The organism is Brevibacillus sp. GCM10020057, from assembly GCF_042683565.1.
In the GTDB taxonomy this organism is placed as follows: Bacteria; Bacillota; Bacilli; order Brevibacillales; family Brevibacillaceae; genus Brevibacillus.
The window spans coordinates 1-56,607 of record NZ_JBHUJW010000009.1; the positions used below are offsets into that span (position 1 = coordinate 1).

A 56,607-nucleotide genomic window follows, 5' to 3' on the forward strand; every position below is an offset into this window, starting at 1 on the left:
ATTTGGACAGGAACTACCTGACCTTTCCAGTGTAAAGGATTTTTTTATGCCACGAACACTTAAATACCGAACATTATAGGTATTTTGAATGGTTAGAAAAGGTTAATGCAACGTTAGTGGTAGCGGAATTATTAAAAAAAAGTGGGCTGGAGAATGTAGCACTTCTTGAAACCGAAGGAAATCCTGTTGTTTATGGAGACTGGCTGCATGCACAAGGCAAACCAACCGTATTAATTTATGGACATTATGATGTTCAGCCCGTCGATCCATTGGAATTGTGGGATACCCCTCCCTTTGAACCCGATATCCGCGATGGAAAACTTTATGCGCGAGGAGCAAGTGATAATAAAGGACAAATTTTCTTGCACATCAAAGCGGTGGAAGCCTATTTGGAAACGAAGGGAAGTTTACCCGTTAACATCAAATTTTGCATCGAAGGTGAGGAGGAGATTGGCAGCCCGCACCTTCCTCTTCTTTTAGAGAAGAATCGAGAAAAATTTGCTTCAGATCTTCTTGTCATCTCGGATACAGCGATGCTGGGAGAAAATAAGCCGGCAATTTGTTATGGTTTACGAGGCCTCATTACGTTTGAATTAAAAGTGACTGGTGCCAAAAAAGATCTGCCCTCTGGTCTATATGGAGGGGCTGTACAGAACCCCGTTCATGCGATTGCGAAGATCTTAGGCAGTATGCATAATGAGGATGGCAAGGTTGCCATCGACGGATTCTATGATGATGTGCAAGAGAGTAGTGAAGAAGAGAAAGCGGCTATACTCTCTTTGCAGCATGATGATCAACAATTGTGCAAGATATTAGGGATAGCGGAACTTTATGGAGAAAAAGGATATACGACGTTGGAGAGGATGTGGACACGTCCTACCTTAGAAATAAACGGGATACATAGCGGATACAGTAAAGCTGGCTTTAAAACCATCATTCCTTCTGAAGCCATTGCCCAAATTACTTGCCGATTGGTACCTGACCAGAATCCTTTGGAAATATGCAAAAACATGGAAAAACATGTTCGCAAGTATACTCCTCAAGGTGTTACCTCATCTCTTGTCATGAAGGAATATGCACTACCGTATGTAACTCCCATCCATCATAAAGCAATTCAAGCAGCAGCGAAAGCATACCAACATGCCTACGACACGAAGGTTGCATTTATACGGGCAGGAGGTTCCATTCCCATCGTGGAAACTTTTTCAAACTTGTATCACATACCAGTTGTTCTAATGGGATTTGGGTTGCCAGAAGCTAACGTACATGCGCCAAACGAGTATTTCTGTTTGAATAACTTCGATAAAGGACTTCGGACACTACTATGCTATTGGAATGAACTGGGGAATATTTATTAGACGCATCATCATTCACATCCCGGGAGGAAACGCAAATGGCGAATCAGGCAGCAGTTATCGGATCGGGGGTCATGGGCCACGGCATTGCCCAGGAATACGCATTGGCCGGGTACACGGTCAATCTCTACGACCTGAAGGAAGAATTGTTAAGCAAGGCCAGGCGCAGCGTGGAGACGAGCCTGTCGCTCCTCGTGCGCGAGCAGGTGATCAGCGAACAGGCCAGGCAGGACGCACTGGAGCGAATCATCCTCACCACCGATTTGCAGGCAGCAGTCGCACAGGCGGACGTCATCACGGAAGCGATCCCGGAAGTCATTGAGCTCAAATGGGAGCTGTTTGAAAAGCTGGAGCAGTTTGCGAAAAAAGACGCGATCATCGCATCCAACACCTCTACGTTTTCCATCGCAAAGCTGATCGAAAAGGCGAAGACGCCGCAACGTTTCATCATCACTCATTTTTTCAATCCGGCCCAGCTCGTCCCTCTCGTGGAAATTGTGCGGGGCGAACAGACGGCGGATGAAGTTGTATCTACTATCATGGAGATTATGGTCAAGATCGGGAAGTCGCCGGTGCTGCTGAAAAAAGACGTCCCGGGCTTCATCGCCAACCGACTGCAAGCGGCTCTGATGCGGGAAGCGTTCTACCTGCTGCAGGAAGGCGTGACCGATGCAGAGCAGATCGACACGGTCATGAAGGACGGGATTGGCTTTCGCTGGGCGTTCGTCGGCCCGATCGAGACGGCGGACTTCGGCGGGCTGGATACGTGGAAGCGCGTGATCGAGAATCTTGCCCCGGTGCTGGATGCGTCGCAGAAAGCTCCGGCTCTCATCGAGGAGCGGGTGGCCAAAGGCGAGCTTGGCACGAAAACCGGTTCGGGCATTTACTCGTATGCGGACACAGCCGTCGAGGAAAAGTTGAAAGCAAGAGACGAGCAGTTTATCCGCCTGGCTAAAATGAAGCGCGGGTAAGGCATGCGGGCAAGGCGGGAGGCTTCTGCCTTGCCGGGAAGTCTGGCGGTATCGGGCAGTACGCATCAGCAGTGGGTCAAGTTCATGGGCCGCTCATGATGAAGTGGGGGATCATCAGGGCGGTCTTTTTGTGTATCGGACATGCCATCCAAGCAACCACCCCCGGTGCTCGCGCGGATGGCCTGTTTGTGCTCCGCAGGAAGAAATCCCTCTTTTCCTAGAGAAATTTACGAAATCCAATAAAAATATACTGCGAATTGGGGAAGAAAGGTCTATTATTGACACTATGGCTATAGTTTTTCAAGGGGGAGCTGACATGACAGAATTTTTATTGAGTCTCTTGCAAATTATCATTGTGAACCTCGTATTGAGTGGCGACAACGCTGTCGTGATCGCTCTCGCTTGCAGGAACCTGAAACCGGACTTGCAAAAGAAGGCAGTCTTTTGGGGCAGCGCCGGAGCCATCGTGCTGCGGATCGTTCTGACCTTCATCGCAATCTGGCTGCTGCAAATCCCGATGGTACAGGTGGTAGGAGGACTTCTGCTCATCTGGATCGCCATCAAGCTGCTGAAGGGTGAAGACGAGGAAAGTCATATCAGCAGCGGCTCCAATATGATTGAAGCGTTGAAAACGATTATTTTTGCGGACCTGATCATGAGTCTGGACAACGTCATTGCGGTAGCGGGGGCGGCTAACGGCAACCTGCTGCTGGTCATCTTCGGACTGGCCATCAGCATTCCGTTGATCATTTGGGGAAGCCAGCTGCTGATGAAGCTGATGAACCGCTTCCCGATCATCGTGCTGCTGGGGGCTGCGCTGCTCGGGTACACAGCCGGGGAGATGATTGTCGGGGACAAGCTCGTCGGCGGCTTTATCGAAGAAACCCTGCCTGTGCTGCATATCGTTTTGCCGGTCGCGCTGGCGCTTGTTGTCATCGCCGTGGGGAACTACTTGAAGCGTAAAGCAGAAAAGGAAAGAGCGGAAAGCCTCGCGCAGGATCACGCGGAGACGTTGTAATACATGATCGAGCTGGCAACAGCGGGCCAAGACCTGCAAAGCAGCGTCTGAAACGCGCACCGCATCCCTTTTTCCACGCCAAAAAGACCTGCACGCTCCTTTAGAGGAACGGCAGGTCTTTTTGGCGTGGAGCGGGCTGCTCCTGACTACGGCGATGGCATTCTGACAGGCAAACTGTGGCGGCAAAGCGGTTGCCAGCTTTGAAATGCGCTGCTGGAGAATGAAAGCGTTTGCAACTCAGGGGATAGAACAAGTCAGCTTCACATTTGTGACACAAAGGGAAAATATAACAACTCATTGTCCAAGAGATTTATGAAAAAACTTTTGACAAATTTTCAATAAAAATTTGAACAAAACATGAACAAGAAGTGAATTTTGTGTTACAATATGTTCATCAGAGAGTAACGAAAGAAGCGAAATTTACAAAGACAGGGGTCTTGTGACATGAATAACGAGAAAAAAGCGGCAGACACTTTGAAATGGATGGCTTGGACGGCAACGATCATCGGGGCATTGCTTCTGGTGTTCAATGTAAGCGATTTCAGATCGGAAAACTTTCCGCTCATGGTCTCGATCGGCTTCCTGATCGCAGGGATGAACATTTTCCTGCTGAGCACGGTCTTCCGTTTGATGAACATTCGCAAACAGCAAGCGTGACAGAAGCGCGTTGACAACCGCATAGGAAAGTCTGGTGTTTTATTGAAAGTGAATTGGCCCGGTGCTGCAACAGTAGCGCCGGGCTTTTTGGCGTGAGTGGGTACATGCACCAAATCTGGATCGATATGTGAAGGGGTGGAGATTCATAGCAATATTATGATCAACTCGTGACTGGTTCGTGAACACTTTGTAACAGAAAAACTACGAAATCTTGAACGTGGAAAAAAAGACGTACAAAATCTGCTTTACTCTGATAGTATGTAGTTGCGGTTCATACAGGTGTTCACCTACGTTGAAAAATGAATGTCAAGCATTGCTCTGTCTGTTGTGTGAAAGAGGGAGGGATTAGGAGAATGAGTGGAGGAAAAATGCTGAGGCAGCTTCGCTTTTTTGTCTTGGCAGCATTAGCAGCTGTCCTGCTGTCTGGATGCGGAAATGAGTACCTGGTTCTGAATCCAAAAGGGCCAGTTGCCGAAACGCAGTACAATCTCATTATCATCTCGGTGATTTTGTGCGCAATCATAATTGTTCCCGTTCTCGCGCTTACCGCATTTATCGTTTACCGATATCGCGATACACCTGAGAACAAGGCACCTTACAAACCGAATTGGGCGCATAACACGACCATGGAAGTTATCTGGTGGGCAATTCCGATTGTCATTATTGCCATTTTGGGTTACTTCACCGTTCGTGACACATACGCCCTGAAAGAGAACCCGAATAAAGAAGTGAAGCCGATGACCATTCAGGTTACGGCGTTGGATTGGAAATGGATGTTTACTTATCCGGAACAAAATATCGCAACTGTTAACTACCTGGAAATCCCTGCCGGCGTACCGATTCAGTTCCAGGTATCTGCCGAAGCTCCGATGAACTCGTTCTGGGTGCCTGAGTTGGGCGGCCAGGTATACGCGATGTCGGGGATGGCTACAGAGCTGTATCTGCAAGCCGATCAGCCGGGCGAATTTTACGGAGTTGGCGCGAACTTCTCCGGTGAAGGCTTTGCACACATGCAGTTCAAGGTCGTTGCCAAACCGCAAAACGAATTTGACCAGTGGGTGAAAGAAGTCAAAGGTACGACCCCTGCAATGTCCAAGGAAGATTATGAAGTGCTGAAAAAACCAGGAGTGACAGAGGAGAAAACGTACTCGGCATTCCCGAAAGGCCTGTTTGAAGAAATTGTACAGAAATACAGCCACGGTCATGACATGAACTACGTCATGCATCCGGAAGAAACGGCTACCGGCAAAGAAACCGAACAAAGTGCTGACATGAGCCAGATGCCTGGAATGGATCACTCCAGCATGGATCATTCCAAGATGAATCACTAGGGAAAAGGGAGGAGGAATACCAAGTGTGGGAAAACCTGAAAGAATTTGCGTCCACGTTCTTCGTTACAGGTGATCCGCTGATTTACGGCGCAGACGTATCCATTGCACTGACCGTAGTCGCGATCGTGTTTGTCTTGACCAAGTATAAAAAATGGGGTTGGCTGTGGCGTGAATGGCTGACAACCGTTGACCATAAACGAATCGGGATCATGTACTTGATCGCCTCGCTTTTGATGCTGTTCCGCGGCGGGGTCGACGCCCTGCTGATGCGGATGCAGCTGGCATTCCCGAACGTGGAGTTCCTGCATTCAGATCACTACAATGCCATCTTTACGACTCACGGTACGATCATGATCTTGTTCATGGCGATGCCGATGATGTTTGCTCTGTTCAACATGGTTGTACCCCTGCAGATCGGGGCGCGCGACGTTGCCTATCCGTTCCTGAACGCCGTCAGCTTCTGGCTGTTCATGTTCGGCGCGTTGCTGTTCAACCTGTCGTTTGTCATCGGGGGTTCCCCGGACGCCGGCTGGCTGTCCTATCCGCCGCTGTCGGAAAACGATTTTAGTCCCGGACCTGGACAAAACTTCTGGATCTGGGGGATTCAGATTTCCGGGATTGGTTCTTTGGCAACAGGGATCAACTTCATCGTCACCATTTTGAAAATGCGTGCACCTGGCATGAAGCTGATGAAGATGCCAATGTTTACATGGTCTGTATTGTCCAGTTGTATCACCATTATTTTCGCTTTCCCGATTTTGACAATCACCATTGCTTTGCTGTTCCTTGACCGTTTTACTGGTGCCCACTTCTTTACAATGGGCGGCGGCGGTAACCCGATGATGTACCTCAACCTCATCTGGATGTGGGGTCACCCAGAGGTATACATCGTTGTATTGCCAGCGTTTGGTATTTACTCGGAAGTCGTAGCAACGTTCTCGAAGAAACCGATCTTCGGATACAAATCCATGGTCGTTGCCTTGATGTCGATTGCGATTGTTTCCTTCTTCACCTGGGCGCACCATTTCTTCACAATGGGTACAGCCGCCAGCGTTATCGCGTTCTTTGCGATTTCCACAATGGTCGTCGGTATCCCGACCGGGGTGAAGGTATTCAACTGGCTGTTTACCATGTTCCGTGGTCGGATATCCTTCAAACAGCCTATGCTGTGGACCATTGCGTTCATTCCTTGCTTTGTCGTAGGTGGTGCGACCGGCGTCATGCTGGCTGTCGCTCCTGCCGATTATCAATACCATAACAGTTACTTCCTGATTGCCCACTTCCACCAGGTGCTGATCGGTGGTGTTGTGTTCGGTTACCTGGCAGGTCTTTACTACTGGTGGCCAAAACTGTTCGGCTTCAAGCTGGACGAAAAGCTCGGCAAATGGGCTTTCTGGACCTGGAACATCGGTTTCTACATTTGCTTCATGCCGCAGTACGCACTGGGCTTCATGGGTATGACCCGTCGTTACTACACGTACGGCTGGGATCGCGGTTGGGCAGACCTCAACCTGATCTCGACTGTCGGGGCATTCCTGATGGGGATCGGTTTCATCTTCCAGGTATGGCAAATCACTTACAGCATCAAGCACGGCGAGCGCGATACTACGGGCGACCCGTGGAATGCACGCACGCTGGAATGGTCGATTCCTTCGCCAGCGCCGTTCTACAACTTCGCTGTCGTTCCTACCGTAAAATCTGCGGATGACTGGTGGGAGACGAAACAAGCAAAAGCAAATGGCACGTATAAAGCAGAGCCTGTGCATCTGGAGCCAATCCATATGCCGAAAAACTCGGGTATTCCGTTTATTATGTCTGTCTTCTGGTTCCTGGTCGGATTTGGCCTTACATTCAACTGGGTGTGGATGGCAGTTATCGGATTCATCGGCGTGGGGCTGTGCATGTGGGTACGTTCCTTCCAATATGATACGGATTATTACGTACCGGTGGAGGAAGTGCGCAGCACGGAGGCTTCACTGGGGAGGTTTTATTAATGACGACTCAACACGACCACGCTCATGGAGCGCACGATCATGAACATGGCCACGAAGAACACGAACAACTGAAGGTCCTTGGCTTCTGGATTTTCGTTGTGACTGACTGTCTCTTGTTCGGTACGCTGTTTGCCACTTTTGCGGTGTTGATGCACAACTTCGCGGGCGGACCGACAGGAAAAGAATTGTTCGAGCTGCCGGGGATCATCGCTTCGACCTTTATCCTTTTGACCAGCAGCTTCACGAGCGGCTTGGCTGTTCTGGCGATGAACAAAGGCAAAGTGAAAGAAATGATTTCCTGGCTGGCAGTAACGGCTGTACTCGGTTTGGCGTTCGTTGTTTTGGAGATCAATGAGTTCACGCATCTGGTGCATGAGGGAGCAACCATGGCTACCAGTGCATTCTGGTCCGCGTTCTTTACACTTGTCGGTACGCACGGACTTCACGTTTCGGTCGGCTTGTTCTGGATGGTGGCGCTGATGATTCAGCTGAAACGCCGCGGCGTCACTCCGGTTACCCGCCGCAAAGTGACCAATCTGAGCCTGTACTGGCACTTCCTGGACGTTGTGTGGATCTTCCTCTTCACAGTCGTCTACCTGATGGGGGTGATGTAGGATGGCACAACATGGAAATCATGGAGATCATCACAATCACGGATCGCTTAAATCGTATGTAATCGGCTTTATTCTGTCGATTGTGCTCACCATCATTCCGCTGGTGCTGGTCATGAACAACATGCTGGATAAGGCCACTACCGTGATCTGGATTCTGGTGATGGCGGTCCTGCAATTCATCGTTCAGCTGTTCTTCTTCATGCACATCCGTGAAGGAGAAAAGCCGCGCTACAACGTACAGACGCTTATTTTGGGCCTGGTGATTGTCGTCACCATTATCGCAGGGTCCATCTGGATCATGATGTTCAATAAGTATTAAGAAAAGCAGGCTTTTGAATGAAAGAGAGGCGTGACCTGGCGATTTGCTGCCGGTGTCGCGCCTCTTTTTGCATGGTAAGGCAAAAGGGACGCTTGGGGGCATGGAACGGGGGCGCGGCAAGGCAGCTTTCTGATCCGGAGCAAATTTGCTGAAGGAACGACAGTTTCAAGATTTTCTTTTTCTCTACAAAGTATATAATTATGTTGTCAAACACATTTTGGAAGGGGGAGCTTGTCTTGTACGATATCGTCATCATTGGAGCAGGTCCTGCAGGCGGCAGCGCAGCGCTGTTTTCCGCAAAGGCAGGGAAAAAAACGCTGTTGATCGACAATGACAAAAGCATGACTAAGCGCGCCTGGATGGAGAATCACTACGGCGTTATGGAGATTTCCGGTCCGGATATGATTGAAACCGGCAAAAAGCAGGCAGCAAAATTTGGCGCGGAGCTTGTTACCGATCAAGTGACCAACATCGTGAAAAGCGAACAAGGCCTGACGGTGGAAACAGCAGAGAAAGGCTCTTTTCAGACGAAACACGTGATTCTGGCGACTGGCGTACTGGTTGACCTGGCGGAAAAAGCAGGGGTCAACACAAAGGCCGGGACAGAGCCGCGCATCAAAACCGTAGTGGACGTCGATGCCCAAGGAAAAACGAATGTGGAAGGCATCTGGGCAGCAGGCACTTGCGCCGGGGTGAGCGTGCATACGATCATCACGGCGGGCGACGGTGCCAAAGTGGCGATCAACGTCATCAGCGAGCTGAATGGCGCGCGCTACGTCGATCATGACGTTTTGAAAACCAACTGAGGAAATTTACAGCGAAACCAGTGACACTGTGCCGTGTTGCTGGTTTTTTTGTGCCATCGGTTATGAATAAAATTCAGGTGGTGGCGATTGACTATTCTTCTAAATATGATTGCGAGAGCAAAAGGGAAAATCGGCTATGCAGCGAGAAGATAAATACGACAAGACCCGTTATGAACTTGCGGCGGGCAAAAAAGGAGGGAAAACGAGTGCCCAGGATTGTCGTAGTCGATGATGATGCTCATATTCGCGAACTGGTGAAACTGTACCTCGAAGATGAGGGTTTTACCATCATCGAGAAAGCAAATGGAGAGGAGGCGCTGGAATATGTGGAAAATCACGCTGTCGATCTGGTAATCATGGATATTTTGATGCCCAAAATGGATGGCTGGGAGTTGTGCGCCCAACTGCGGGAGTTTGGGGAAATGCCGATCCTGATGATCACGGCAAAAGGGGAGGCGGCGGACCGGATCAAAGGCTTCAAGCTGGGAACGGACGACTATTTGGTGAAGCCGTTCGACCCGGTGGAGCTGGTGCTGCGGGTGAAGGCATTGCTAAAGCGATACCGGATTGCCGCGTCCAGCATGATTCGTCTGGGGAGCATTTCCCTTGACCGCAAAAGCTATCACGTGATTTTTCAGGATGGAAAAAAGGTAACTCTCCCGATGAAAGAGTTTGAGCTTCTGTACAAATTGGGGAGCTACCCCGGACAGTTATTTACCCGGGAGTCACTGATCGAGCAAATTTGGGGGATGGACTATGAAGGAGACGAGCGGACGGTAGATGTACATATCAAGCGTCTGCGGGAGCGGTTTGCAGAATACGAAGCGGATTTTCGCATCGTGACGATCCGCGGTCTCGGCTATAGACTGGAGGTGGCTGACAATTAAGTCGCTGTATGTTCGTGTGGTCCTCATCTTTATTGGTATTGTGCTGGCCAGTTTGTGTGCCGCTTATTTTATTAGTGGTTGGCTGTTTTTATCGCGGATTCAATCCGTTATTCACGATGAATTGCTCAAGGATGGGCAAAGAATCATTCAGGCGTACCAGAAGACCCCTTCAGCAGAACTCGTGCCGTTCATTCAGAACTATTCCGGCTATTCAGGCAAGCTGGTCCAGTTGTACAACCTTGATGGCAGCCCCCTGCTTGCAGAGCCGGTACCGATGGACGTAGAGGCGAACAGCGTCAAGGAAGTGCTGGGCGGTAAGTTTTCCCGCACGTTTGACGCAGTATGGCATCGCATTCCGGTGGTGGGTATCCCGTTTCAAGCCAACGGACAGCCATACGCCCTGTTTATTACCTTGCAGGAAAACCAGGTGGAGCAAGAACTGATGAACTCCATTCACCTTGTGTACGTTCTCATTTTGGTCATCGGCAGCTTTCTGATCTTGTTTGCGGCCCGTCACGTAGTAAATCCGATCCTACGCCTGACAGATGCGACCAAGAAAATGGCAAAAGGCAACTTCACATTCGAGAACCTTCCCACGAAGAGAAAAGACGAGATTGGTCAGCTGTCGCAGAGCTTCCAGGAGATGGCGCACGAGTTGTCCAAACTGAATCAGATGAGGCAGGAGTTCGTTTCCAATGTCTCCCATGAGATTCAATCGCCGCTCACCTCGATCACCGGATTCACCAAGGCGTTAAAGCAAAAGAAATTGACCGAGGAGAGCCGGCTGCGCTATTTGACGATCATCGAAGAGGAAAGCGAGCGGCTGTCCCGCCTGGGGCGAAATTTGCTGCGCCTCTCCTATTTGCAGCAAAAACAGCAGCCCTTGCAGGTGGAAGCATATCGTCTGGATGAACAACTGCGAAGAATCGTCATCGCGCTGGAGCCGCTATGGTCGGAAAAACGAATTGCGCTGGATGTGGACCTGCAGCCCTTGACCATCCACGCTGATCAGGATCAGCTAGACCAGGTGTGGATCAATCTATTGAGCAATGCCATCAAATTCACGCCAGAAGATGGTCTCATCCGAATCACGGCTGCGGCGGAAGCTGACCAGGTCTTCGTATCTGTAGCGGATAACGGGATTGGCATTGCTGAAGAGGAGCTTGCGGATATTTTCAAACCGTTTCACAAAGCGGACAAAGCCCGCAACCGCGCTGTAAAAGGAAACGGGCTGGGGCTATCCATCGCACGGCAGATCATCGATTTACATCACGGCGAAATTACCGTATCCAGCACTCCGAACAAAGGGACCACGTTCACCGTTACGCTGCCCGAGAGCCAAAGCTCCACCTAGTGCCGGCCTTCAGATATTTTTTGCTTTTTTCCAGGCATAGCTCTAATCCGTTCATATTACGTTCATAAAATGAGGGTAGAGTATGTTACAAGAAACGGGAAATCCCGGAAAATGTACTGGAGGAGATTACCTTGTGGAGAATGTTTGCACGTGTTGCTGTGTATGTTCTTAGTTTTGTGCTCATCGTAGGGGGGATCGCTGCAGCAGGCTTTTTCGGTTCCCAAAACGGCTATTGGTTTGCTGTGCGCAAGCAGCCGGTTCCTGCTTTGGATGGCCTGCATGTACCCGAGCATCAGCCCAACAAGCAGACGGTAGCGGTAGTATTGGGAAGTCCGACTACGGAAGTATTCGACTTTATGGTTCCGTACGAAATGTTTGCAATGACGGGGGCGTACAACGTGTATGCCGTTGCTCCGAGCAAACAGGTAACGTCGCTTACAGGCGGACTGGATCTTGTGCCGCACTATTCTTTTGAAGAATTGGACCGGAAGCTGGGAGGAAGTCCCGATCTGATCGTCGTCCCGTTCATGCCGATGGTGGACGAAGAAAAGTACAGACCTGTCCGCGAGTGGCTGCAAAAGCATGCCGAGACCGAAATCCTCAGCATTTGCGCAGGGTCGACGAACGTGGCCGATGCGGGTTTGCTGAAAGGAAAGTTTTCTTCGGTGCACTGGCAAGTGTTTGAGCAAGCGAAAAAAAGTTACCCGGACACCAACTGGATACCGGACCGGCGCTATGTGCAAGACGGGAAGTATGTAGCATCGGCGGGGCTCACTTCCGGAATCGATGCCGTCCTCTACGTCATTTCGCAAAAGCTGGGCGAGCCGATGGCGGAAAAGATCGCGCAGGAATTGCATTATCCGACCTACCGATTCGTCAAAAATCCGAAGGTGGCGCCGTACCGAATCGACCGAACCGAAGCGGTGTATTACATGAATCTCGCTTTTCAATGGAACAAAACGCAGACGGGCGTGTTGCTGTATGACGGGATGGACGACGGGGAGCTGATCTCGATTTTCGATACGTATTCCGCTTCCGGCACGACGAATGTGCATACGATTTCTGATGCTGTGCGCCCGGTCGAGACCAAGTATCATCTGTACGTCATTCCCCGATTCAGCATCGAAAATGCCCCCAAACTGGATCGCTTGTTCGTGACGGGAACAGAGGCAAAAGCGTTGGCAGCGAGGGAGGTCGCCTTGTGGAAGGAAAAAGGGACCGGGGTACAGCCCGAGTACACGCATGAAGATCCCAACGGCTTCATGTTCGATGCTCCGCTGACAGACCTGGCCAAGCAGGAAGACATGTTGACCGCAAACTACGGCCTGAAACGGCTGGAATACCGTCCCGACCATCTGGCTTTCAAAGGCGCTCCGTTTTCCTTTGAATCGTTCGGCAATCTGCTTCTGACCATAGTGGCAGCCTTGCTGGTTGCATTTGTGATCGACAGACGGTTCATCCTGAAACGGGCAGGACGAAACCGGGTGAGGTCTGTGTAACGGGAAGGTTGTGTGTCGCGCCGGAGAATGATCGACGACTGGCACTACAGTTGTTTCCATGATGAGAAAAGAGAAGAGCAGCGATACGAAAGCGACAAAATGCTCCTGAAGCAAAAACAGGAGCATTTTTTGCTAAGCAGCAGTCAAACGGGAACTCTTTGGAGGAAGCTGCTCGATCGCGCTAATTTTGACTGAATGGTGAACATTGGACGATGACCATACTTTTGATCGTTATTTATTTATAATGATGGTAATTACATGTTCTAAGGAAGGTATCTGATTATGTTACATTCAGCTCTCGGACGATTTCGTGTAATCGGTATTATGGAAGGCATTTCGTATTTGGTGCTGCTTGGGATTGCCATGCCGCTCAAGTATTTTTTGCACATGCCCGCTGCGGTAAAAATTGCCGGCTCGCTGCATGGACTGCTTTTCGTGCTCTATGTGCTCGCCCTGGCTCATGTGACGATGACAAACAGATGGTCGGTTTGGAAAGTCGCAGGCGCGTTTATCGCGTCGCTGCTGCCATTTGGCAACTTCGTGCTGGACGCGCGGATCAAACATGAGAAGGCGTAAAGCTATTCCATACTTTCCGGCAGGGACAAGATGCCGCCGTAGAAGGGCTGCTGCTTTGTCTGGCACGCCCAGGAGCGGGTGCCGTATTCGTAGTGCCACCATTCCTGCGCGTAGTTGGTGAATCCGGCCTGGGTCATCACGTGATAGAGCAGGCGGCGGTTGTCGCGGATTTCCCTTTCTTTTTCCGTCGGCGCTGCGATGGTTTCAAAGTGGCGGGTCTCGGCCAACTCGCTGAAATCGTCAAAATCGGTCCCCATCGCAAGCCAGCCGTCCGGTCCGGTGATGGTCAGATCGACGGCTCCTCCGGAGAGATGGGGGGACGGTTTTTCCAGATCAGTCGAAGGCTTGGCGACGAATTTGCGCAGTTCTTCCACGATGGCTTCTTCGTCCGTCCAGCCTTGCGCGATCAAGGATTGGCGAAAGCCCTCGTACAGTGAGGACTGGACCTCGTGCGACCGCCAGCCGTCCAGCACGACCAGCTGATAGCCTGCCGGCAGCAGTCCGGCAGCGAGCGCCAGTCTTTCTGCGGCTCCTTTGCGCAAGTAGACTTCCGGCTGTGCACCCTTGTAGCCGAGGTGGTAGTAGGCGGGATAGATGGCGATCCGGGGACTGTAACCCGTGAGCGGGACCATCGGCTCGCCGCATTCGCTGGCAGGAGGGGGGCAGGCGGTTTGGTCGTCGAGATTTGCCGGAATCGGTGGAATGTTCATCGGGTTCACTTCCTTGCTGATTTTGCCAGGTTTGACTTCAGAAAATGGCAGCGGCAAACCAGTTTTTCGTTAACTGAAATTATAGTTAATTTTCTGCAAGAAGTATATTGCTTGCCAGAAGGAGAGAGCAGACGCGCCATACGAGCGCCGCTGCAAGCTGTGGACCGCTCGCGGGGCACTCGTAATCGGCATTCTGTTCGTAAAAGCAGCAGTAGCCGCCCAGACGGCAAGCACCTTTTCCCCAGCTTTTGCTTGAATCCCGACCGTCATTTGCTATTATTAAAACAAGTGCCTGTCATAGACGGACGCGACAGATGAATATGTATCGTACAAACAGGTCCTTGCTTCTGTGAATGTCGTTTGCGGAAGGCAAGGTTAAAAGGGAAGTTTGGTGAAAAGCCAACGCGGTCCCGCCACTGTATGAGAGGAGCCCATCTTCACGGCGCAAGCCATCCACTGCCCAATCGGGAGCGGGAAGGAGAAGAAGGGTGATGACGCTCGAGCCAGGAGACCTGCCTGTTTTGTGTGTGCACTGATTTCCTTCGGGTCAAAGGAAGAGGTGAGGATTGTTGCATGCTGCCATCCGCGCTTTGCTTTCCTTTTTTCGTAAAAGAAGGAGAACAAGGCGTTTTTATTTGCATGAAGCAGTCCCATCAACTTTTTTGGAGGATTCCCAATGACAAAACAAGAGGCAAAACGCGGACTGCTGTTGGTGTATACAGGCGACGGTAAAGGAAAGACGACGGCAGCGCTCGGGCTGGCGGTTCGCGCGACCGGGCGGGGCAAAAAGGTGTTGGTGGTGCAGTTCATCAAGTCGCCGGAGCGGACGTACGGGGAGAAGATCGTCTTTGACAAGATCGGAATCGAGATCGTGCAGAAAGGGAGCGGCTTTACGTGGACGAAGACGCCCGAGGAGCATCGCGCAGCCTTGCAGGAGGCGTGGAGGTACGCGAAGGAGCGGCTGCTCGGCGGCGCCTACGATGTCGTCATTTTCGACGAACTGAACAACGCTTTGGCCATCGACAGCTTTCCCATTGACGACGTGCTGCCGCTCGCGGATGTGCTGGAGACGATCAAAAGCCGGCCGAAGCATATCCATCTCGTCATCACGGGACGCAGCGCGCGCCAGGAAATCATCGAGATGGCGGACCTGGTGACGGAGATGAAGCCAATCAAGCACTACTACGACGAAGGCATTCCCGCCGTGCTGGGGGTCGAATTTTGATGGGCGTGCTGGAGACGTACGGGCATGGCGGCGACCTGTGGACGGCGGCGCAGCGGTTCGGCGTGGCCCCGGGCGACTTTCTCGACTACAGCGCGAACATCAATCCGCTCGGGCTGCCGCCAAGCGTCCGGGAAATGCTGCTCGCCTCGCTGGCGGAGGTCACGCGATACCCGGACCCCGGTCATCGGCAGTTCCGTCAGGCTTTGGCCGCACGTCTGGAATTGCCGGAAGCGTGGCTTTTGCCCGCGAACGGGGCGGCGGAGGCGATGGCGCTGGCGATTCTCGGCCTCGCGCCGCAGACGGTCGGCGTGGTGTACCCGTGCTTTTCCGAATACGCCCAGCTGGCCCGGCAGTTCGGCGCCCAGGTCATCGGCTGCTGCGGTCGGGAGGAGCTGGGCTTCAAGCCGGACACAGATGAGCTGTACCGTCTGTTTGAAGCGAGCGATCTCGTCTTCGTCGGCTCGCCGAACAATCCGACAGGCATTCTGTACACGCCGCAGGAGCTGCGGCAAATGGCGGACTGGGCGCAAGAGACGAAGACGTGGCTGGTCGTGGACGAAGCCTTTCTCGACTTCGTGCAGGAGGAGCGGCAGTTTACGCTGGCGAGCAATCTGGAGCGCTATCCCCGCGTCATTCTCATGCGCTCGATGACCAAGATGTACGCCATTCCCGGGTTGCGGCTCGGCTATGCCATCGCCCAGCCCGAGGTGATCGGGCGGATGCGCGCCAAACAGGTGAGCTGGAGCGTCAATGCGCTGGCGCTGCGGGCAGGAGAGCTGTGCCTCGCGGAGCAGGCGTATGAGCGGCAGACGCGGGCGCTGATCGCTCGCGAGCGGGAATACCTCGCCGGATTTATTCGCAGCGAGCTGGGCTGGCGGGTGTGGCCGGGCGAGGCGAACTTCTTGCTGCTGCGCACGCCGGCGGACAGGACAGCAGAACAGCTGCAGGCGATGCTTGGCAAAAAAGGCATCCTCGTCCGGAGCTGCGCCATGTATCCGGGGCTGACTGTCCATGATGTGCGGATCGCGGTGCGCGGACGCTCAGACAACGAGCGGCTGACGGCGGCCTTGCGTGACGTCTGGCGCGAGGGGAGGTGGGCCGAGTGAGTGTCATTCTGGTGACGGGAGGTGTCCGTTCCGGCAAGAGCCGCTTCGCGGAAGAGCTGGCGGAGCGGACGAGCGAATCGGTGATCTACGTGGCTACGGGAGAAGCGTGGGATGAAGAAATGTCTCTGCGCATCGCTCGGCACAAAGCTCGCAGGCCTGCAAGCTGGGGCTGCCTGGAAGCGGGCGGGCGGCTGGCGGAATCGCTGGAAGCGTCCGCGAACTATGAAGTCGTGCTCGTCGATTGTCTGTCGACATGGGTGAGCAATCGGCTGATGAGCGTGCCCGAGGAGCAGTGGCGCAGCGAAGCGATCTCGCGGGACGTGCTGCGCGAGGCAAAGGAGTGGCTCGCTGCTGTGGCGAAGCGCGGCGAGAGCCAGACGGTTATCGCCGTGACCAGCGAGGTCGGTCTCGGCGGCGTGGCAATGAACCGGCTGGGCCGCTGGTTCGCTGACGTGCTGGGGGATGTCAACCAGCTGGCGGCGCGGCAAGCCGAGACGGTCTACGCGGTCATGGCGGGCATTCCGTGGAGGATCAAAGGATGAACGCGCTGTGGCATGCCATTGCATTTTTTACGAGAATTCCGGTTCCGTGGCTTACGCCCTCCGAGAAGGCGTGGAAACAGAGTGTCAATGCGTATCCGGTTGTCGGGATCGTGATCGGGCTGGTGCTGTGCGGCGTACATCAGGCGGCGCTCTGGCTGTTTGGGCCGCTGGTAGCCGCCGTATTGACGCTCGCGGCGTGGGTGTACACCACGGGTGGACTGCATCTGGACGGCTGGATGGATCTGGCCGATGGGCTGGGCAGCAGCCGACCGCGCGAGCAAGTGCTGCAAATCATGAAAGACAGCCGGGTCGGCGCGATGGGCGTCCTGGCGGCGGTGCTGCTGCTGCTGCTCAAAGCGGCAGCGCTGGCGGAGTTGTCCCGCGCGGAATGGACGCTGCTGCTGCTCGCCCCGTTTGCGGCCCGCACGCATGTCTTATTGTCCATCTGGTTCTGGCCGTATTTGTCGGCGGAAAAAGGCATCGGCAAGGGCATTCGCGAAGGGCTGTCCCCTGCTTCCATCTGGCTGGGCTACATCGTGCTGACGGCTGCGGGCTGGCTGCTCGGCGGTTGGGCAGCCGTGACGGCGATTGGGGTATCGCTGCTGTTTGCCCTCTGGTTTTCGCGCACGATTGCAGGCAAGCTGGGCGGCTTGAACGGCGACTGCTATGGCGCGGTCATCGAGAGCGGCGAGGCGGTTATGCTGCTCGTCCTGGCAGGGAGCTGGTGGGGATGAAGTGGCTTTGGATTCGCCACGGCGAGACGGATATGAACCGGCAGAAGCGGTATGTGGGACACAGCGACGTACCTTTGAACGAGCGGGGGCAGTTTGCAGCAAAGGAACTGGCGAAACGGTGGGCATCTGCGAAGGATGGGGCTGTGCGGATTTACTCCAGCGACCTGTGCCGATGCGTGCAGACGGCCCAGCCGCTGGCGCAGGCGTGGGGCGTCCAAATTGCGACGGTGTCGGCCCTGCGCGAGCTGTCTTTTGGCGACTGGGAGCTTTTTACATACGAACAATTGATGGCGCACGATGCGAAGCGGGCTGCCCGCTGGTACGACGATCCGCTCGACTGCGCTCCGCCAAACGGCGAGAGCCTGCGGCAGCTGGGCGAACGGGTCGGTTCGTGGCTGCGGGGCGTGCTGGCGGAGCTGACTGCGCTACGGAACAGGCATGGCGCTGCTCGGTTGGGATGCGGCGCCGTAGACGAGGCTTTTCCCGAACTGATCGCTGTCGTCACGCACGGCGGGGTCATCCGCTGGTTCCAGGCAGCGTGGCTTGCGCAAGACCCGGAGCGCTACTGGCAGACAGCCGGCCTTTTGCCCGGCGAGGCGCTGCTCGTGGAATGGGACGGCCAGCGCTGGACAGTGCCATCTGCGGAAGTGAAGACCATGATGGAGGAGCACGATGATAGAGGCAATGATACTGACGGCAGCCTACCTGATTGACCGGGTGGTGGGTGACCCTCGCAGCCTGCCCCATCCCGTCGTCATCATCGGCTGGTGGATTTCCCGGCTGGAGCGGGTCATCCGCGGCGTGTTCAAGCGCGAGGAGCATTTGAAAATGGCGGGTCTCCTGTTTCCGCTCCTGATCGTCACGGGGAGCTACGCGGTTGTCTGGCTGATTGTGTGGGCGGCTGCACGGGTGCATCCCGTGCTCGCCTGGCTGGTGAGCGCCTGGCTGATTTCTACGACGATTGCGACGAAAGGCCTGGCAGATGCGGGCCTGCAGATCGCCGGGCCTCTGACAAAAGGCGATTTGTCAGAGGCGAGACGCTCCCTGTCCATGGTCGTGGGCCGGGATACGGAACATTTGGACGAATCGGAAATTTGCCGGGGAGCGGTAGAGACGGTGGCGGAAAACATCGTGGACGCGATCGTCTCGCCGCTCATCTACGCGGCGATCGGCGGGGCGCCTCTGGCGATGGCGTATCGTGCCGCCAACACGCTGGACTCGATGGTTGGCTACAAAAACGCGAAATACGCCAATCTGGGCTGGGCGTCCGCCCGCTTCGACGACGTGTTGAACTACATTCCTGCCCGCCTTACCGCGCTGCTACTCGTCGTCGCCAGCTTGCTGCAGCGGTTGGACTGGCGGCAGTGCTGGAAGATCATTCGCCGGGACGCGCATTTGCATCCGAGTCCGAACAGCGGCTTGCCGGAAGCGGCAGTGGCGGGAGCGCTCGGTGTGCAGCTCGGCGGTCTCAATTTTTACCAAGGAGTTCCGTCGGATCGCGCCAGAATGGGCGATGCGCGCAGGCCGCTGCACGCGGGCGACATCCGCTCGACGGTGCGGCTGATGTACGCGGTCTCGCTTTTATGTCTCGTCGCTTGTCTGGCGATTGTCAGCCTGCTTCGCTAAGGCGGCGGGGAGTCTGTTGAAATAGGGACACTGGCACAGGGGAGCACTTGCCAGTGGAGAGGAGGGGCCGTATGAGCGGCAAGTTGTTTGTGATCGGGTTTGGCCCGGGAAGTTTCGAGCACATCACCAAACGGGCGCGGGAAGCGATTCAGGAGAGCGATGTCATCATTGGCTACTCGACCTACGTGGATCTGATCCGCGAGCTGTTGACCGATCAGGAAATCGTCAGCACGGGGATGACAGAGGAAGTGTCGCGCGCGCGGGAAGCCGTGCGCCAGGCCGAGGAGGAAGGGAAAAAGGTAGCCGTGATCTCCAGCGGCGACGCAGGTGTGTACGGCATGGCCGGACTTGTCTACGAGGTGCTGGTGGAAAAGGGCTGGACGGAGGCGACAGGCGTTCCGGTCGAGATCGTGCCGGGCATTTCTGCAATCAACTCCTGTGGTGCGCTCCTTGGTGCGCCGATCATGCACGATGCTTGCACGATCAGCTTGAGCGACCACCTGACGCCGTGGGAGCTGATCGCCAGACGGATCGATGCAGCAGCGATGGCGGACTTCGTCATCGCTCTGTACAACCCGCGCAGCGGACGCCGCACGCGCCAGATCGTGGAGGCGCAGCTCATTCTCTTGCAATACCGCTCGCCGGATACGCCGGTCGGGATCGTGAAAAGCGCTTTCCGCGAGCGGGAGCACGTCGTCGTCACGACATTGGCGCAGATGCTCGAGCACGACATCGGCATGCTGACGACGGTGATCGTCGGCAATTCGTCTACTTTTGTCTACGACGGCAAAATGATCACGCCGCGCGGCTACCAGCGCAAGTACACCTTGACGGCAGATGAGCAGCCGCTCAAGCCGCATCAGCGCCTGCGCGTGGAAAATGAGCCGTGGTCGCTGGAGGCGGCAAGCGAGGGGCAGAAGGAAGGGGCGGGCTCGATCGCCGCAGCTCCGTCCCGTCGCGCAGACCATCTGGACGGCTCGCTGTCGCTTGACACCAGGGCAGCAACGCATGATACCGGTGCCGCTGCCGCCCAAGCCGCGACGGCTGTCCTCGAAGCGCCGCCCGCAAGACAGGCGGAGCGGTCGCCGCTCGACTGGGCGATGCAGGCCTTGGCCATTGCCAACGAGGCCAAGGGAATCGAGACGCAGCCTGCCGCCTCAATCGGCGCGCGCACGGCCGCTTCCTTCGCGCCGGAAATGATTTTCGAGTGCGCGGTCAGTCCGGGCGTCGCCAACAAGAAGATTACGCCGCAGCAAATGCTCGCTCTCGCCGAGGCTGCGGGGGAAAAAGGCGAGCTGGAATACACGCCGCACCATCAGATCATCCTGCGTGTGCCGACGGCCAATCCGGAGGGCATCACGGCTCGGCTGCGCCAGCTCGGACTTATCCTCTCCCCGATCGGAGATGTTGTACAGGTCAAGGCCTGCGATTTTTGCGACGGCGAGAAAAAGGACGGCATTCCGTACGCGGAGGAGCTGTACCAGAAGCTCGGCGGCAAGGAAATGCCCAAGGAACTGAAAATCGGCTTCAACGGCTGCGGCATGGCTTGCTACGGGGCAGTCAAGGAAGATATCGGCATCGTGTTTCGCAAAGGGAAGTTCGACCTGTTCCTGGGAGCGAAAACGGTGGGACGCAACGCGCATGCAGGCATCCCGGTCGCGGAAGGCATCCCGAAGGAAGAGATCGTGCCCCTGGTCGAGCGCATCGTGACGCGGTTCAAGCAGGAGGCGTTTCCCAATGAACGCTTCCACAAGTTTTTCCAGCGGGTCGGCGAGCTGGAAGGCTACGCATGGCGGGAGCCGGCGAAGGCAGAGATCGAGAGCGCGGCGTGCGGAGACTAGCGCACGGCAGCTCGTGCGAACGGATGGAGCAGGGCTGGCCGGTGCGCCGTGCAAAGCCTTGACAACAGCAACCACTCAAGGAGGAGATTCAATGGACGCGGTACTTTTCGTCGGCCACGGCAGCAAGGACCCGGACGGGAATGAAGAAATCAGGCAGTTTGTGGCGATGCTCGAACCGGAGCTGGACGTGCCGATCATCGAGACGTGCTTTCTCGAGTTCGAGCGCCCCGACATGCTGCAAGGACTGAATACGTGCGTAAAGCGGGGGGCGACACGGGTAGCTGTCATTCCGATTATCCTGTTCTCGGCGGGACATGCGAAAATCCACATCCCGGCGGCGATTGACGAGGCGAGGGAGCTGCACCCGCACGTGCAGTTCATCTATGGCCGCCCGATCGGCATTCACGACGAGGTCATCAACATCCTGACGACGCGGATGAACGAGGCGGGGTTTACGTCCGGCGAAGCGCATGACGATCTGGCTGTGCTGGTCATCGGTCGGGGCAGCAGCGATGCGGACGCCAACAGCGATATTTACAAAATGTCCCGCCTGTTCTGGGAGCGTTTCAAGGCAAAGTGGGTCGAGACGGCTTTCATGGGTGTTACCTACCCGCTGTATGAAGAAGGGATCGAGCGCTGCCTGAAGCTCGGCGCCCGCCACGTCGTGGTGCTGCCGTATTTCCTGTTCACCGGCGTGCTGATCAAGCGGATGAGCGACCAGCTGGAGCAGTTCCGGGCGAAGTATCCCGAGGCACAGTTCACGATGGCTGAATATTTCGGGTTCCACCCGCTGCTCAAGGACGTGCTGAAGGACCGCGTGGAGGAAGCCTTGCACGGCGAAGTCAAGCTCAATTGCGACACGTGTCAGTACAGGCTGGCGGCGATGGAGCACATCGACCACCACCATCATCACCACCACGACGATGGGCACGGACATGGGCACCACCATCACCATCATCACAGTCATGATCATAACCACGATCACAGTCACGACCACAGCCACGGACACGATCACAGCCACGACCATGATCGCAAACACGACCACGTGACCAGGTAGGAGGGACGCCAGATGATTCTCGTATTGGCAGGAACGAGCGACGCCCGGGAGCTGGCGCTATTGATCCAGCGGGCAGGCTACGAGCTTTTGACAACGGTCGTCACGGACAGCGCCGCCAAAAGCATGGAGGAAGCGGGTGTTCCCGTACAGGTCGGCCGGCTGACGGCAGACGACATTCGGCAGCTGATCGCAGACAAAGGGGTTACAACGGTGGTGGATGCCAGCCATCCGTTCGCAGAGGAAGCCTCGAAAAACGCGATGGCAGCCAGCAAGGCGGCAGGTGTTCCTTACATCCGCTACGAGCGCGAAAGCATTGCTGCGCCTGGCAGTGACAAGCTGATCGTCGTGGACGACTACGTGCAGGCGGCAGAGCTGGCGGCTGACAAACGCGGCGTGATCATGCTGACGACGGGGAGCAAGACGCTGAAAATTTTCACTGACCGTCTCCTTGGTCTTCCAGATACAACGCTCGTCGCGCGCATGCTGCCGCGCCTCGACAACATGCAAAAGTGCGAAGAGCTCGGACTGGAGCAAAAAAACATCGTAGCGATGCAAGGGCCGTTTTCCAAGGAGCTGAACAAGGCGCTCTACGCCCATTACGGCGTGACGCTGATGATTACCAAGGAGAGCGGCAAGGTCGGCGCGTTTGACGAAAAAGTGGAGGCCGCCCTGGAAATGGGCATCGAGACGATCGTCATCGGCCGTCCGCAGATCGATTACGGCACCAAGTTTTCCGATTACGACAGCGTGCTGAACCAATTGAGCCAAGGAGGAAACTGAATATGGACTTCCGTACCGAATTCAAACCGATGACGGTGCAACCGCAAGAAATCGAGGACATGAGCTTTCAGATCATCGCCGACGAGTTGGGCGAGCACCCGTTTACCCCGGAACAGTTCCCGGTCGTGCAGCGCGTCATCCACGCTTCGGCGGACTTTGAGCTGGGCCGCAGCCTGGTATTCCACAAGGATGCGATCGCAGCGGGGATCGCGGCGATCCGAAGCGGCAAAAAAGTCGTGGCGGACGTGCAGATGGTGCAGGTCGGCATCAGCAAAAACCGGATCGAAAAATACGGCGGAGAAGTAAAGGTGTACATCTCCGACCGCGACGTCATGGAAGAGGCGAAGCGGCTGAATACGACCCGCGCCATCATCTCCATGCGCAAGGCGGTCAAGGAAGCAGAAGGCGGCATTTACTGCATCGGTAACGCGCCGACAGCCCTGCTCGAGCTGATCCGCCTCGTCAAGGAAGGCGAAGCGAAGCCGGGTCTTATCATCGGAATGCCGGTCGGCTTCGTGTCAGCGGCGGAGTCCAAGGAAGAACTGGCCAAGCTGGACGTTCCGTTTATCACCAACATCGGGCGCAAGGGCGGCAGTACGGTGACGGTGGCGGCTCTGAACGCGATCTCCATCATGGCGGAAAAGCTGGGATAACCGATGGCGGCGAAAGCAGACGAAAAAGAAGCGAAACCCCTCCGCCACGGCTATACAACCGGTTCCTGCGCAACGGCGGCGACGAAGGCTGCTTTGCTCGCGCTGATCACCCAGGAGCCGCAGCGGGAAGTGACGATTCGCCTGCCAATCGGCGATGAGGTGACGTTTCAGCTGGAGAGCTGCGAATTCAATGAGAAACAGGCGACGACCGCAACGATCAAGGACGGCGGCGACGACCCGGATGCGACGCACGGCGCCTTGATCGTGAGCACGGTGGAATGGCGGGATGAGCCGGGCATCGTGCTGGACGGCGGAGTCGGCGTAGGCCGTGTGACCAAGCCGGGCCTGCCTGTGCCCATCGGCGAGGCGGCGATCAATCCCGTCCCGCGCAAAATGATCCGGGAAGCGGCCCAGGCCGTGCTCGACCAGTACGAGATCAAACGCGGCATCAAGATCGTGATCTCGGTCCCGGCAGGCGAGGAAATCGCGAAAAAAACATTGAACGGAAGACTCGGCATACTCGGCGGCATCTCCATTCTGGGGACGCGCGGAGTTGTGGTGCCGTTTTCTACTGCTGCCTACAAGGCGAGCGTGGCGCAGGCGGTCAACGTCGCCAAGCAAGCAGGATGCGAGCACATCGTCCTGTCCACCGGGGGCAAGAGCGAATTGTTCGGCATGGAGATGTATCCGCAGCTGTCCGAGGAAGCCTTCGTGGAGATGGGCGATTTCGTCGGCTTTTCCTTGCAACAGTGCAAGCGCAAGCAGATGAAAAAGGTGACGCTCGTCGGGATGATGGGCAAGTTTTCCAAGGTCGCGCAGGGCGTCATGATGGTGCATTCCAAAAGCGCTCCCGTGGACTTTGGCTTCCTCGCGGGATTGGCGGAGCAGGCCGGGGCGGCAGACGAACGGGTCGCGCAGGTCAGGGAAGCCAATACAGCCGCGCAGGTAGGCGATTTGATGGCAGACACGCCCGCCTTTTTTGCCAAGCTGTGCGAGAGCTGCTGCCGCGCAGCCTTGCAGGAAGTGGGCGGGGGCATGGAGATCGAGACGATGATCATTACGATGAAAGGGGCCCTGTTGGGAAGGGTGACGATCGATGACACAGATGAAAGTGATCGGAATCGGGGATGACGGCCAGCAAAGCCTGTTGCCGTTGTACCGTTCGTGGATAGAAGAAAGCGAGCTGCTGGTGGGCGGCGAGCGGCATCTGGCCTTTTTTCCGGATTACAAAGGTGAGAAGCGCGTGCTGAAAGGCGGGCTTTCCGCCGTGGTGGAAGAGCTGCGTGCCGAGACGAGAAGGACGGTCATCCTCGCGTCGGGAGACCCGCTCTTTTACGGCATCGGCGGCCTGCTCGCCCGCAAGCTGAACGTGGAAGTTTACCCGCACCTGAGCTCCATCCAGCTCGCCTTTGCGAGGATGGGCGAGGCGTGGCAGGACGCGGCGCTCTACAGCGTACACGGCCGCAGCATCAAGGGCCTTGCGCAGCGAATCGACGGCAAGGAAAAGGTCGCGCTCTTGACGGACGCCGAAAACAGCCCTGCCGCGATCGCAAACTATTTGCTTTCGTTCAAAATGACGGAGTACGACGCCTTCGTGGCGGAAAATCTGGGCAGCGCGGAGGAGAAGACAGGCTGGTATTCGCTGCAGGAGATGGCGGACGGGGTCTTTTCGGATCTGAACGTCGTCATCCTGAAAAAGCGCCGCGAGAGCCCGGCTTGGCCGTTTGGCATCCCGGACGAGGAGTTCTCCCAGCGCAAGCCGGACAAAGGCCTGATCACGAAAAAAGAAGTGCGTATTTTGAGCCTGGCCCAGCTGCAGCTGCATGCGAAAAGCATCGTCTGGGACATCGGTACCTGCACCGGCTCGGTTGCCATCGAAGCGGCGCGGATCGCCCGGGAAGGCGAAGTGTACGGGGTGGAGAAAAACGCGGACGACCTGGAAAACTGCCAGCAAAATATGGCCAAGTTTCGCACGGATCTGACTGTCGTGCACGGCCGGGCGCCGCAAGGTCTGGAGCAGTTTCCCGACCCGGATGCGGTATTCATCGGAGGGAGCGGGGGCGAGCTTCGCGAGCTGCTGCACATCTGCTGCACCCGTTTGCGCCCCGGTGGCCGGATCGTCGTGAACGCCGCCACCATCGAGACGCTGTACGAAGCGACGCAGGCGCTTGCCGCCGAAGGCTTCGAGACGTCTGTCACGCTGGCGCAGCTGTCGCGCAGCAAGCCGATTTTGTCGCTGACCCGTTTTGAAGCGCTAAATCCGATCTACATCATCACCGCATGGGCCAAAGCGGCCGTGGAAGAAGGGGGAAGCAGCAAGTGACTACGATCGGAACCTTGTACGGACTGGGAGTAGGTCCCGGCGATCCTGAGTTGATTACCGTAAAGGCCTTTCGCCTGCTCCAGCAATCGCCCGTCATCGCCTACCCGAAAAAGCGGATAGGCAGCAAAAGCTACGCGCATCAGATCGCGGAGCTGTACGTGAAGCCTGATGCGGGCAAAGAAATGCTCGGACTCGTCTTTCCGATGACGCGGGACCCGGAAATATTGGAGCGGGAATGGAACAACACCGTGGAGCTGGTCTGGGAGCGCCTTTCAGAAGGCAAGGACGTGGCGTTCGTCACCGAGGGCGACCCGATGTTTTACAGCACGTTTATCCATATGATGCGGCTGATGCAGGAGAAGCACCCGGAAGTGCCGATCGTCACCGTTCCCGGGGTCTCGTCTTTTCTCGGCGCGGCTTCGCGGTTCAACCTGCCGCTCGCTGACGGCGACGAGCAGATCGGGATCATCCCGGCGACAGAGGATCGGGAAGCGATGCGCCGGGCGATCGAGGCACATGATTGCGTCGTGTTCCTGAAAGTGGCGAAAGTTTTGCCGATGATCATCGGCCTTTTGAAAGAAATGAACCTCGCAGACAAAGCGGCGGTCGCGACGAAAGTGACCTCTGCGGAGGAAATGGTCTGGACGGATGTGAGGGAGCTGAAGCGCGCGGAGCTTGGCTATCTTACCTTGATGGTGGTGAAAAAATCATGAAACTGTACATCGTGGGCGCAGGCCCGGGCGATCCCGACCTGATTACGGTCAAAGGCCTGAAGCTGCTGCAGGCGGCAGACGTGATTGTCTATACGGACTCGCTCGTCAACGAGGAGCTGGTCGCTTTGGGCAATCCGGATGCGGAGGTGCTGCACAGCTCTGGCATGGTATTGGAAGAAATGGTCGAGCTGATGGTAGACCGCGTCCGCCAAGGGAAGACCGTCGTGCGTCTGCAGACAGGCGATCCGTCCGTCTACGGGGCAATCATGGAGCAGATGGCTCTGTTGAAAGCGGCAGGCGTCGAAGTGGAGATCGTCCCCGGCGTGAGCTCGGTTTTCGCGGCGGCGGCGGCAGTCGGGGCGGAGATGACGATTCCCGAGCTGACTCAGACCTTGATTTTAACCCGGGCAGAAGGGCGCACGCCGGTGCCGGAGCGGGAAAAGCTGCGGGCGCTGGCGGAGCATCACTGTACCTTGGCCTTGTATTTGAGCGCGACCCTCACGAAAAAAGTGGTGCGCGAGCTGATCGAGGCAGGCTGGAGCGAGGATACGCCGGTTGCGGTCGTGCAGCGGGCGAGCTGGCCGGACCAGTTCATTTTGCGCACGACGCTGAAAAACCTCGACGAAGACATGGGCAAAAACGGAATCCGCAAGCATGCGATGATTTTGGCGGGCTGGGCGCTCGACCCGAACATCCACGAGAAAAACGAGCAGTACCGCTCCAGACTGTATGACAAAACCTTCACACACGGGTACAGAAAAGGTGTGAAAGACTGATGGTCATCGAACTGATCGAGGGAGAAATCCCGGCAATCCAAAAGCGCGGAGACTACGCCATCGTCGCCATCACCAAGCACGGCGTGGAGATGGCCCGCGACCTGGCCCAAAAGTTCCCCGGCACGGACCTGTACTACATGAGCAAGTTTGCGCGCGGCGATGAAGAGGCGCGCGGTATCCAGCTTTTCGCAAACAGCGTGCGGATGCTCTTTCCCGCCCTCTGGCCCGCCTACAAAGGGCTGGTCATCATCATTTCGCTGGGGGCGGTCGTGCGCATGATCGCACCGCTCCTAGAGGACAAAAAGAAAGATCCGGCCGTTGTCGTCATTGATGACCGCGGGGAAAACGTCATCAGCGTGCTGTCCGGACACCTCGGCGGGGCGAACGAGCTGTCGCGCGAGGTCGCGGCTGTCATGGGCGCGCGTCCGATCATCACTACGGCCTCTGACGTGCAGAAGACGATTCCGGTCGATTTGTTCGGACGCCGCTTCGGCTGGGAGTGGGAATCGGCAGAAAAGCTCACGCCGGTCAGCGCCTCCGTCGTCAACGAGGAGCATGTCGCCGTCGTCAACGAGTCCGGAGAGCGCGACTGGTGGATGCACGACACACCGATGCCGCCGTCGATTCGCGAGTACGGGACGATCGCAGAGGCACAGGCTGACGAGCCACAGGCGGCGCTGGTCGTGACGCACCGGCTGCTCACCCGGGAGGAGAAGTCGATCCTGGACAACGGCGTGCTGTACCGCCCCAAAGTCATCGTGCTCGGCATGGGCTGCAACCGGGGGACGTCGGCGGAGGAGATCGAAGCGGTGATCCAGGAGACGCTGGAAGAGCTGCAATTTTCCATCAAGAGCGTCAAGGCGCTGGCGACCATCGACCTGAAAAAGGACGAGGCGGGACTGATCGCCGTCTGCGAAAAATACGGCTGGCCGCTCGTCTGGTACACGCCGGAAGAGCTCAATTCGGTGCAGATAGAAGACCCGTCGGAGACCGTTTACAAATACACCGGGGCGTACGGAGTAAGCGAGCCCGCGGCCAAGCTGTACGCAGGCGTGGACAAACTGGTGCTCACCAAGAAAAAATCGGGGAATACGACCATTTCTGTCGGCTTGATGCCGTATCGAAGGGAGGAGCACGCATGAGCGACAGCCGTCGCATCGTCATCGCCGGAACCGGCAGCGGGGCGGGCAAAACGACAGTCACTCTCGGGCTGATGGCGGCGCTGAAACGAAAGGGACACATTGTACAAGGCTTCAAATGCGGGCCCGACTACATCGACCCGACGTACCATACGGCGGTCACAGGCCGCCCCTCGCGCAATCTGGACAGCTACATGCTCTCGCATGCTGCCGTGAAGGAAATTTTCGTCCGTGGTTCGATGGGGGCGGACATTTCCATCATCGAAGGCGTCATGGGTATGTACGATGGCAAGGAAGCGACCAGCGACACAGGGAGCACGGCGGAAATCAGCATCCTGACCGCCTCGCCCGTGCTGCTCGTGGTGAACTGCCAAAGCATGGCGCGCAGCGCGGCAGCAATCGTCAAAGGCTTCCAGCTGCTAAACCCGGCCGTGCGCATCGTCGGGGTCATCGCGAACAAAGTCGGAAGCGAAGGGCATTATAAAATCGTCAAGGCCGCCATCGAGCAGGAGTGCGGCATCCCCGTCGTCGGCTACCTGAAGCGGGAAGACGAAGTGGAGATTCCGGAGCGTCACCTTGGCCTGGTGCCGTCGGTAGAGCGGGGAGAGTTGACGCCGCTGTTTGACAGGCTGGCGGATTTGATCGAGCAGACCGTCGACTTGGAGCTCGTCTGGAAGCTGGCCCAGGCTGAGAAGCTGCCTGCGGAGCCGGTGCTGTTTGCTGCGGGCGCGACCGGTACAGCAGGGGATGTGACTGGCGAACCACCGGGCGTAACCATCGCCGTAGCGAGGGACTCGGCGTTCCACTTCTACTATCCGGAAAACCTGGAGCTGCTGGAAGCGTACGGCGCCAGGCTGCGCTTCTTTTCGCCGCTGGCAGGGGAGCCGGTGCCCAAGGACGCGGACGGTCTGTACATCGGCGGCGGCTTCCCCGAGGAATTCGCAGCCGAGCTGTCGCAAAATCAGGCCGTGCTGGAATCGTTTCGGACGGCCATCCAGAGCGGGCTGCCGACGCTGGCAGAGTGCGGCGGCTTCATGTTTTTGACAGAGGCGATCGTGACGACGAATGGCGACAGCTACCCGATGGTCGGGATGATCCCGGGCCAAGTGACGATGCAAAAGAAACTGGCAGCCCTGGGCTATCGCGAGGTGCGCGGAAAAGAAGGCAATTTCCTGCTCGGCACAGAGGAAGCGGCCAAAGGGCACGAATTTCATTACTCGACCTACCAGACGGATGCGCAGCTCCCCCCTGCCTATGAAACGAAAGGATTGCGCGGGACGAAGCCGGAGGGCTTTGCGCAAGGCAACCTCGTCGCCGGCTACACGCACCTGCATTTCGGCTCGAATCCGCAAGTGGTGCGCCGCTGGATCGAGCGCTGCATGGAGGTGTGCGCGCGTGCCTAAAGCACTTCCGTTGATGATTCAGGGAACGAGCTCGGATGCGGGGAAAAGCGTCATTGCTACGGCCTTTTGCCGCATTTTCGCCCAGGACGGCTACAGGACGGCGCCGTTCAAATCGCAAAACATGGCTCTCAATTCGTACGTGACGCTGGACGGCAAGGAGATCGGGCGCGCCCAGGGCGTGCAGGCGGAGGCGGCGGGTGTGCTCGCCACGGCGGACATGAACCCGATCCTCATCAAGCCGACGCGGGACTTTGAATCGCAGATTGTGGTAAACGGCGAGCCGTACGGAAACATGAGGGCGATGGCGTACCGGACGGACTTTTACGACGAAGGGCTGCGCATTATCGAGGAGTCGTATGCGCGCCTTTCCGCTGACTACGACCGGATCGTGATCGAGGGCGCAGGCAGTCCGGCAGAGGTCAACCTGAACGACCGCGAGCTGGTCAACATGCGGGTCGCGCGCCTGACCAACGCCCCCGTCATTCTGGTGGCGGACATCGAGCGCGGCGGCGTGTTCGCCTCGCTGGTCGGCACTTTGCAGCTGCTCGAACCCGAGGATCGGGAGCGCGTCATCGGCGTGATCATCAACCGGTTTCGCGGCGACGTCACGTTGCTGCAGCCGGGGCTGGACTGGTTTGAACAATACACCGGCAAGCCGGTGCTCGGGGTCGTGCCGTTCATCCCCGACCTGTGGATCGATGCGGAGGACTCGCTCATCCTGTATAACTACCAAAGCCAGCGGGCGTCGCTTCACTCTGGCTCGCATGACACAGCCGGCCAGCCGAATACGCGCCGCGACATCGACATCGCCGTGCTTCGCTACCCGCGCATTTCCAACTTTACGGACGTCGATCCGTTCTTCGTGGAGCCGGACTGTAGCCTGCGCTTTGTGACCCGCCTCGAGGAGTTGGGCGAGCCGGACCTGATCGTCCTGCCCGGCAGCAAAAACACGCTGGAAGACTTGCAGTTTTTGCGAGAATCGGGGCTGGCGCAGCGGATTTTGGAGCTGCATCGGGCAGGCCGCACTTACATCGTCGGGCTGTGCGGCGGCTATCAGATGCTGGGCGAGTCGATCCGCGATCCCGAGGGAGTGGAATCGCCTTTGCGCGAGTTGGCAGGGCTCGGCCTGATCCCGATGGTGACGACGATGGAGCGGCGCAAGACGACGGTGCTCTCGCGCGGCGTCGCCTGTTTTGCCCAAGAGCAGATAGAGTTGGAAGGCTACGAGATCCACATGGGACAATCGGATTACGCGGACAGCGACGCCCCGTTTATCCGGCTGGCGGACCGCACGGACGGCTACTGCTCGCAGGAGCGGCAGTTGATCGGGACGTATTTTCACGGGCTGTTTCACAACGACGTCTTCCGCACGCTGCTGCTGAATGCGATTCGCCGGAAAAAAGGGCTCGCGCCGCTCACGGATCGTCCTTCTTTTGTCGCTTTGCGGGAGCAAGGCTACGATCTCTTGGCAGAGACGGTGCGACGGCATGTCAAGCTGGACGTCATAGAAGAACAAATGAGACAATACGCAAAAAAAGAGGTGCGTACAAAATGACAGACTGGATAAAACAACTGGGCACGATCGAACCGCTCCATCAGGAAACGGCAGAACAGACGAAGCAGCACGTCGACCAGCTGACGAAACCGCTCGGAAGCCTGGGCCGTTTGGAGACGCTCGCCGTGGAATTGGCTGCGATGACGAAAGAAGCATTCCCCGTAACCAGTCCGCCTGGGGTCATCGTCTTTGCTGCGGATCACGGCGTGGCGCGGGAAGGCGTTTCCGCGTATCCGCAGGAAGTGACGGCGCAGATGCTGCTCAATCTGACGCAGGGCGGCGCGGGGATCAATGTGTTCGCTCGGCAGATCGGAGCTCTGCAAAAATTCGTGGATGTCGGCGTTGCAGCAGAAGTAGACGCCCCCGGCGTGTGCAAGCGGCGCATCCGGGCAGGCTCCGGCAATATCCTGCGGGAAGCGGCCATGACGCGCGAGGAAGCAGAACGTTCCATCCAGGTCGGCATCGAGGCCGCCCATGAGATTGTGGGCGAAGGAGCAAAAGTGCTGATCGTCGGGGAAGTGGGCATCGGCAATACGACCGCGAGCAGCGCCATCCTCGCGGCATTGACCGGGGCGGACCCGGATGAGATCGTCGGCCGGGGGACAGGCCTTACCGATGAAGGATGGCAGCGCAAAAAGGCAGTGGTACGGGAAGCGCTCGCCCTGCATCGTCCGGATGCCGCCGATCCGCTCGACGTCCTGTCCAAGGTCGGCGGGCTGGAGATCGGCGCGATGGCGGGGGCCATTCTCGGCGCTGCCTCGCGCAGGGTGCCTGTCTTGCTGGACGGCTTCATCGCTACCGTCGCGGCTCTCTTGGCCGTGCGTATCGCGCCTGCAGCGGCGGATTACCTCATCGCGGGACACCGCTCCCAGGAGCCGGGCCATGCTTATGTGCTGAAAACGCTCGCCAAGGAGCCGCTGCTCGATCTGCAATTGCGTCTGGGTGAAGGCAGCGGCGCGGCACTCGCCTTTCCGCTCGTCGAGGCGGCGAGCCGGATGGTCCGGGAGATGGCGACGTTCGCTTCTGCAGGGGTCAGCAACCGATGAGCCGTACGGGAAAAGTCTATCTGGTCGGAGCGGGTCCGGGAGACCCCAAGCTGATCACGGTCAAAGGGCTGGAGTGTCTGCAGCAGGCGGATGTCGTCGTCTACGACCGGCTGGCGAATTCCGCCCTGCTGGAGCACGCGCCTGCGCAGGCCGAGCGCATCTACTGCGGCAAGCTCCCGGACAACCACACGCTGAAGCAGGAGAAAATCAACGAGCTGCTCGCGGAAAAGGCATTGGCGGGAAACGTTGTCGTGCGGCTGAAGGGCGGCGATCCGTGCGTGTTTGGCCGCGGCGGAGAGGAAGCGGAACATTTGGCGAAGCACGGCATCCCGTTCGAGATCGTGCCGGGAGTGACGGCTGGCATCGCCGCCCCTGCCTACGCGGGCATTCCCGTGACGCATCGCGAGCACGGCTCGTCCTTTGCCGTCGTGACCGGACATTTGCGCGAAGACAAGCCGGAGCTGGCGACGGAAAAGTGGCGCGCTCTGGCGACAGGCATTGATACGGTCGCCTTTTACATGGGAGTCGCCAACCTGCCGCTGATCCGCACGCAGTTGATCCGGCACGGACGCGATCCGAAGACGCCTGTCGCGATCATCGCCTGGGGCACGCTGCCGCAGCAGGTGACACTGACGGGCACGCTGGAAGACATCGAGGAGCGGCTGGCTGAAAACAGCCATGTCACGAATCCGGCGATCATTCTGGTCGGCGACGTGGTACAATTGCGGGAGAAAATAAACTGGTTTGAGCCGCAGCTCTCGCAGGAGAAGGTGAGTCAGTAAAGGCGCATCCCATCACATCGACAGAACCGGAAGGAGGAAGGAGCCATGCGGCATTACCCGATGATGGTCAATCTGCAAAACAAGCCCTGCCTCGTCGTCGGAGGCGGGCAAGTGGCGGAGAGGAAGATCGACAGGCTGCTGGCCGCAGGTGCTTCTGTCACTGTGGTCGCTCCTTCCTGCACAGCAGCGGTCGAGGCGTGGATGCACCAAGGACGGATTGCGCTCGCCAGGCGGCCCTTTGTACCGGAAGACGTGCGGGATGCCGTAATCGTCATCGCGGCGACCGGCGATGCAGACGTCAATCTGTCCGTCTACCGGTCCTGCCTGCCCCATCAATGGGTTAACATCGTGGATCGGCCAGACCTGTGTACCTTTACGGTTCCTTCCGTGGTAGAGCGGGGAGATTTGCAGATCGCCATTTCTACCGGCGGGCACAATCCCGGCCTGGCCAGAAAGCTGCGGCAGCAGCTGGAGAGAAGCATCGGTCCGGAATACGCGGAATACACGCGTTTTCTGGGAGAGATGCGCAGGCGCGTCCTGGCGTTATCCCTGGAGGAAAAGAAAAAGCGTGCCATCCTCGCTGAACTGCTGGACGACCGCCTTTTTGACTGGACAATGAAAGGGGAGCTTGGCTGGCGGGATCGCGAGGCGGAAAAAGTCATCCGCGAACAGAGCAAGTCCGATGCCAGTGACGGCTGTGATTTTACGTGACAGGCTCGCTCCAGGCGATTGACCTGGCTCCGAAAAATGGCAACGGCACAACGCCAAGCGAAAAAAGCAGCCCGTCCTGCGCCGAGGATGAGCTGCTTTTTTGCATAAAGAACAGGGAGGAGATCCTTGTCTCGTCTACATAAACGAAGACAAGATTTTGCGCACTCTCCGCCGGTCCTTCACGATCCGGCGTTTGTCGATTACCTTGTTTCGCTTCGAGCGGAATTTGCTCGTCGTATTACCGCCGTGGATGATGTGCACAAAGTTGCGCCGGCGCAGCTTGTCGTGGCGCAGGCGGATAACTGCAGGGTGCCCGCCGCGCAGGCGGTACCTCTTTCCTTTCAAATAGTCCTTCGCTTTGTAGATCAGGGTGTAGAAGGCCGGCGACTTGGCGTACATCGGGGCGATTCGCTTCCGCTTCGCGTCGTACATGTAGCCATGCTGGTTGATAATGGCCCGGACGCCTTTTCTTGGACGATGATTCTTGAGCTGCTGGATGTAGTTTTTGCGGTACATGTCATCGGAGTCGAGCCGCACCAGATACAGATAGCGATAGCCTTTCAGACGCTTTTTGATGCTCCTTTGGTATTTGCTTTTCGGGATGAACTTGATATTTTTCGGGAGCTTCCTGTATTTGCGCAGGGCTTTTTTGATTTTTTTGCGGGAGCGGTCCTCGTATTCGACGAGAGCCACGAACCCTTGATTGCTCTGCTTTTGCAAGCTTTTGCGCGTATAGCGCATGAAGACCTTCATCCGTTTCTTGATCCAGCGCGAGGAAAATCTCTTTTTGCGGTTGAGCTTCAGCTTTTTCGAGTTGAAGGCGATCCCGACGATGATTTTTTTCTTGCTTTTCCCCATGCAGCGCTCACTCTCCTTTGCATTTGATGTCGTAACCAATACATGGTATTGGAGTTTGTCTGGCTTTGCTGTAGTCGAATACCGCCGCAGGATACAAGCACAACCAGGAATAGCGGGAGGCAAGGCAGGCAATTGGCGGTGGAGAGCGAATTGGTTAGCCATACGTGTACGTCCATGCCGACGGACAAACGAGGAGGGCTGACTGATGAATTTCACCTTACAGGAAGCGATGGAAGTGCTGGAGCGAACGCCGCGAACGTTGGAGAGTCTGTTGAACGGGCTGTCTGACGGGTGGCTGCAGGGCAGGGAAGGCGAGGGTACATGGAACGCCATAGAAGTGATCGACCATCTCATCGAGGCGGACAAAGTCAACTGGATTCCGCGAATGGAAAGCATCTTGCAAGAAGGGGAACGGCAGCTCTTTCCCCCGTTTGACCGTTTTGCCCATCTTAACCAACAGACAAAGAGCACGATGGAACAAAAGCTGCAGTCGTTTCAGCAGATTCGCAGAGAAAATATTGCGAAGCTGCAGACCGTCATCCAGCCGCAGGTGCATCTCGAGCGAACGGGTTTGCATCCGGAGTTCGGCGAGGTGAAGCTGCGGGAATTGCTGTCGACATGGGTCGTCCACGACTTGACGCACATCGCCCAGATCGTGCGGCTCATGGCCAAGCGATACGCAGAGGACGTGGGGCCGTGGAAAGAGTATTTGGGGATATTGAAAAGAGGGTGACGGACGGCAATTTGCCCGTCTGCCAAATGCTCGACCCGCTCAAGACAGCACGTGTCGAGCTGAAAAGAAAACGGCTGCCTGTGTATAAACAGACAGCCGTTTCCTTTTGCAGCGTCATTTTGGAGCTTATGCCGTTACAGACTTCGTTTCATCCTTGACCGTTCCCGGATGGAACTCGTCCTCTTGCTTGGCGATGACGACAGCTGCGACGCCGTTTCCGATCAGGTTCGTGATCGCGCGGGCTTCCGACATGAAGCGGTCGACCCCGAGCAGCAGGGCGATGCCTTCCACCGGAATCATCGGGAAAGCGGCCAGCGTTGCGGCGAGCGTGATGAATCCGGAGCCTGTCACACCGGCAGCGCCTTTGGAAGTAATCATCAAGATACCGAGCAGGGTGATTTGCTGCCAGATGCTCAAATCCACGCCGTACGCCTGGGCGATGAACATCGCCGCCATCGACAGGTAAATGGCGGTGCCGTCGAGGTTGAACGAATAACCGGTTGGCACGACCAGACCGACGACGGATTTGGAACAGCCGTACTTCTCCAGTCGTTCCATCATGCGCGGCAGGGCGGACTCGGAAGACGACGTCCCGAGTACGAGCAAGATTTCTTCGCGAATGTAGTTGATAAAAGAGAAGATGCTGAACTTGTAGTAGCGGGCAATGGAGCCGAGCACGAGAACGATAAACAGGAACATCGTGATGTAGACCGACGTCATCAAGAGGCCGAGTCTGCCCAGCGAGCCGATCCCGAACTTGCCGATCGTGTAGGACATTGCGCCGAATGCGGCGATCGGGGAGACTTTCATAATCATGTTGACAACGCCGAAAAATCCGTGAGTCAGCTTGTCAAACAGCTTGATGACCGGCTGGGAGGCAGGTCCCATGGCAGCAAGCGAGAGGCCGAACAGCACCGCGAAGAACAGGATCGGCAGCAGCTCGCCTTTGGCCAGCGCGCCGACGACGTTGTCCGGGATGATGCCGACGAAGAAATCGACGAAGCCGTGGCTTGTTTCGGCTGCGGCCTTGGTGTATTGCGTTACATCGCCCTTGGTCAGACCGGTTTTGTCGAAGCCGTGGCCCGGTTTGATGACATTCACGATGAACAGGCCGATTGCCAGCGCAATCGTGGTAACGATTTCAAAATAAATCAGGGCTTTTCCGCCGATCTTTCCGACCTTTTTCATGTCGCCCATGCCGGCGATGCCGTTGACAACCGTAAAGAAGACAATCGGCGGGATGACCATTTTGATCAGCTTGACGAAAATGTCTGCCAGTACCTTCAGTTCTGCGCCGAATTTTGGAGCGAAATGACCGACAAGAATACCGAGCAAGATCGCGATAACCACTTGCACGGTCAAATTTTTAAAATTGATCCGCATGTGACCTCGTCCCCCTCTGTAAAAGTGATTGGAATATGAAAGCGCTTCAATCGTATGGTTTGAATTGTATAAAAGGACTCTCCGAAAGAATAGAATACGGTCATATTGGTTGTTTTGGTCTTTTTGGTCTTGTCGGACTCTTGTCTGATCGACTCGATTTTCCAGATGAAAATGTCGGCATTGACATACTCTCGACATGAATCATAGGTAAAGTAGAAATTGTACATAGCACGTACGACATTGATCACAACCGGGAGAATGGAGGATGTAGCGTGTTAAAAAAACAATATCTGGCAGTTGCATCTGCACTGCTCTTGACAGCGGGCTTGTTCCCTGCAAGCTCTGATGCACAAGTGGCAAAGACAACTTTGACAGCCAACTACAACAACATCAAAGTCCTGTATAACGGCGTTCAAGTTCCTACTACAATCGAGCCATTTATTGTAAACGGGACGACCTATATCCCGCTGCGTATGATGGCAGGCGTGTTCAACAAGAACATTACGTGGGATGGAACGACCTATACCATCAACGTGAAAGATCAGGCAGACCCTGGCTACGAGGCGCAGCTCGCTGCGAAGGACGCGGAAATTCAACGCCTCAAATCGCAAATCGAGGACCTGAACGATGAAATCGACAATCTCGAAGACGATCTGGCTGATTATAAAAACAATGACGATGATGACTTTGATAGCGAATTGTCCGATCTGGAAGATCAGCTGAATGACGACTACGGCGATTACGAAGATTTGGAATGGGACATCAGCCTTGATGGCGACGAAGACAAGATCAAGGTAGAAATCGCGATCGACTTCGACGACTACGAGGATGAGTACGACGACCTGAGCGAGAAAAAACTGAAATCGCTGGTAGAAGACATCGTGAACGACATCTGGGATGATTTTGATGATAGCGATATAAAGGGTACTATCATCGACAGCAGCTCCGACGATGAACTGCACGACTTTGAAGGCGACAGCGACGACGGTACGATCTACTTCGACGACGACGAAATCTGATAGTTTTCATGACAAGCCTTGCTCCCCGAGCCTTTGGGAAAGCAAGGCTTTTTTCCTATTTCCAAAAAGAGCAAATCCACATAGGAAGAGAAAGAGGTAAACTGATAGTATAGAATGAGAGAAGAGCGGCACGCATATGTGGCCGCAAATGGGGAATGATGATATGTCTATCAATCAGGATCGGCTTCCATGAAAAGCATATTGTTAGTAGAGGATGAGCTCGTCATTTCGCGAGTATTGAAGGCTTATTTGCAGAAAGCGGGCTACGACGTGTGGCAGGCTGTCGACGGGATCGAGGCCCTGCGGCTGTTTGACGAAAACAAGCCGGATCTGGTGCTGCTCGATGTCATGCTGCCCGAGCGCAACGGCTGGGAAATCTTGCAGTACATACGGGAAAAGAGTGCCTGTCCGGTGATCATGATTACTGCGCTGGGACAGACGGATCAAAAGCTGATGGGGCTGAACGAAGGGGCAGACGACTACATCACGAAGCCGTTCGTGGCGGAGGAGGTCGTCGCCCGGGTCAATGCGGTGCTGAGGCGCTCCGCGATCCTGATTCAGGACCAGGAGACGCGCATCTTCGGCAGCCTGAAGATCAACTTCCATTCGCATAAGGTGACGCTGCACGGGCTGGATGTGCAGCTACACCCCCGCGATCTGTCCTTGCTGCTGTTTTTGGCGCAAAACCCGAACCAGACATTTACCCGCGACCAGCTGATCGACCAGGTGTGGGGAATGGATTACGGAGGCAGCGACCGGGCCGTCGATTTGGCGATCAAGCGGATTCGCAAGACGCTGGAGAACTGGCCGCCCTCCGAAGGGGAGATCAAGACGCTGCGAGGGGTGGGATACCAGTTCTGTGTTTACCAAAAATAGCAAGCCCGTCTCGCTCCTGCGCTACTGGACCGTCCGCTACCTGATTACGCTCTGCTGCGGGCTGGTCATCATCGGCGTCGTCTCCGCATACTGGATCAAATACGCGGCGACAGAGAAACAGCTCGAGGTCACGCGGCTGTTTGCCGAGGAGGTCGCAGACCGCGTCGTCGATGACGAAGGAAAGCTGCTCGTGGGCGCATCGCTGCATCAGGTGCTGGATAACCGGCGCAGGTTTATGGGGGTCGACCGGAATTTGCTGGTGTTTATCGAAAATCGGCAAGGCGAACTGATCTACAGCAGGCCCGGCCAACTGCCAGCAGCGCTGCAGCAAAACCTGAACAGGCTCCTGGCGCAAGCCGATCAGGCCGACAAGGTTAAGCAGCCAAACGGCGATACGCTGTACGTCGTCAAGAAAAATCTGGAATTTAATGACAGCATCCTTGGGAAAGTGATTTTGCTTTTTCCGGAAACGGACATCAAAGTCAGCAAGGAAGAACTGCAATACTTGGTCATCATGCTGGGGAGCCTGGGCGTATTGGGGTGGGCGGTCATCTACTTTCATTCCCGCCGCCTGTCCGAGCCGATCCGCAATGTCGTGGTGGCAGCCCGGCAGATTGTAGAGGGAAATTACGAGGTCCCGATCCCAAAGGCGATCAAGGAGCGGGAAATCCACGAGCTCGTCTACACCTTCAAGGAGATGGCGGATCGCCTGCGCCAGCTGGAAAGCATGCGCACCGAGCTGCTCGCGGGCGTCACCCACGAATTGAAAACGCCGGTGACCTCCATCAGCGGGCTCGTCCAGGCGATCAACGATGAAGTCGTCTCGGGCGACGAGGAAAAAGAATTTTTGCAGATTTGCCTGAAAGAGACGAAGCGGCTGCAAAACATGGTGGAAGATTTGCTCGACTTCAATTCGTTTGCCGTCGGAGCCATCGCAGTCGCACGAGAAGAGCAAAATCTGGGCAAGCTCCTCCGCGAGATCGCCTCGCAGTGGAAAATCGTGCAGGACGCCGATTCCGTCTCGCTCTGCATGAATATTCCCGAGAGAGAGACGCCGATTCTGGTCGATCCGGGGCGCGTCCAGCAAATTTTGATCAATTTGCTGAACAACGCGAGGCAGGCGACCGGAGAGGGAGGCAAGATCGAGCTTTCGCTGTACGAGACGCCTGCAGACATGCGCGTCGACGTGAAAGACAACGGGCTGGGCATCCCGCCGCAGGAGCAGCCGCTGATTTTCGAGCGTTTTTTCCGCGGCAGCAACAAAAAGGAAAAGGTTCGAGGCCTCGGTCTCGGCCTCTCCTTCTCCCGCATGATCGCCAAGGCGATGGGCGGGGAGCTGGTGCTCAAGGAGAGCACGCCGCAGGGCTCCACCTTCACCCTGATTCTGCCGAAGGAGTCTGCATGAGCAAAAAGCGGTGCAAGTTGGCCTGCCGAGTTGCCCGTGTGTCTGCCGGGATGCGCCGCCCGCCTCGAGCTTCACCGCCTCTGGTGAAGCTCTTTGATTTTTTTCATCAAATCCTTGCCGATGGATGGGGCGAATTTGTCGTAGACCGGCTGCAGCGCCGCCCGCCACGCTGCGCGCTCCTGCTCGGTCTGCTCGTGGATGGCCATGACGTTCATCTTTTTCAGCTTTTCCAGCTCGCTCTCGTTCAAGGAGACGGACAGCTCGTTGTTGAACGCGGTCGCTTCTGCGAGCGCTTCCTCGATGTCCTGCTGGATGTCGGGCGGAAGCTTGTTCCAGAACGACTGGTTCATGATGACGACATATCCCAAATAGTTGTGGTTGCTGACGGTCATGTACTTCTGCACCTGGTACAGCCGTTTGGTATACACATTCGAGATGGTATTTTCCTCGCTGTCAACTTCCCCTTTGGCGAGCATGCTGTACAGATCGTTGAACGAGGAGCCGACAGGAGTCGCGTTCAACGTGCGGTACTGCTCCTCCAGCACCTTGCTGGGGATGATCCGGATGCGATGGCCGCGCAAATCTTCGGGCAAGAGCAGCGGCTCATTGGAGGTAAACTGCTTGAAGCCGTTCTCCCAGAAGGCCATGCCTTTCATGTTCGACCGTTTCAGGGTGGCGAACAGCATTTGGCCGATTTCGCCGTGAAAGGCTTCTTCGACATCGCGCTGATCGCGGAAAACGTACGGAAGCTCCAGGGCAGCCCACTCGGGGATCGTGCCAGACAGATGGGAAAAGGCGGGAGCGATCATCTGGATTTCGCCGCTCATCAAGGCGGGAATCTCTGTTTTTTCGCTGTGCAGGATGCCGTTGGGGTATACCTGCACCTCTACCCGGCCTTTCGTTTTCTTTTGCACGAGCTGGGAAAAACGTTCGACAGCCAGTCCCTTTGGCGTGTTTTCCGCGACGACGTGGCTGAATTTGATGATGATTCGCTCCGAGAGCTTTTCCTGTTCTTCGTCGTAGCTCCACTGCGCAGAGGAAAAATCCTGACGGAATCCGATTGTGACGGCAGTGACGAGGCCAAGGAGTACGAACAGGGCGATGCTGGCAAACGATTTCATGACGGACACCTGCTTCGCATGAGTTGATTTGCTGGGTGTACTGTACCAAAATATAGGATAGCAAGCAATCATCGGCGGAAGGAAGAACCTTTTTGTTTAAACGCTGGGGCATTCAATGGAAAATTATGCTGCTTTCCGTCGGCATCGTCCTGTTCTCTCTCTTGATCGGCGGGCTGATCCTCGTGGGAGGCGTCATCCGGCTGACTGAGACGCAGCTCGGCCAACGCCTGATGACGACAGCCCGCACTGTCGCGGAAATTCCGCTTGTCCAGACGAGCATCCAGAAGCCGGACGGCTGGAAGATCATCGCTCCGACCGCTCGCCGGCTGCGCATCGTCAACGACGTGACCTACATCGTCGTGCTGAACATGGACCGCATCCGCTTCTCCGACCCAAGGGAGGAGAGAATCGGCACGGTCTTTCGCGATCAGGCAGTGGAAGAGGCGTATGCGGAACACTCGTATATCCAGAGGGTGCGCGGCGAGCTCGGCCTCGCCCTGCGCGCGTACGTGCCGATCATGGACGACCAGCATCAGCAGGTCGGGGTCGTCCTCGTTGGCAGAGTCATGCCCGGCATCTGGGAAATCATGCAGGGCGAACGCGGCAACATCGTCCTGACGTTCTGTCTCTCCCTGCTGTTCGGCGTGTGGGGCTCGTACCAGCTGGCCCGCCACATGAAAAAGCAAATGTTCAACCTGGAGCCGGAGGAAATCGCCCGTATTCTCGTTGAGCGGACGGCCACCTTTCACGCTATGCACGAAGGGGTCATCGCCATCGACAATCAGGAGCGGATCACCATTTTCAACGACAGGGCCAAACAAATATTCGGCATCGACGGGGAACTGGATGTGCTGGGCCTGCCGATCCGTTCCGTGCTGCACGACACGCGGCTGCCGGAAGTGCTGGAGCTGCAAAAAAACATCCTGAACACCGAGCTGCACGTCGGAAATACGCTGCTCTGGTCCAACCGCTTTTTGATCAAGGTCGAGGACAAGGTCGTCGGGGCGCTGGCGATCTTCCAGGATCGGACCGAGGTCGCGCGGATGGCCGAGGAGCTGACAGGCGTCAAGGAATTCGTCGGGGCCTTGCGCGTGCAAAACCACGAGCACATGAACAAGCTGCATACGATCGCCGGTCTGCTTCAGCTCCAGCAGTACGACAAGGCGCTCGCCTACCTGTTCGAGGTACGCGATCAGCAGGAGGAACTGACCTCTTTTCTGACCACGCGGATCACAGACGAGAACATCTCCGGCCTGTTGCTCGGCAAGGTGAGCCGCGGGCGGGAGCTGGGCATTCGCGTGACGATTGACCGTCTGAGCCATCTGGAGCGCTTTCCGCCGTACATGGACCACCATGATTTTGTGCTGATCCTTGGCAATCTGATTGAAAACGCTTTCGATTCTCTCGAAAAAAGCGACCGCCCGGACAAGGAAATCACGATCAGTATCGAGCAGGACAGCGAAATCTGCTCCCTGCTGGTGGAAGACAACGGAATCGGGATGGATGAAGATACGCTCGCGCGAATGCTGGAGCGCGGTTTTTCCACCAAGGAGCCGAAGCATCGCGGACTCGGCATGTATCTGGTGCATCAGCAGGTGAAAAAAGGGAGAGGCGAGCTGGAATGCCGCTCCCGTCCCGGACAAGGAGCCAGCTTTCTCATTACGTTTCCCATGAAGGAGGTGAATGAACAGTGACGGAGCAGACGATTCGCGTCGTCGTCATCGAGGATGATCCGATGGTGCAGGAAATCAACACGCAATTCATCGAGCGCGTTCCCGGTTTTGCCGTGGTGGGTGTCGCTGCAAACGGGGCAGAGGGAATCAGGCTGGTCGAGGAGCTGGCGCCCGATCTGGTCGTGATGGACGTCTTCATGCCCGTGCAGGACGGGATCAAGGCGCTGGTCGAGCTGCGTGCCCGCGGTCAGGCCGTCGATGTGATCGTCATTACGGCGGCCAAGGACAAGCCGACCATTTCTGCCATGCTGCGCAACGGCGCCATGGATTACATCATCAAGCCTTTCCAGTTCGGCCGGATTCGGCAGTCGCTGGAATCGTACCGTCTCTATCGCCAGCAGCTCCGTCGGGAGGGCGTGGCGTCCCAGGAGGAAGTGGACCGTCTCCTGTTCCGCCAATCGGCAGAGCAACACGGGACGGGCAGCGAGCAAGTCGCAGACACGGGAGCGTTGCCCAAGGGGCTGCATGCTGTTACCCTGGATCAGATCGTCCGCCAGCTCGATCGGGAGCATCAGTCGCTGTCGGCCGAAGAAGTGGCGGAGCGCGTCGGCATCGCCAGAGTGACGGCCAGGCGCTATCTGGACTATCTGGTAAAAGTGGGAGGAGTGCGGCTCGATGTCAGCTACGGCGGTATCGGCAGGCCGACCAATCGCTACATGCGGGTACGCAAGCCATAGACGGGAGGTGGACGAGCAGGACCGGTTGCAGCATGAGCTGTATGAAATCAAAAATGGAAAATCAGTGACAGCAACCGCGAAATGAGGGAGCGGTCGGAGCATAGAAATAAAATCGTAGATCGACTTCAAACGGGCGTACATAGAAATAAGAGGAGAAATGCGGGATGAACAAAGGAAAAGCATTGCGCGCAGGTGATACGATCGGACTGGTGGCTACTTCCAGCCCGGCGACGGAGGAACAGCTGGTCAAATCGATTGCGGAGCTGGAATCGTTCGGCTTCAAGGTAAAGGTCAGCGGTACGTGCCGGGAGCGGTACGGGGGATATCTGGCCGGAACGCCGCAGCAGCGCGCGTTTGAGTTGAACGCAATGTTCGCCGATGACGAGGTGGACGGCATCATGTGCATGCGGGGCGGCTACGGTGCCCCGCAAATTTTGCATTTGCTCGATTACGACTGTATCGCGCAAAACCCCAAGCTGTTCGTCGGTTACAGCGACATCACGGCGCTGCATACGGCTTTCGGACAGCAGGCGTCCCTGGCTACCTTGCACGGGCCGATGGCGACTTCCGACATTGCGCAAGGGATGAACGACTGGACGGCCCAGTATTTGCTTCGCGCCTTGACCCGTCCCGAGCCGCTCGGCGCAATCATCAACCCGCCGGACGAAGAAATCGTCTGTCTGGTGGAAGGGCAAGCCGCAGGACCGGTCGTAGGCGGAAATCTCGCGCTGATCGCCGCGTTGATGGGGACGCCGTATCAGCTCGATACACGGGGCAAGCTGTTGTTCCTCGAGGACATCGCCGAAGAGCCGTACCGGATCGACCGCATGCTGACCCAGCTGGCACTCGGCGGGCTGTTTGACGACTGCGCGGGCATCATTATCGGGACATGGACGGATTGCGAACCGAAAAAGCGGGAAGGCTTCACGGTCTGGGACGTCTTTCAAAATATCGTCGTGCCGTACCAAAAGCCGACAGTCTGGAATGTTCAAATCGGCCACGGGGCGACCAACATGGCGCTGCCGCTGGGCGTGCAGGCGAGCCTGGATGCGACGAGCTGCCAATTGATCATCGAGGAGAGTGTGACGGTATGAAGGCACCGTTGACCGGCCAAATCTGGCAGCAGGCGCAGGAGCTTTTGCCGTGGCTCACACAGGTGCGGCGCGATTTTCACCAATATCCCGAACTCGGCATGGAGGAATTCCGCACGCAGGAGCAGATCATCCGCTACCTTGAAGAAATAGGCATCCCTTATTGCAAATCCGCCGGGACGGGTGTGGTCGGCGTGATTGAAGGCGCGGCTCCGGGAGCAGTCGTCGCCCTGCGCGGGGATATGGACGCTCTGCCGATTCATGAGCAAAATGACACTCTCTACCGCTCGCAGGTGCCGGGCAAGATGCACGCCTGTGGACACGATGCGCACATGACCTGCCTGCTGGGGGCAGCCCGCATCCTGAATGCGCTGCGCGGCGAGCTGTCCGGCGTCGTCAAACTGTTTTTCCAGCCGGCCGAGGAGACGGTGGGCGGAGCGCTGCCGATGATTCGCGAAGGGGTGCTGGATAATCCCCGCGTCGAGGCCGTCTTTGGCCTGCATGTGTCCGCCGATTTGCCGGCCGGAAAGATCGCGGTCAAGTACGGGCAGATGAACGCAGCCTCGGACGATGCACACATTACGGTACGGGGGGAAAACGGCCACGGGGCGTATCCGCACAAAGGCCGGGACGCCATCGTCATCGCCGCCCATGTGATTACCGCGCTGCAGACGGTCGTCAGCCGCAACGTAGACCCCCGGGAGGCTGCTGTCGTCACGATCGGGATGATCGCGGGCGGGACGGCCCCGAATATTTTGGCACAGGAAGTCAAGCTGACAGGGACGATCCGCACGCTGGACAAAAACGTCCGCGCGCTCGTCAAGGAACGGGTGCGCGAGGTCGCCGAGCTGACGGCGCGCAGCCTGGGGGGATCGGCACAGGTCGAATTCGCGGAAGGCTACACATCCCTGATCAACGACAAGGAGCTGGTAGATCAGGTAAAGCGCTGCGGCGAGGCGCTGCTCGGATCAGGTAACGTCCGCGTCAACGACTTCCCGATGATGGGAGTCGAAGATTTCGCCTTCTTCGCCGAACAAGTGCCGGGCGCTTTTTACCATCTCGGGGTGCGCAACGAGGAAAAGGACTGCATCTATCCTGTCCATCACCCGCGCTTTGACATCGACGAGCGCAGCCTGGCTGTGGGAGCGGCCATGCAGGCGTACAATGCGATCGCCTTTTTGCAGGAGCGTGCGCTGCGCTCGCAGGCGGAAAAGTAAGGGCGCTCTGACGGGTATAGCGAGCATCTTTCGGCGGTACACTACAGACGTTCTTTGATTTCCATGAAAGGAAGATGTGTCTGTATGAGCACAACAATGAGCCGTCCTGTTACCGAGGTGTTGAACAAGCAGGTTGCCAACTGGTCCGTGATGTTTATAAAGCTCCATCACTTCCACTGGTATGTGCAGGGAGCAAATTTTTTCACCTTGCACGCCAAGTTCGAGGAGCTGTACAACGAGGCAGCCCAATACGTGGATGATCTCGCGGAGCGCCTGCTGGCTGTAGGGGGCAAGCCTGTGTCTACGATGAAGGCCTGTATCGAGCAGGCATCCATCAAGGAGGCGACAGGCGGTGAGTCTGCCGATCAGATGGTGCAGGCGGTGGTCAGTGACTTTACGACTATTGTCAGCGAGCTGAAGGAAGGAATTGCCGCTGCCGAAGCGGCAGGCGACGAAGCGACTGCCGACATGTTCCTTGGCATGACGGAAACGCTGGAAAAGCACATGTGGATGCTGAAATCGTTTTTAGGCAAGTAAAACGTATAGGTAAACAGAGCAGGCCGATGTCCGGTTGTCCCGGGATTGGCTTGTTTTTGTACCGTGAATGGCCTATGCAGCACTTTGGCCGCCATCTGTGCGGCAAAGGCTCTGCAAAGGCTGGACGGACCTCCGAAGAAAGTGCCATTCAGATCTGCTGGGACAACCCCTTGTTCCCAAGAGTCGCCCACTAGTGTAAACTAGCTGTGTGATAAAAACAAGAAAGCACTTTCATGATGGAAAGGATGTTCAATCCAATGGCATCGCCTTACGTTACGTTTAACCGCGAGCAGTGGAAGGCTCTGCGGGCTTCCACGCCGTTGACGATATCCGATGAGGAACTGGCCTGTTTGCAAGGCGTGAATGAGAATGTGTCCATGACCGAGGTTGCCGATATTTACCTCCCTCTTTCACGCCTGCTCAATCTGTACGTAGGGGCGACGCAGGAGCTGTATCAGGCGACTCACACCTTCCTCGGCAACAAGGACGGGAAGGTGCCTTTTATTATCGGCATCGCCGGCAGTGTGGCCGTTGGCAAAAGTACGATCGCGCGGATTTTGCAGACGCTCCTGTCCCGCTGGCCGAACCATCCCAAGGTCGATCTCGTGACGACGGACGGCTTCCTGTATCCGAACCGGGTGCTGGATGAGCGCGGGATCATGAAGCGCAAAGGCTTCCCCGAAAGCTACGACTTGCGCAAGTTCATCCGATTTTTGTCTGACGTGAAATCAGGGATTGCTGAAGTGAAAGCGCCTGTTTACTCCCATCTCTTCTACGACATCGTGCCGGGGGAATGGCAGACGGTGCGCCAGCCCGACATCCTGATCGTGGAGGGGCTGAACGTCTTGCAGCCGCCGCGGGAGTCGGAAAGCGAACAGCGCATTTCCGAAGTCATCGTCTCGGATTTCTTTGATTTCACCATCTACGTCCACGCAGACGAAAAAGACATTTTGCAATGGTATGTAGAGCGGTTCAAGCTGCTGCGGAAGACGGCCTTTTCCAATCCTTCCTCGTATTTCCGCCGCTACGCCGACTTGTCTGACGAAGAAGCAACAGAAGTCGCAACCGGCATCTGGCAGGAAATCAACGGCGCGAACCTTCGCCTTAATATTTTGCCAACCCGGGTCCGAGCCCAGCTGATCCTCGACAAAGGGCAGGATCACATGGTGCAGAGCGTGAAGCTGCGCAAGCTGTAGAAGCCGCGTTTCGTGGACAGGCACGGGATGGATGTTCGGTCAGAGCAGCATCGCTCCTGATCGCCACATGCTCGCGGCAGACGTTAGAGGGGCACGAAAATGCTCCTCTTTTTTTGGCTTGGCGCAGCCAAGTTATCCGCCAGCTGTCTACAATCGGTCAAAGTGCAGGACGTCGAACCGGATGTTTACCTTGTTCCTAATCCGCAAATTGCTCCTGTACACAGACAGACGACATGCTACGATGAGGAAAAAAAGGAGTGAACGCACTTGTACACGCCGCCGTATTTTGCCGTGACCGAACAGGATGAAATGATCGCATTCATGCAGCAGCATCCGTTTGCCTTGCTCATTTCCTACGCGGACGGGACAGATCCGGAGGTGACGCACCTCCCTCTGGAAGTGGAGAGCAGAGAGGACGGGCTGTACTTGACCGGACATATCGCCCGTAGCAATCCGCAGGGAGGTATGTTGGACCAGGCGGGTGGTACGGTGCTGGCCGTTTTCCAGGGCGCGCATGCGTACGTCTCTTCCTCGTGGTACAGCCAGCCGGGGGTGCCGACGTGGAACTACATGGCCTTGCACGCATACGGTCAGGCTCGCATTGTCACGTCAGCCGAAAAAGTGGCACAGATGATGCGCAGTCTGCTGGACAAATACGAGCAGGGACAACAGACGCCGACTACCTGGGAGGCGGTGCCGGAGAAGGTCATGGACGGCTTGCTGCGGGGGATCACCGCCTTTGAGATCAAGGTGGAGCGGATCGAGGCGAAGTACAAGCTGAGCCAAAACCGCAGCGAGCAGGATCGGCTCGCCGTCATTGCCCGGCTGGAAGCGGGCGGGAAGCAGGAAAGAGAAGTCGCGGCGGCGATGCGCACCGTCTGGCAGGAGCAGGCGAACCGCGTGTTTACGAAAACATCTCGATGAAGCGCTTGGCAGCCTTGGACAGATGGCGGTCCGTCTGCCAGACGACAGCGGCAGAGGAGGAGATCGAGGTGCCTTTCAGCTCGATGCCGCGAATCTGGTCGCCGCGATGCGTCTCCCACGCCGAGCGGGGGACGATGGACGCTCCGACTTTGGCCTGGACCATGCTGACGATGAGCGAGATGTCCGGGCATTCGCAAATGATGTGCGGCGTCACGCCCAGCCGGGCAAACTCCTTGTGGATCAGGTCGTAGATCCCGAGACCGGGGATGCTCGGCATAATCAGCGGGAGCTTGGCGATGTCGCGCATGTGGATGTACTTCGTGTCCGCGTGCGGAGAGTCGGCGGGCACGATCAGCACAAACGGCTCCTCCTCCAGCGGAATCGTGGTGCAGTTCGTGAGCGAGTGGGGCAGGCGCACGATGGCGACCTCGATGGTTCGACGCTCCAGCCACTGGTTCAACAACTGCGTGTCACCCTTCCATACTTTGTACGTAATCAGCGGATAGTGCTGTTGAAACAGGCGAATGTGCTCGGGCAGGCGGTAGGCGGACAAGGCGCTGACGCCGATGGACAAACTCCCCCGAATGCCTTCGCCTGTTTCTTTTACTTCAGCGAGCGCCTCCTCCATCTGGTGCACGATGCTTAGCGCCTGCCGGTACAAGGTGCGTCCGGCTTCGGTCAGCTCCATTCGCTTGCCGGATCGCTCCATGAGGGTGACGCCCAGCTCCTCCTCCATCTGTTTGAGCTGCTGGCTGAGCGGCGGCTGCGCCATATTCAGCCGCTTGGCCGCTCCGGTGATCTGGCCTTCCTCGGCGATGGCAATAAAGTAACGCAGCTGGCGTATATCCATGCGTACCCCTTCCTTTTGCGGATACAACTTTTCCATATGAAATCGATATGAAAGACAGATTAATTGGATATTTTTCATATCAATGCTGCTATGATAGCATAAATTTCATGACTTCACATGGAACAGATACGGGAAGAAAGAAGGGAAGATTTGTGCGTACGTGGATGGAGAAATGGTTTCACTTGCGCGCTGAAGGCACGACAGTCAAACGGGAAATTCTGGCTGGTTTTATCAGCTTTGTCACCATTGTCTACATTGTTGCGGTAAACGCTTCGATCTTGCAGGATGCAGGCATTCCCATGGAGGCAGGGATCCTCGCGACGGTGCTGTCGGCGTTTGCCGGTTCGCTGTTGATGGCGTTTTGGGCGAACGCCCCGATCATACTGGTGCCGGGGATGGGGATCAATGCGTTGTTTACGTACACGCTCTGCCAGTCGATGGGGCTGTCGTGGCAGGCTGCTTTGGGAGCGGTGTTCCTCTCGGGACTCATCTTCGCCGCCATTGCCTTCAGCCGGGCAGCGACGGTCTTGTCCAACGCCATTCCGGCTTCGCTGAAAGAGGCGATCACGGTGGGGATCGGGCTGTTCCTTACGTTTATCGGCTTGCAAAAGGGCGGGCTGATCGTGACCAATCCGTCGACGTTCGTCGCCCTGGGCGAGCTGTCCAGCCCTGAAGTGATCGTCACGCTGGCGACATTGGTCATCACATTGATCCTGTTTGTGCGCAATGTGCCGGGCAGTTTTCTCATCGGGATTGCGGCAGGCACGGGACTGGGCTTTTGGTTCGGGATCGTGGAGCCGGGAAGCGGTGGCGCGTTCTCGTTTGCGGCTTACGGACAAGTGCTGGCAGGCTTTTCGCTTGCCGAGATGTGGACGGTGCCGTTCTGGATCGCTACGTTTTCACTGGCAATGGTCATCGTTTTTGAAAATATCGGTTTGACGCACGGACACACAGCCATGGCCGGACAGCCGCACAAATTCCGCCGCTCGCTCCAGGCCAATGCCCTCTCCGCCGCCTTGTCCGGCGTGCTCGGCACGAGCCCGACAGTCGCGACGGTAGAGAGTGCGGCGGGCATAGCAGCCGGAGGACGGACCGGTCTTACCGCGCTCGTCACCGGGACCTTGCTGCTCGGCTCGCTCGGAATGATTCCGCTGGTAAAGCTGATTCCGGACGGAGCCATCGCTCCGGTGTTGATCATCATCGGCGCGCTCATGCTGCAAAACGTGCAGAACATCAATCTGACAGACTTTTCCGAGGGCTTCCCCGCCTTTCTCATCATCGCCATCATCCCGCTGTCGTACAGCATCGTGGACGGCATCGCATTCGGCTTCGTCGCCTATCCGCTGCTGAAGCTGGTTCTGGGCAAAAGACGGGAAGTACCTGCCTTGCTGTACGTCATCGCCGGACTGTTTTTGTTGAATCTGGTGCTGCCGGCGCTGGCATAAAAAGACATGATGGTTTGGAAAAAAGAAAAAAGAGCTGTCCAACAGCAAAACCCGGGAATGGCGCAAGCGCAACGTTTCCGGGTTTTTCCTTTCCGCGCAACAAGCGAAAGGTCCAATTTCTCCATGAACGGGGAGGGAACGGTACCTTTTTCTGCACCGTCGACACATCAGGCCCGCATGGGAAAGCGGCAGGCGAATCGTCCGGACTGTTGTTTTTTTGTCCGCCCAAACTGTTGTACAGTGGCAAGCAGGGAGGGAGCGCTCATGAGGGAATGCATGCATGTCGGCGGATATTTCGTGGAGCCCGGCGCTTTTTCCGAGGAGTTGCTGCGCTCCTGGTCAAACAGCCGTCTTGTCTGTCCGCACTGCGGGGGCAGGGTGCGCTATCACAAGGGGAAATAGATTTGGGAAGTATCGAAAAACACGGAGGGCGGCTAAAAGCACGTCACGAGGCAGAAAGTCATCAACTGGACAGCAGCGCAGAGAGGGTATATAATGCCACACGTAGAGTCGCTTCCTGTGCGGAGCCCCGTCGGTACGGACGGGATGGGGAGGCGGCATAAATACGGTTGCAGGAAGGAGATGGCCCCTGATGGACTGGAAACGTAATGCGCGTATTCTCTGGATATGCAACTTCATCATTTCCGGTTCGATGAGCATGATCCTGCCATTTCTGCCGCTGTTTTTGATGGACATGGGCGTGCCGCACGGAAAAGAAGTCAGTATGTGGACGGGAATGATTTTCTCGGCCACTTTTTTATCGGCTGCCATCATGGCACCGTTGTGGGGAGCGTTTGCCGATCGGTACGGGCAAAAGGCGAATCTGGTGCGCGCCGGTATCGGGATGGGGATCGTCAACCTGCTGATGTACTTCAGCGCGACGCCCCACTACTTGCTGGTGCTGCGGTTCGTTTTTGGAATGTTCTCTGGTTTTATTACGGTGTCTTACTCCTACTTGTCGAAAACGACGCCGCGCGAAGAGCTCGGCAAAGCGCTGGGCTTCCTGTACACAGGCGGCATGAGCGGAGGGATTATCGGGCCGCTGTTTGGGGGAGCCTTGTCGGACTGGTTTGGCTACCATATCGTCTTTGCCGTCATCGGTGGCATGATGATTGTGACCGTTCTGCTGGTGAAGTGGCTGCTGCCGCCTGACCGAGTCGAAGTGGCTGAGGGAGAAAAACAGAAAGGCTCGTTTCGCCAGGTTTTTGCCAATCCGAATCTGACCATTCTGTTCTTCGCTACCTTTGTCATCCAGACTGCGACAATGAGTACCAGCTCGATGATGTCCATCTTCGTGAAGTCGATCGTTGGAGAGGTCAACAACCTGGCGTTTCTCGCCGGCTTGGTTACATCGATTACCGGGGTAGCGAACATCATCGGTTCGCCTTCGCTTGGGCGGATGGGCGACCGTTTCGGGCAGAGCAAGGTGCTGCCTGTCATCATGTTTTGCACCGGGATGGTCATTTTCCCGCAAGTGTGGACGCATTCCATTTACGCCTTGTATGGTTGGAGGTTCTGCTACGGACTGCTGCTCGGGGGAATGCTTCCGTCGATCCAGACGCTCATCAAAAAGCGGTCGAACGATCTGATCCAGGGGCGGGCATACGGCGTCAATTCCAGCTTTCAATTTCTCGGCAACCTGATGGGACCGCTCATCGGCGGGACTATCGCGGCACAGCTGTCCGTCTCTTATGTCTTCGTCTTTGCGGGGCTGGTGCTCATGATCGGGGCTGTGATCGTGAAGTGGAAAATTCCGCTCCGGGAAAAGAACGTTCAACATTCGTAGCGGTATCAAAAAAGACGGGTTGGCGATGATTCCAACCCGTCTTGCTGTTTGTATGAAAAGAAAAGGTTGCCCACGCCGCAGAAGAATCCGGAGCGGTGCAGAAAGGCGTTTTGCCCGTTACCCGAGGCGCGCCATTCCCATCGCTTTTTCCACGCGATGGAGCACCTTGTTCGCCTTTTCGCTCGCTTTTTCTGCGCCTTTGGTGAGGATGTCATCCAAATCGGATGTCTGGATCAACTGCGTGTAGCGCTCCTGAATCGGGCGCAAGGTTTCCACGACGACTTCGGCGAGATCGCCCTTGAATGCGCCGTAGCCTTTGCCCTCGTACATCGCCTCGATCTCGGTGAGCGATTTGCCGGAGCAGAGGGAGTAGATGGTCATCAGGTTGGAGACCGCCGGCTTTTCCGTTTTGTCGTAGCGCACAGCGCTGTCGGAGTCGGTCTGGGCGCGTTTGATTTTTTTCGTGATCGTATCCGGATCGTCCAGCATGGAGATGAAGCTGCCCTGGTTTGGATCGGACTTGCTCATTTTCTTCGTGCCGTCCTGCAGGGACATGATGCGCGCTCCCGTTTCCGGCAGGCGGATTTCCGGAATCTTGAACACTTCACTGTAGCGGTTGTTGAAGCGGATCGCCAGGTCGCGCGTCAGCTCCAGATGCTGCTTCTGGTCTTCGCCGACCGGCACGTAGTCGGTGTCGTACAGAAGGATGTCTGCGGCCATCAGCGGCGGATAGGCCAAAAGACCCGCCGGGATGGATTCGCCGCGTCCGTCCGCTTTGTCCTTGAACTGGGTCATGCGCTCCAGCTCGCCGACGTAGGCGGTGCAAAGCATGATCCAGCCCAGCTTCGCGTGAGCAGGCACCTCCGATTGGATGAACAGCGTCACTTTCTGCGGATCGAGGCCGACAGCCAGATAAAGCGCAGCCAGACGGCGGATGTTTTCCCGCAGCACGGCAGGATCTTGCGGCACCGTGATCGCATGCTGGTCGACGATGCAGTAGTAGCAGTTGTACTCATCCTGCAGCGGGACGAAATGCTTCATGGCCCCGAGGTAGTTGCCCAAGGTCAGAATGCCGCTGGGCTGAATGCCGGAAAAAATGGTTTTCATGTAGTTGTTGCTCCTTTCCATTTCAGCAGAATACAAAAAAGGTTCACCCGTCCTCATTAGGGACGAATGAACCGTGGTGCCACCCTTGTTATTTTACGCATGCGAAAAAGACACGCGCAAAATCGCTTTTTCCGTACCAATGATACGGTGTCCGCTGATAACGTACGGACGCGACGCCAGAGCCTACTGCCGCGGGAGACGGCGGGTTCGGTCTGGAGCTCGGAAGCCCATTCAACATCCACTCGACACTGATTTGCACCAACCATCAGCTCTCTGCAGTCTCATCGAATGCCTACTCTTCTTCCTCATTGCCATCGAATGTTACCCTTTGAGCAATCATTTTACCGAGTGAGTTGGCAAAATGCAAGCGGCACTTGAGATAAATTCCACAAAATGTAAATAGTGCTGCAGGCAGAGCCGCAAAGTCTGGGAATTCCATCTGTACAGCTCGGATTTTCCTTTTCCAAACAGGCAGACTCCTATACAATGAAAGGGCGTAGCAGGAAATCAGCCGTTGTACACGGTTGTCTTATACAGGAGGTGTTTCCATGATCAATGCGGATCGTTTGTGGGATCGATTGATGCAGCTTGGCTCCATCGGGGCGCAGGAAGCCGGAGGGATCACCAGGCTGTCCTTTACCCCGGAGGAACGCGCAGTCAAGGATCGGGTAGCAGGCTTTATGAAAGAAGCGGGTCTTGCGGTGAGAGAAGACGCAGCAGGCAACCTGATCGGGCGAAGAGAGGGGACGAACCCTCAAGCGTCTGTCGTGCTGGTCGGCTCTCATCTCGATTCGGTTCCGAACGGGGGGAACTTTGACGGGCCGTTGGGCGTGCTGTCCGGCGTAGAAGCGCTGCAAACCATGAATGAGCAAGGCATCGAGACCGAGCATCCCATCGAAGTCATCGCGTTCACTGACGAGGAAGGGGCGCGATTTGGCTTTGGCATGATTGGCAGCCGCGGGATCGCCGGCCTGCTCCGCCCGGAAGAGCTGGAGATCCGGGATGAGCAGGGCATTTCCATCGCCGAAGCCATGGCCGCGAGCGGTCTCGATCCGGCGCATATCGGCAAGGCTGCCCGCGAGCCTGGCAGCGTGAAGGCGTACATCGAGCTGCACATCGAGCAGGGCAAGGTGCTGGAGAGCCGCAATCTGGCGGTCGGTGTGGCGAGCGGAGTAGCCGGTCCGCTCTGGCTGAAGTTCGTGCTGGAGGGCGAAGCGGGCCATGCCGGTGCGACGCCGATGAGCCTGCGCAAAGACCCGCTGGCGGCGGCTGCCGAAATCATGCTGGTCATCGAGCGGGAAGCCGCGCATCAGGAGATCACCGTAGGAACGGTCGGCAAGCTGCAGGTTTTCCCAGGCGGGGTGAACATCATCCCGGGGCGGGTGGAATTCACGCTCGACCTGCGGGATGTGAACATTGCGATCCGCGATCAGGTGGAGCAGGCTATTCTGGGCGAGGCCGAGGCGATCTGCGCGCGGCGCGGCGTTCGGTTGCAGGTCGAACTGCTGCAGCGCATCAATCCGGCCGTGTGCTCCGAGGACATTCAGGCAGCCATTCGTGCGGCGTGTGCGGCCGAGGGATTGGAGACGGTCACGCTCCCGAGCGGTGCCGGACACGACTGCATGCAGCTGACCGGGCTATGTCCGGTAGGCATGATCTTTGCCCGCTCGAAGGACGGGATCAGCCACAACCTGGCGGAATACACTAGCAAAGAGGACTGCGGCAGGGGCGCACAGGTGCTGTACCGTACCGTGCTGTCGCTTGCGAACGGGAAATGACAGAGACTTTCGATGGAGGAGAACGAAGATGACTCAGATCACTGCGCTGAACAAAGCGGTAGAGGAGATCAGGCAGCAAGTAATTGAATGGCGGCGTTATTTGCACCAGCATCCGGAGCTTTCCTTTCAGGAAGAAAAGACGGCGCAATTCGTGTACGACACGCTCCTGTCTTTTGGCAATCTGGAAGTCACTCGCCCTGCCGGGAACAGCGTCATGGCGCGCCTGATCGGTCCGAAGCCGGGCAAGGTGCTGGCGATGCGCGCCGACATGGACGGCCTCGCCATTACCGAGGAGAACACCTTCGATTTCATTTCCAAAAATCCGGGCGTCATGCACGCCTGCGGCCATGACGGCCACACGTCCATGCTGCTGGGAACTGCGAAGATTCTCTCCGGCATGAAGGACAAAATTCGCGGCGAAGTGCGCTTTTTCTTTCAGCACGCGGAGGAAATCTATCCGGGCGGCGCGGAGGAAATGGTGCAGGCCGGCGTCATGGACGGCGTCGATCTGGTCATCGGGACGCATCTGTGGTCCACGATGGAATACGGTACGGTTGGCATTTGCCCGGGACCGATGATGGCTGCTCCCGACACATTCTGGATCACCGTGTTCGGAAAAGGGGGGCACGCCGCACTGCCGCATCAGACGATCGACAGCATTGCGGTTGCGGCCCAGGTCGTGACCAACCTGCAGCACATCGTCTCCCGCAATACTGATCCGCTCGACAACCTCGTGCTCTCCGTGACGAAATTCACGGGCGGTACGAC

Annotated in this window: 55 protein-coding genes, 1 riboswitch and 1 other annotated feature (1 of these 57 only partly in view); of the genes, 49 read left to right on the plus strand and 6 right to left on the minus strand. The window is 56.8% G+C overall.

What is annotated here, in order from left to right; translation table 11 throughout:
• Positions 1–116: 116 nt before the first annotated feature.
• The 13 genes from ACFSO0_RS03020 (at position 117) to ACFSO0_RS03080 (ending at position 13,381) form a co-directional block, all read left to right on the plus strand.
• A complete protein-coding gene (locus ACFSO0_RS03020; RefSeq protein WP_376876103.1) occupies positions 117–1,358 on the plus strand; it encodes a dipeptidase in 1,242 nt (413 codons plus the stop codon).
• Between the two features lie 35 nt (positions 1,359–1,393).
• Positions 1,394–2,326, plus strand: coding sequence for a 3-hydroxyacyl-CoA dehydrogenase family protein (locus ACFSO0_RS03025; RefSeq protein WP_376876106.1), 933 nt, complete (start codon positions 1,394–1,396; stop codon positions 2,324–2,326).
• Positions 2,327–2,642: 316 nt separating this feature from the next.
• Positions 2,643–3,344, plus strand: coding sequence for a TerC family protein (locus ACFSO0_RS03030; protein WP_376876109.1), 702 nt, complete (start codon positions 2,643–2,645; stop codon positions 3,342–3,344).
• A 444-nt stretch (positions 3,345–3,788) separates the two neighbouring features.
• Entirely contained in the window at positions 3,789–4,001 is a 213-nt protein-coding gene (locus ACFSO0_RS03035) for a hypothetical protein (RefSeq protein ID WP_376876112.1), read from the plus strand.
• Between the two features lie 353 nt (positions 4,002–4,354).
• Positions 4,355–5,332, plus strand: a complete 978-nt coding sequence (qoxA, locus tag ACFSO0_RS03040) for a cytochrome aa3 quinol oxidase subunit II (RefSeq protein ID WP_376876115.1) — start codon at positions 4,355–4,357, stop codon at positions 5,330–5,332.
• Between the two features lie 23 nt (positions 5,333–5,355).
• Entirely contained in the window at positions 5,356–7,326 is a 1,971-nt protein-coding gene (locus ACFSO0_RS03045) for a cbb3-type cytochrome c oxidase subunit I (protein ID WP_376876118.1), read from the plus strand.
• Positions 7,326–7,940, plus strand: a complete 615-nt coding sequence (gene cyoC / locus ACFSO0_RS03050) for a cytochrome o ubiquinol oxidase subunit III (protein ID WP_376876121.1) — start codon at positions 7,326–7,328, stop codon at positions 7,938–7,940. The genes ACFSO0_RS03045 and cyoC overlap by 1 nt, the downstream gene beginning before the upstream one ends.
• A 1-nt stretch (position 7,941) precedes the next feature.
• Positions 7,942–8,259, plus strand: a complete 318-nt coding sequence (gene cyoD, locus ACFSO0_RS03055) for a cytochrome o ubiquinol oxidase subunit IV (protein ID WP_376876123.1) — start codon at positions 7,942–7,944, stop codon at positions 8,257–8,259.
• A gap of 236 nt (positions 8,260–8,495) precedes the next feature.
• Positions 8,496–9,065: an FAD-dependent oxidoreductase gene (locus tag ACFSO0_RS03060; protein ID WP_376876126.1), complete on the plus strand. Its 570-nt coding sequence runs from the start codon at positions 8,496–8,498 to the stop codon at positions 9,063–9,065.
• Positions 9,066–9,271: 206 nt separating this feature from the next.
• On the plus strand, positions 9,272–9,952 hold the full coding sequence (locus ACFSO0_RS03065) for a response regulator transcription factor (protein ID WP_376876129.1): 681 nt from the start codon (positions 9,272–9,274) through the stop codon (positions 9,950–9,952).
• Between the two features lie 181 nt (positions 9,953–10,133).
• Complete coding sequence (locus ACFSO0_RS03070; protein WP_376876132.1) at positions 10,134–11,306, plus strand: sensor histidine kinase; 1,173 nt, start codon at positions 10,134–10,136, stop codon at positions 11,304–11,306.
• A 131-nt stretch (positions 11,307–11,437) separates the two neighbouring features.
• Positions 11,438–12,805: a DJ-1/PfpI family protein gene (locus ACFSO0_RS03075; protein ID WP_483862233.1), complete on the plus strand. Its 1,368-nt coding sequence runs from the start codon at positions 11,438–11,440 to the stop codon at positions 12,803–12,805.
• 282 nt (positions 12,806–13,087) lie between these two features.
• A complete protein-coding gene (locus ACFSO0_RS03080) occupies positions 13,088–13,381 on the plus strand; it encodes a DUF3817 domain-containing protein (protein WP_376876138.1) in 294 nt (97 codons plus the stop codon).
• Between the two features lie 2 nt (positions 13,382–13,383).
• Here the strand turns inward: ACFSO0_RS03080 and ACFSO0_RS03085 are convergent, their stop codons facing one another.
• Positions 13,384–14,091 (minus strand): M15 family metallopeptidase, encoded by a 708-nt coding sequence (locus tag ACFSO0_RS03085; RefSeq protein WP_376876141.1) that lies wholly within the window; start codon positions 14,089–14,091, stop codon positions 13,384–13,386.
• 319 nt (positions 14,092–14,410) lie between these two features.
• A riboswitch (cobalamin riboswitch) is annotated at positions 14,411–14,625 on the plus strand.
• A 142-nt stretch (positions 14,626–14,767) separates the two neighbouring features.
• Here ACFSO0_RS03085 and cobO point away from each other — a divergent pair.
• From cobO to ACFSO0_RS03185, 20 genes are all read left to right on the plus strand, one after another.
• Positions 14,768–15,316 (plus strand): cob(I)yrinic acid a,c-diamide adenosyltransferase, encoded by a 549-nt coding sequence (cobO, locus tag ACFSO0_RS03090; protein ID WP_376876144.1) that lies wholly within the window; start codon positions 14,768–14,770, stop codon positions 15,314–15,316.
• Complete coding sequence (cobD, locus tag ACFSO0_RS03095) at positions 15,316–16,422, plus strand: threonine-phosphate decarboxylase CobD (RefSeq protein ID WP_376876316.1); 1,107 nt, start codon at positions 15,316–15,318, stop codon at positions 16,420–16,422. The genes cobO and cobD overlap by 1 nt, the downstream gene beginning before the upstream one ends.
• On the plus strand, positions 16,419–16,964 hold the full coding sequence (gene cobU, locus ACFSO0_RS03100) for a bifunctional adenosylcobinamide kinase/adenosylcobinamide-phosphate guanylyltransferase (protein ID WP_376876147.1): 546 nt from the start codon (positions 16,419–16,421) through the stop codon (positions 16,962–16,964). The genes cobD and cobU overlap by 4 nt, the downstream gene beginning before the upstream one ends.
• Positions 16,961–17,698, plus strand: a complete 738-nt coding sequence (cobS, locus tag ACFSO0_RS03105) for an adenosylcobinamide-GDP ribazoletransferase (protein ID WP_376876150.1) — start codon at positions 16,961–16,963, stop codon at positions 17,696–17,698. The genes cobU and cobS overlap by 4 nt, the downstream gene beginning before the upstream one ends.
• A complete protein-coding gene (locus ACFSO0_RS03110; RefSeq protein WP_376876153.1) occupies positions 17,695–18,411 on the plus strand; it encodes a histidine phosphatase family protein in 717 nt (238 codons plus the stop codon). Before cobS ends, ACFSO0_RS03110 begins: the two co-directional genes overlap by 4 nt.
• Positions 18,371–19,324 (plus strand): adenosylcobinamide-phosphate synthase CbiB, encoded by a 954-nt coding sequence (gene cbiB / locus ACFSO0_RS03115; RefSeq protein WP_376876156.1) that lies wholly within the window; start codon positions 18,371–18,373, stop codon positions 19,322–19,324. The genes ACFSO0_RS03110 and cbiB overlap by 41 nt, the downstream gene beginning before the upstream one ends.
• A gap of 71 nt (positions 19,325–19,395) precedes the next feature.
• A complete protein-coding gene (gene cobJ / locus ACFSO0_RS03120) occupies positions 19,396–21,165 on the plus strand; it encodes a precorrin-3B C(17)-methyltransferase (RefSeq protein WP_376876159.1) in 1,770 nt (589 codons plus the stop codon).
• 91 nt (positions 21,166–21,256) lie between these two features.
• Positions 21,257–22,222: a sirohydrochlorin chelatase gene (locus tag ACFSO0_RS03125; RefSeq protein ID WP_376876162.1), complete on the plus strand. Its 966-nt coding sequence runs from the start codon at positions 21,257–21,259 to the stop codon at positions 22,220–22,222.
• Between the two features lie 12 nt (positions 22,223–22,234).
• Entirely contained in the window at positions 22,235–23,002 is a 768-nt protein-coding gene (gene cobK / locus ACFSO0_RS03130) for a precorrin-6A reductase (protein WP_376876165.1), read from the plus strand.
• A gap of 2 nt (positions 23,003–23,004) precedes the next feature.
• On the plus strand, positions 23,005–23,655 hold the full coding sequence (locus tag ACFSO0_RS03135) for a precorrin-8X methylmutase (RefSeq protein WP_376876168.1): 651 nt from the start codon (positions 23,005–23,007) through the stop codon (positions 23,653–23,655).
• Positions 23,656–23,658: 3 nt separating this feature from the next.
• Positions 23,659–24,786, plus strand: a complete 1,128-nt coding sequence (locus tag ACFSO0_RS03140; RefSeq protein ID WP_376876171.1) for a cobalt-precorrin-5B (C(1))-methyltransferase — start codon at positions 23,659–23,661, stop codon at positions 24,784–24,786.
• Positions 24,752–25,978, plus strand: coding sequence for a precorrin-6y C5,15-methyltransferase (decarboxylating) subunit CbiE (gene cbiE / locus ACFSO0_RS03145; protein WP_376876174.1), 1,227 nt, complete (start codon positions 24,752–24,754; stop codon positions 25,976–25,978). Before ACFSO0_RS03140 ends, cbiE begins: the two co-directional genes overlap by 35 nt.
• On the plus strand, positions 25,975–26,691 hold the full coding sequence (gene cobI, locus ACFSO0_RS03150) for a precorrin-2 C(20)-methyltransferase (protein ID WP_376876177.1): 717 nt from the start codon (positions 25,975–25,977) through the stop codon (positions 26,689–26,691). The genes cbiE and cobI overlap by 4 nt, the downstream gene beginning before the upstream one ends.
• The gene (gene cobM, locus ACFSO0_RS03155; RefSeq protein ID WP_376876180.1) at positions 26,688–27,467 is read left to right on the plus strand and encodes a precorrin-4 C(11)-methyltransferase; all 780 of its coding nucleotides are present in this window, start codon (positions 26,688–26,690) and stop codon (positions 27,465–27,467) included. The genes cobI and cobM overlap by 4 nt, the downstream gene beginning before the upstream one ends.
• A complete protein-coding gene (locus ACFSO0_RS03160; protein ID WP_376876183.1) occupies positions 27,467–28,609 on the plus strand; it encodes a cobalt-precorrin 5A hydrolase in 1,143 nt (380 codons plus the stop codon). Before cobM ends, ACFSO0_RS03160 begins: the two co-directional genes overlap by 1 nt.
• Positions 28,606–30,009, plus strand: a complete 1,404-nt coding sequence (locus ACFSO0_RS03165) for a cobyrinic acid a,c-diamide synthase CobB (protein ID WP_376876186.1) — start codon at positions 28,606–28,608, stop codon at positions 30,007–30,009. The genes ACFSO0_RS03160 and ACFSO0_RS03165 overlap by 4 nt, the downstream gene beginning before the upstream one ends.
• The gene (locus tag ACFSO0_RS03170; protein ID WP_376876189.1) at positions 30,002–31,564 is read left to right on the plus strand and encodes a cobyric acid synthase; all 1,563 of its coding nucleotides are present in this window, start codon (positions 30,002–30,004) and stop codon (positions 31,562–31,564) included. The genes ACFSO0_RS03165 and ACFSO0_RS03170 overlap by 8 nt, the downstream gene beginning before the upstream one ends.
• A complete protein-coding gene (cobT, locus tag ACFSO0_RS03175) occupies positions 31,561–32,610 on the plus strand; it encodes a nicotinate-nucleotide--dimethylbenzimidazole phosphoribosyltransferase (RefSeq protein WP_376876192.1) in 1,050 nt (349 codons plus the stop codon). The genes ACFSO0_RS03170 and cobT overlap by 4 nt, the downstream gene beginning before the upstream one ends.
• Positions 32,607–33,392 carry a uroporphyrinogen-III C-methyltransferase gene (gene cobA / locus ACFSO0_RS03180; protein WP_376876194.1) on the plus strand — a complete coding sequence of 262 codons (786 nt, stop codon included), beginning with the start codon at positions 32,607–32,609 and terminating at the stop codon, positions 33,390–33,392. The genes cobT and cobA overlap by 4 nt, the downstream gene beginning before the upstream one ends.
• A gap of 45 nt (positions 33,393–33,437) precedes the next feature.
• Positions 33,438–34,103 carry a precorrin-2 dehydrogenase/sirohydrochlorin ferrochelatase family protein gene (locus ACFSO0_RS03185; protein ID WP_376876197.1) on the plus strand — a complete coding sequence of 222 codons (666 nt, stop codon included), beginning with the start codon at positions 33,438–33,440 and terminating at the stop codon, positions 34,101–34,103.
• A gap of 135 nt (positions 34,104–34,238) precedes the next feature.
• Here ACFSO0_RS03185 and ACFSO0_RS03190 read toward each other — a convergent pair whose 3' ends face one another.
• Positions 34,239–34,961, minus strand: a complete 723-nt coding sequence (locus ACFSO0_RS03190) for a glycosyltransferase family A protein (RefSeq protein ID WP_376876200.1) — start codon at positions 34,959–34,961, stop codon at positions 34,239–34,241.
• A 205-nt stretch (positions 34,962–35,166) separates the two neighbouring features.
• On the opposite strand from ACFSO0_RS03190, the gene ACFSO0_RS03195 reads away from it, so the two are divergent.
• The gene (locus tag ACFSO0_RS03195) at positions 35,167–35,694 is read left to right on the plus strand and encodes a DinB family protein (protein WP_376876203.1); all 528 of its coding nucleotides are present in this window, start codon (positions 35,167–35,169) and stop codon (positions 35,692–35,694) included.
• A gap of 126 nt (positions 35,695–35,820) precedes the next feature.
• Here the strand turns inward: ACFSO0_RS03195 and ACFSO0_RS03200 are convergent, their stop codons facing one another.
• On the minus strand, positions 35,821–37,077 hold the full coding sequence (locus ACFSO0_RS03200) for a dicarboxylate/amino acid:cation symporter (RefSeq protein WP_376876206.1): 1,257 nt from the start codon (positions 37,075–37,077) through the stop codon (positions 35,821–35,823).
• A 272-nt stretch (positions 37,078–37,349) separates the two neighbouring features.
• On the opposite strand from ACFSO0_RS03200, the gene ACFSO0_RS03205 reads away from it, so the two are divergent.
• The 3 genes from ACFSO0_RS03205 to ACFSO0_RS03215 all read left to right on the plus strand — a co-directional run bounded on the left by ACFSO0_RS03205 (position 37,350) and on the right by ACFSO0_RS03215 (position 40,377).
• Positions 37,350–38,096 (plus strand): stalk domain-containing protein, encoded by a 747-nt coding sequence (locus ACFSO0_RS03205; protein WP_376876209.1) that lies wholly within the window; start codon positions 37,350–37,352, stop codon positions 38,094–38,096.
• A gap of 189 nt (positions 38,097–38,285) precedes the next feature.
• Positions 38,286–38,972, plus strand: a complete 687-nt coding sequence (locus ACFSO0_RS03210) for a response regulator transcription factor (protein WP_376876212.1) — start codon at positions 38,286–38,288, stop codon at positions 38,970–38,972.
• Complete coding sequence (locus ACFSO0_RS03215; RefSeq protein ID WP_376876215.1) at positions 38,956–40,377, plus strand: HAMP domain-containing sensor histidine kinase; 1,422 nt, start codon at positions 38,956–38,958, stop codon at positions 40,375–40,377. The genes ACFSO0_RS03210 and ACFSO0_RS03215 overlap by 17 nt, the downstream gene beginning before the upstream one ends.
• A 71-nt stretch (positions 40,378–40,448) precedes the next feature.
• Here the strand turns inward: ACFSO0_RS03215 and ACFSO0_RS03220 are convergent, their stop codons facing one another.
• Positions 40,449–41,498, minus strand: coding sequence for a DctP family TRAP transporter solute-binding subunit (locus ACFSO0_RS03220; protein ID WP_376876218.1), 1,050 nt, complete (start codon positions 41,496–41,498; stop codon positions 40,449–40,451).
• A gap of 125 nt (positions 41,499–41,623) precedes the next feature.
• Here ACFSO0_RS03220 and ACFSO0_RS03225 point away from each other — a divergent pair, with 125 nt between their 5' ends.
• The 7 genes from ACFSO0_RS03225 (at position 41,624) to ACFSO0_RS03255 (ending at position 48,873) form a co-directional block, all read left to right on the plus strand.
• Positions 41,624–43,192 (plus strand): ATP-binding protein, encoded by a 1,569-nt coding sequence (locus ACFSO0_RS03225; RefSeq protein ID WP_376876319.1) that lies wholly within the window; start codon positions 41,624–41,626, stop codon positions 43,190–43,192.
• Between the two features lie 41 nt (positions 43,193–43,233).
• Positions 43,234–43,908, plus strand: coding sequence for a response regulator (locus ACFSO0_RS03230; RefSeq protein ID WP_376876322.1), 675 nt, complete (start codon positions 43,234–43,236; stop codon positions 43,906–43,908).
• Positions 43,909–44,072: 164 nt separating this feature from the next.
• Positions 44,073–45,002, plus strand: a complete 930-nt coding sequence (locus ACFSO0_RS03235; protein ID WP_376876221.1) for a S66 peptidase family protein — start codon at positions 44,073–44,075, stop codon at positions 45,000–45,002.
• Positions 44,999–46,216 (plus strand): M20 metallopeptidase family protein, encoded by a 1,218-nt coding sequence (locus tag ACFSO0_RS03240; RefSeq protein ID WP_376876224.1) that lies wholly within the window; start codon positions 44,999–45,001, stop codon positions 46,214–46,216. The genes ACFSO0_RS03235 and ACFSO0_RS03240 overlap by 4 nt, the downstream gene beginning before the upstream one ends.
• Positions 46,217–46,300: 84 nt before the next feature.
• Entirely contained in the window at positions 46,301–46,753 is a 453-nt protein-coding gene (locus tag ACFSO0_RS03245) for a Dps family protein (RefSeq protein ID WP_376876227.1), read from the plus strand.
• A 257-nt stretch (positions 46,754–47,010) separates the two neighbouring features.
• On the plus strand, positions 47,011–47,949 hold the full coding sequence (coaA, locus tag ACFSO0_RS03250) for a type I pantothenate kinase (RefSeq protein WP_376876230.1): 939 nt from the start codon (positions 47,011–47,013) through the stop codon (positions 47,947–47,949).
• Positions 47,950–48,216: 267 nt separating this feature from the next.
• Complete coding sequence (locus tag ACFSO0_RS03255) at positions 48,217–48,873, plus strand: FMN-binding negative transcriptional regulator (protein WP_376876232.1); 657 nt, start codon at positions 48,217–48,219, stop codon at positions 48,871–48,873.
• On the opposite strand, the gene ACFSO0_RS03260 is transcribed toward ACFSO0_RS03255, so the two are convergent.
• Positions 48,854–49,723: a LysR family transcriptional regulator gene (locus ACFSO0_RS03260; protein ID WP_376876235.1), complete on the minus strand. Its 870-nt coding sequence runs from the start codon at positions 49,721–49,723 to the stop codon at positions 48,854–48,856. The two genes, ACFSO0_RS03255 and ACFSO0_RS03260, sit on opposite strands and share 20 nt — an antisense overlap.
• A 152-nt stretch (positions 49,724–49,875) precedes the next feature.
• Here ACFSO0_RS03260 and ACFSO0_RS03265 point away from each other — a divergent pair, with 152 nt between their 5' ends.
• The 3 genes from ACFSO0_RS03265 to ACFSO0_RS03275 all read left to right on the plus strand — a co-directional run bounded on the left by ACFSO0_RS03265 (position 49,876) and on the right by ACFSO0_RS03275 (position 52,954).
• Positions 49,876–51,168, plus strand: a complete 1,293-nt coding sequence (locus ACFSO0_RS03265; protein WP_376876238.1) for an NCS2 family permease — start codon at positions 49,876–49,878, stop codon at positions 51,166–51,168.
• A gap of 264 nt (positions 51,169–51,432) precedes the next feature.
• Entirely contained in the window at positions 51,433–51,570 is a 138-nt protein-coding gene (locus ACFSO0_RS03270) for a hypothetical protein (protein WP_376876241.1), read from the plus strand.
• Positions 51,571–51,760: 190 nt separating this feature from the next.
• Complete coding sequence (locus ACFSO0_RS03275; RefSeq protein WP_376876244.1) at positions 51,761–52,954, plus strand: MFS transporter; 1,194 nt, start codon at positions 51,761–51,763, stop codon at positions 52,952–52,954.
• Positions 52,955–53,071: 117 nt separating this feature from the next.
• Here ACFSO0_RS03275 and trpS read toward each other — a convergent pair whose 3' ends face one another.
• Positions 53,072–54,061: a tryptophan--tRNA ligase gene (trpS, locus tag ACFSO0_RS03280; protein ID WP_376876247.1), complete on the minus strand. Its 990-nt coding sequence runs from the start codon at positions 54,059–54,061 to the stop codon at positions 53,072–53,074.
• Positions 54,062–54,116: 55 nt separating this feature from the next.
• Positions 54,117–54,379: a binding site (T-box leader), on the minus strand.
• A 230-nt stretch (positions 54,380–54,609) separates the two neighbouring features.
• Here trpS and ACFSO0_RS03285 point away from each other — a divergent pair.
• Complete coding sequence (locus ACFSO0_RS03285) at positions 54,610–55,839, plus strand: Zn-dependent hydrolase (protein WP_376876250.1); 1,230 nt, start codon at positions 54,610–54,612, stop codon at positions 55,837–55,839.
• 28 nt (positions 55,840–55,867) lie between these two features.
• Positions 55,868–56,607: the 5' portion of a M20 family metallopeptidase gene (locus ACFSO0_RS03290; protein ID WP_376876253.1), read on the plus strand. 448 nt of this gene lie beyond the right edge of the window; the window shows 740 of its 1,188 coding nt (coding positions 1–740); the start codon lies at positions 55,868–55,870; its stop codon lies beyond the right edge, outside the window.

What these genes read in the sequence shown, in the direction of transcription:
- ACFSO0_RS03230 (WP_376876322.1), top strand. Translation starts at nt 43,234, where the DNA reads ATGGTGCAGGAAATCAACACGCAATTCATCGAGCGCGTTCCCGGTTTT.
- ACFSO0_RS03085 (WP_376876141.1), bottom strand. Translation starts at nt 14,091, where the DNA reads ATGAACATTCCACCGATTCCGGCAAATCTCGACGACCAAACCGCCTGC.
- ACFSO0_RS03270 (WP_376876241.1), top strand. Translation starts at nt 51,433, where the DNA reads ATGAGGGAATGCATGCATGTCGGCGGATATTTCGTGGAGCCCGGCGCT.
- ACFSO0_RS03285 (WP_376876250.1), top strand. Translation starts at nt 54,610, where the DNA reads ATGATCAATGCGGATCGTTTGTGGGATCGATTGATGCAGCTTGGCTCC.
- cyoC (WP_376876121.1), top strand. Translation starts at nt 7,326, where the DNA reads ATGACGACTCAACACGACCACGCTCATGGAGCGCACGATCATGAACAT.
- cobA (WP_376876194.1), top strand. Translation starts at nt 32,607, where the DNA reads ATGAGCCGTACGGGAAAAGTCTATCTGGTCGGAGCGGGTCCGGGAGAC.
- ACFSO0_RS03220 (WP_376876218.1), bottom strand. Translation starts at nt 41,498, where the DNA reads ATGAAATCGTTTGCCAGCATCGCCCTGTTCGTACTCCTTGGCCTCGTC.
- coaA (WP_376876230.1), top strand. Translation starts at nt 47,011, where the DNA reads ATGGCATCGCCTTACGTTACGTTTAACCGCGAGCAGTGGAAGGCTCTG.
- ACFSO0_RS03260 (WP_376876235.1), bottom strand. Translation starts at nt 49,723, where the DNA reads ATGGATATACGCCAGCTGCGTTACTTTATTGCCATCGCCGAGGAAGGC.
- ACFSO0_RS03185 (WP_376876197.1), top strand. Translation starts at nt 33,438, where the DNA reads ATGCGGCATTACCCGATGATGGTCAATCTGCAAAACAAGCCCTGCCTC.
- ACFSO0_RS03210 (WP_376876212.1), top strand. Translation starts at nt 38,286, where the DNA reads ATGAAAAGCATATTGTTAGTAGAGGATGAGCTCGTCATTTCGCGAGTA.
- ACFSO0_RS03125 (WP_376876162.1), top strand. Translation starts at nt 21,257, where the DNA reads ATGGACGCGGTACTTTTCGTCGGCCACGGCAGCAAGGACCCGGACGGG.
- ACFSO0_RS03030 (WP_376876109.1), top strand. Translation starts at nt 2,643, where the DNA reads ATGACAGAATTTTTATTGAGTCTCTTGCAAATTATCATTGTGAACCTC.
- ACFSO0_RS03135 (WP_376876168.1), top strand. Translation starts at nt 23,005, where the DNA reads ATGGACTTCCGTACCGAATTCAAACCGATGACGGTGCAACCGCAAGAA.
- ACFSO0_RS03080 (WP_376876138.1), top strand. Translation starts at nt 13,088, where the DNA reads ATGTTACATTCAGCTCTCGGACGATTTCGTGTAATCGGTATTATGGAA.
- ACFSO0_RS03275 (WP_376876244.1), top strand. Translation starts at nt 51,761, where the DNA reads ATGGACTGGAAACGTAATGCGCGTATTCTCTGGATATGCAACTTCATC.
- ACFSO0_RS03225 (WP_376876319.1), top strand. Translation starts at nt 41,624, where the DNA reads ATGCTGCTTTCCGTCGGCATCGTCCTGTTCTCTCTCTTGATCGGCGGG.
- ACFSO0_RS03190 (WP_376876200.1), bottom strand. Translation starts at nt 34,961, where the DNA reads ATGGGGAAAAGCAAGAAAAAAATCATCGTCGGGATCGCCTTCAACTCG.
- cobD (WP_376876316.1), top strand. Translation starts at nt 15,316, where the DNA reads ATGGGCGTGCTGGAGACGTACGGGCATGGCGGCGACCTGTGGACGGCG.
- trpS (WP_376876247.1), bottom strand. Translation starts at nt 54,061, where the DNA reads ATGAAAACCATTTTTTCCGGCATTCAGCCCAGCGGCATTCTGACCTTG.
- cobO (WP_376876144.1), top strand. Translation starts at nt 14,768, where the DNA reads ATGACAAAACAAGAGGCAAAACGCGGACTGCTGTTGGTGTATACAGGC.
- cbiE (WP_376876174.1), top strand. Translation starts at nt 24,752, where the DNA reads ATGACACAGATGAAAGTGATCGGAATCGGGGATGACGGCCAGCAAAGC.
- cobM (WP_376876180.1), top strand. Translation starts at nt 26,688, where the DNA reads ATGAAACTGTACATCGTGGGCGCAGGCCCGGGCGATCCCGACCTGATT.
- ACFSO0_RS03025 (WP_376876106.1), top strand. Translation starts at nt 1,394, where the DNA reads ATGGCGAATCAGGCAGCAGTTATCGGATCGGGGGTCATGGGCCACGGC.
- ACFSO0_RS03240 (WP_376876224.1), top strand. Translation starts at nt 44,999, where the DNA reads ATGAAGGCACCGTTGACCGGCCAAATCTGGCAGCAGGCGCAGGAGCTT.
- ACFSO0_RS03245 (WP_376876227.1), top strand. Translation starts at nt 46,301, where the DNA reads ATGAGCACAACAATGAGCCGTCCTGTTACCGAGGTGTTGAACAAGCAG.
- cobK (WP_376876165.1), top strand. Translation starts at nt 22,235, where the DNA reads ATGATTCTCGTATTGGCAGGAACGAGCGACGCCCGGGAGCTGGCGCTA.
- ACFSO0_RS03160 (WP_376876183.1), top strand. Translation starts at nt 27,467, where the DNA reads ATGGTCATCGAACTGATCGAGGGAGAAATCCCGGCAATCCAAAAGCGC.
- ACFSO0_RS03035 (WP_376876112.1), top strand. Translation starts at nt 3,789, where the DNA reads ATGAATAACGAGAAAAAAGCGGCAGACACTTTGAAATGGATGGCTTGG.
- ACFSO0_RS03110 (WP_376876153.1), top strand. Translation starts at nt 17,695, where the DNA reads ATGAAGTGGCTTTGGATTCGCCACGGCGAGACGGATATGAACCGGCAG.
- ACFSO0_RS03200 (WP_376876206.1), bottom strand. Translation starts at nt 37,077, where the DNA reads ATGCGGATCAATTTTAAAAATTTGACCGTGCAAGTGGTTATCGCGATC.
- ACFSO0_RS03235 (WP_376876221.1), top strand. Translation starts at nt 44,073, where the DNA reads ATGAACAAAGGAAAAGCATTGCGCGCAGGTGATACGATCGGACTGGTG.
- ACFSO0_RS03140 (WP_376876171.1), top strand. Translation starts at nt 23,659, where the DNA reads ATGGCGGCGAAAGCAGACGAAAAAGAAGCGAAACCCCTCCGCCACGGC.
- cyoD (WP_376876123.1), top strand. Translation starts at nt 7,942, where the DNA reads ATGGCACAACATGGAAATCATGGAGATCATCACAATCACGGATCGCTT.
- cobJ (WP_376876159.1), top strand. Translation starts at nt 19,396, where the DNA reads ATGAGCGGCAAGTTGTTTGTGATCGGGTTTGGCCCGGGAAGTTTCGAG.
- cobT (WP_376876192.1), top strand. Translation starts at nt 31,561, where the DNA reads ATGACAGACTGGATAAAACAACTGGGCACGATCGAACCGCTCCATCAG.
- qoxA (WP_376876115.1), top strand. Translation starts at nt 4,355, where the DNA reads ATGAGTGGAGGAAAAATGCTGAGGCAGCTTCGCTTTTTTGTCTTGGCA.
- ACFSO0_RS03195 (WP_376876203.1), top strand. Translation starts at nt 35,167, where the DNA reads ATGAATTTCACCTTACAGGAAGCGATGGAAGTGCTGGAGCGAACGCCG.
- cobS (WP_376876150.1), top strand. Translation starts at nt 16,961, where the DNA reads ATGAACGCGCTGTGGCATGCCATTGCATTTTTTACGAGAATTCCGGTT.
- cbiB (WP_376876156.1), top strand. Translation starts at nt 18,371, where the DNA reads ATGATAGAGGCAATGATACTGACGGCAGCCTACCTGATTGACCGGGTG.
- ACFSO0_RS03165 (WP_376876186.1), top strand. Translation starts at nt 28,606, where the DNA reads ATGAGCGACAGCCGTCGCATCGTCATCGCCGGAACCGGCAGCGGGGCG.